Source organism: Brevundimonas sp. FV1ye28 (genome assembly GCF_058681135.1).
The window spans coordinates 955603-1013015 of sequence record NZ_CM178731.1; the positions used below are offsets into that span (position 1 = coordinate 955603).

Below are 57413 nucleotides of genomic sequence, written 5' to 3' on the forward strand. Positions count from 1 at the left end.
GGCGACGGAAAGGTCGACATCTGGGGCTCCGAGGCCGACGCCCTCGCCTCCGCGGCCAACCTTCTGGCTCAGGCCGGATGGAAGCGCGGCCAGCGCTGGGGCTATGAGATCACCCTCCCCGCCAACTTCGACTACGCACAGGCCGAGGCCGATGGTCGTCCGTGGAGCTACTGGGCCCAGCGCGGCGTCAGCCTCGCACGGGGCGGCGCCCCGACATCGGATGAGGCGACCGAGAACGGCGTCATCCTGTTGCCCCAGGGTGCGCGCGGCCCGGCCTTCCTGGCCCTACCCAACCACTACATCATCCGCCGCTACAACAACTCGGTCAGCTATGCGCTGGCGATCGGCCTGACGGCGGACGGCGCCACCGGACGTCCCGGTCTGGTCGGGACCTGGCCGGACGACGGCCCGATCTCCCGCGATCAGAGGTTCGGAGCTCAATCGGCTCTGGCCCGCGCCGGCTTTGACCCCGGCGTCATCGACGGCGTGGTCGGGTCGGGGACGCGTCGCGCTCTGAAACAGTGGCAGGTCGCGAATGGACGCGTGCCCGACGGCTATCTGACCGCCGCACTGGCGGACGAGTTGATGCGCGGAAACTGACCCCTCTCTGAAGGCGCGTCAGAGAAACAGTATCCAGCTTCGGCCGGCGGGCCCTCGCCAGAGAGGCGCGACTCCAAAAATAGAGTCTACAGACTCGACAGAGTCTACGTCGCGAGGGCACCGGACTGGCTGTGTCAAAGACCGGGAGACAGTGTCTCACGGTTTTCGAGACTGTTAAGAATAAAGCCTCGGCGTCGGATTTTTCTTTGAAATCGTTGACGAATATCGAGCGGACGACGCCAGCTCGCGTCGCATTCCGTCTCCCCCTGCGGGCCTTCGCCGATCCGCAGGGGGAGAGCGACGCCCCCTACTCCGCCCAGCGAGGCGCGCGTTTGTCGAGGAAGGCGCGGACGCCTTCCTGGCCTTCTTCGGAGACCCGCGCGCGGGCGATCCGTTTGGCGGTCTCTTCCATCAAGCCGTGGTCGATGTGACGACCGGCGACGTCGCGGACCAGGCGCTTGGCCTCGCCCATGGCGCCGGGGGCGTTCTGGCTGAGGCTGTCGGTCAGCATGGAGACGAACTCGTCCATCGATCCCTCGGGCAGGACCATGTCGATAATCCCGGCGTGGGCGGCGTAGTCGGCGTCGAAGATGTTGGCGGTCAGGAACAGCTGTTTGGCGCGGCGCGCGCCGACGGCCTCGATCACATAGGGGGCGATCGTGCCGGGGATCAGGCCCAACTTGACCTCAGAGAAGGCGAAACGGCTGCCCTCGATGGCCACGGCCATGTCGCAGGCGCAGACGATGCCCGCACCGCCGCCCATGGCCGCGCCCTCGACCAGGGCGACCGTCAGGGCGGGAATGTCGTGCAGGGCCTTCAGCATCTTGGCCAGCATCATGGCGTCGTCGCGATTGTCGCTCTCGGACCAGTCGATGGCGTCGCGCATCCAAGACAGGTCAGCGCCGGCGCTGAAGGTGCCGCCCGCGCCCCGGATGAAGACGATGCGGACATTGTCGGCCCCGTTCAGGGTTTCGAACGTCTCGTACAGGGCCGCGACGGTGGCGGCGTCGAAGGCGTTCTTCTTGTGCGGGCGGTTGATGGTGACGAAGACCACGCCGTCGGAGGTGCCGTCGACCTGGATCAGGTCGTCGTTCGCGTCGGGCGCAGGATCGGGCACCAGCGGCTGGGAGATGGAGTTGATCTCGGCGGCCTCAGCATCGGTGATGTCCAGCGCGTTCAGGTCGGATTCGGTGGGTTTGTCGGTCATGGAATGGCCTTTCAGGCGAGAGAACGCACGGGTGGGCGACGCGGGGGCAGGTCGAGCATTAATCGCCAGTAGACCCAGGAACGGTCGTCCATGATGCCGGGCGGCGCAGCCTCCAAGGCTTCGGACAACTCGGCGTCGGAAACATAGGCCCTTAGCGATCGCATGTCCGGATGGCTGGCGTAACGGAAGGCGTAGGCCATGAAGCGGACCGGGTTCGACAGGGCGACCTCAGGCGGTTCGAACCAGACCACTCGGCGAGCGATCTCCAGAATCTCCGGATTCGCCGGAAGCGGTCTCACGCTGGATCCATCCAAGGCGGCATCGCTTCGAAGCTGGGGACGCTATCCAGATCGACACCTCGCACAGCCTCGCGCAAGCCCGACCGAACGATCGGCGAGAGGTCGGCCAAATCGGGATCATCGAAGTAGACCAGGGCCTTGAGCGCCGCCTGAGGTGAAAACGTGCCGCCGTAAATCGCTGATCCCGCTCCCAACATGGAAGCGAGATCAAGTCCGGAGGCGATAAGAGAATGGACATCGATATAGTCCTTTGCCTCCGCTCTCACCTGCACGACCGAGACCTTGGTCCCGCCCAGATCAAGGGACGACGCGACAGAAAGCCCTATGTCGATGGTCCGGTCCGGCGGCCGGATGCGACCCAGTTTCGGCAGTCCGAAGAAGGACACCTTGATCGGCCCGTCCCGATCAAGTCCGACTGTCAGGGTGTTCGGCTCCATCTGCAGAATGGTGGCCCCGGACAACAGCGGCAGGTCGGCAAGGAGCGCCCGGGGGTCGATCGGATGAGGTGCGAAGAAATCGAAATCGACCGACTCTCGATGACCCAGCCTCAAGGCGATCGCGGTCCCGCCATAGAGGGTGAACGAGCCAGGCAGAGCCGCCAACTCAGGCCAGAACCGCTGCTGGGGCGGCGGAAGGATGCTCAGGCAAGGTTTCAGTTCGCCCTCCATCACATTCTGAACACGCCAAAGGTCGTGTCCGGTATCGGTGCGTTCAAACTGGCCGAGATCGCCAGGCCCAGGACGTCGCGGGTCTGGGTCGGGTCGATGACGCCGTCGTCCCACAGGCGGGCGGTGGCGTAGTAGGGATTGCCCTCGTCCTCGTATTTCTGGCGGACCGGCGCCTTGAAGGCTTCGGCCTGTTCGGGGGTCCAGGTCTCGGCGTCGCGGTGGACGGTGGCGAGGACGCTGGCCGCCTGTTCGCCGCCCATGACGCTGATCCGGCTGTTGGGCCAGGTGAACAGGAAGCGCGGGCCGAAGGCGCGGCCGCACATGCCGTAGTTGCCGGCGCCGAAGCTGCCGCCGATCAGGATGGTGAACTTGGGCACGCTAGCGCTGGCGACGGCGGTGACCAGTTTGGCGCCGTCCTTGGCGATGCCGCCGGCCTCGTACTTTCCGCCGACCATGAAGCCGGAGATGTTCTGCAGGAAGACCAGCGGGATCTTGCGCTTGCAGGCCAGTTCGATGAAGTGGGCGCCCTTCAGCGCGCTTTCCGAGAACAGCACACCGTTGTTGGCCAGGATGGCGACGGGATAGCCCCAGATCCGGGCGAAGCCGCAGACCAGTGTCGTGCCGTAGAGGGATTTGAACTCCTCGAACTCCGAGCCGTCGACGATGCGGGCGATGACCTCGCGCACGTCATAGGGGGCGCGGACGTCGTCGGGGATCAGGCCGTAGAGTTCGGCCGGATCGAGGACAGGCTCCTTCGGCTCCCGGACGTCCATGTCCACACGCTTGACGCTGTTGAGGTGGCCCACGATGTCGCGGACGATCTCCAGGGCATGCTCGTCGTTCTCGGCGACATAGTCGACGACGCCGGACTTGCGGCCGTGGGTCTCGGCCCCGCCCAGCTCCTCGGCCGAGATGATCTCGCCGGTCGCGGCCTTCACCAAAGGTGGGCCGGCCAGGAAGATGGTGCCCTGGTTGCGGACGATCACCGTCTCGTCCGACATGGCCGGCACATAGGCGCCGCCTGCGGTGCAGGAGCCCATGACGCAGGCGATCTGGGGGATGCCCTTGGCCGACATATTGGCCTGGTTGAAGAAGATGCGGCCGAAGTGGTCGCGGTCGGGGAAGACCTCGGCCTGGTGCGGCAGGTTGGCCCCGCCGGAATCGACCAGATAGACGCAGGGCAGGTTGTTCTGTTCGGCGATCTCCTGGGCGCGGAGGTGTTTCTTGACCGTAATCGGGAAATAGGCGCCGCCCTTCACCGTCGGGTCGTTGGCGACGATCATGACCTCGCGGCCCGAGACGCGACCGACGCCGCAGATCATGCCGGCACCGGGTGCCTCGTCATTGTACATGCCGGTGGCGGCGAGCTGGCCTACCTCCAGGAAGGGCGAACCGGGATCGAGCAGGCGTTCGACGCGGTCGCGGGGGAGAAGCTTGCCGCGCGAGACGTGGCGGTCGCGGCTGGCGTCGGAGCCGCCGCGCCCTGCCTTGGCGACGCGTTCGCGCAAGTCGGCATTCAGCGCGGTGTTGTGGGCGTGCAGCGCCTTGAAGCTCGGCGATTGCGGGTCGATGGCGGATGTCAGCTTCGGCATGGGGCGAGGTTTAGGGGGGTTTCACCGATGCGGAAACCCTCTCCCAGCGGGAGAGGGCTTGAGGCTCGCAGAGCGTAGCGATGCGGCTCAGGCGAAAGGGTGAGGGGTTCACATGAACCGGTGAGGGCACGCCCCTCACCCTTTCGCGCAAGGACGACGGCTGTCGCCGCCGTGCGCTCAAGCCCTCTCCCCCTGGGAGAGGGTTACTTTCTGATCAACCGATCCCTCGCTGCATTCAGCCGAGCGGCCAATCCCTCGGTGCCGCCGTGATCCGGGTGAGCGCGGCCCATCAGGCGGCGCCAGGCGGAGTGGATGGCTTCCGGCGTCGCGTCCTCGCCGAGGCCAAGGATGGAGCGGGCCTCAGCGTCGCCCATCGCTTCGCGTCTAACGGGGACCGTCCGGATTCGCGACGACAGGACCATCCACAATCCGGCCCCGACCAGTCCTCCGCCCAGGATCCACGTGCCCTTGGCCAGAGCCAGCGCGCCCCCGGCGATGAGGGCGGCGGAGATCAGGGTCGCCGCCACGCGCCACTGTCCGCGTCGCGGTCCTTCGGTCTGACGACCGAGGCGGATCAGGGCCCAGACCACGATCCCGGCGAGAACGAGCCAGATCAGGCCCATGGGTGAGCCTGGGTCAGGCCGCCGCGTCCAGGGCCGGAAGAGCCGCGGCGTCCAGCCCCAGGGACTGCATCAGGTTGCGCATCTCCTGGCGCGCAGCGACGTGGGCCAGGGAGACGGCCACGGGCCGGACCTCGCTCGACAGGTCGGCGACGGTCAGGCCAAAGGGGAAGAGCTCGCGATAGATGACCCGGTCGCGCAGGCCCGGGCCGACGCGGAAGCCGACGCGCTTGGCCAGCTTCAGCATCCGCTCTTCGAGCCGCTTGCGGTTGCGCGCCTCGGCGACCGCGAGGCGGTTGGTGATCACGACCCAGTCGATGGCGGCGTGGCGGCCTTCGGTGATCGCGCGATGCTTGCGGGCCTCCCAGACGCTCTCGGAATAGGTCGAGGGCTTGAGCAGGTCGAGCGTGACCGGATCGACCGTGCCCAGCATGTCGAAATCGACGAAGCTGTCGTTCATCGGGGTGACGATCTGATCGGCCTTGGCGTGGGCGGCACGGGCCAAGGGCGTGTCGCCGCCGGGGGTGTCGATCAGGATCACGTCAGCGTCCTGCGCCTCGGCGAAGGCGCGCTCGAAGATGGCGATCTGATCGGCCTCTTCGGCCTTGGCCAGGGCCTTGCCGTCGCCCAGGTCGGGTTCGATCGGCATGGGCAGGACCACCCCCTTGGCCGAGGTCCAGGCCGCGCGGTGGGCGAAGAAGTGGCTCATCGACCGCTGGCGCAGGTCCAGATCGAGGATGGCGACGCGGCGACCCGCGTGCAGCAGGCCGCAGACGATGTGGATGGCCAGGGTGGACTTGCCCGCCCCGCCTTTTTCATTGCCGACGACGATGACCTGAGGCTGCGTCATGGAGAGTTCCGATAGCTGGCGACGACCGACTCACATGCCGGCCGCCATGGTTCGCCAGAATCTAGGCCCACACTCCATTCGTCAACGAAAGGTTAAGCGGCGGTGGTCGCAGGCCTGTGGATCAGCCCCGGCGCAGACATCCCAGCCTTGCCGCATCGGCGGCGCGACAGACGGCGCGGGCGGCGTCGACAGGGGCGGAGACCTTGAGGCGGGTCAGACTGCGACCGTCGACCTCGACCGCCTCGAACACCGGCGTCAGCTCGCCCACGTCGTGACCGGCGTCTGCGACACGGCCCCAGGCGCGCTGGGCGGCGGCGGGGCTGGCGAAGGCACCGAGCTGGAGGGTGGCACGGGCGGTCTCACGCGCAGGCTCAAGGCGCAGGGTCGGCATCTCGGCGGACACGCGCTTGACCACGGCCTCGGCGACGGCCGGGGCAGCGGCCTGGATGAGGGCCGGAGCGGCGGCCTCGACCGCACCGCGCAAGCCGGCGTCGCGGGCGTCCCAGAGATCATAGGGGGTCATCACCTCGACGCGGAGGTCACCAGGATTGGCGACCTGTTCAGGGGTCACGACTGCGGGCCGCAGACCGCTCTCGGCCGCCGTGCGGGCGGGCCTGGCCTGGCCATCCAGCGGGATGTCGGCCACGACCTGGGCCATGGCCTCAAAGCGGTTCGCATCGCCCTCCACCAGGCTGCACGACGAGGTCGCGAGGCCGGCGAGACCGAGGAGCACTGGACGAAGCATTCTGCTGGGCGTCATAAGGCCCTCATAGCCCGGCAGGTTTTTCCGCCCCGTGCACGAACAGCCTTAAGTCGAACGGTTAACCCGGTAAGCATGAGCCACACCCCTCCTCCCCTACCCATCGCGCGAACCGTCGAAGCGTTGCGTCAGACCGTGCGCGAGTGGCGACGTCAGGGGTTCACCGTGGGATTTGTGCCGACGATGGGCGCGCTCCACGAAGGACATCTGACCCTGGTGCGCGAGGCTGGGCGGCGGGCGGACAAGGTGGTGGCCAGCGTCTTCGTCAACCCGACCCAGTTCGCCGCGCACGAGGACCTGGGCACCTATCCCCGCCGAGAGGCGCAGGATGCGGAGCTGCTCGATGGCGCGGGATGCGACCTGTTGTTCGCACCGACGGTGGATCAGATGTACCCGGAAGGTTTCGTCACAGGTGTCAGCGTCGGCGGGCCGTCGCAGGGGCTGGAGACGGATTTCCGACCGCACTTCTTCGGCGGGGTCGCGGTCGTGGTCGCCAAGCTGCTGAACCAGGTTCAGGCCGACGTCGCCGTGTTCGGCGAGAAGGACTATCAGCAACTGATGGTCGTGACGCGGATGGCGCGCGATCTGGATATCCCGACGCAGATCGTCGGGTCGCCGACCGAGCGGGACGGGCACGGTTTGGCCCTGTCGTCGCGGAACGCCTATCTGTCGGAGGCGGAGCTGGAGATCGCCCGGCGGCTCAACGGGATCATCGCCGAGGCCGGGATGAAGGCGGCGGACAGGCGGCCTTTGGCGGCGATCGAGCGCGAGGCCTATGCCGAAATCCTCAAGGCGGGTTTCCAACGGGTGGACTATGTCGCCGTGCGTCGGGCGGACGATCTGGCCGCTTTCCCGAACGGTGTCGTCGATGGACCGGCACGGATTCTGGTTGCAGCCTGGCTGGGCAAGACGCGGCTGATCGACAACATGGCCGTCCCGGCGGCCTGACACCGTCGTGAGTTGACGTTAGACCCAGGTTGGAGCTTCCTTCGGCGAACGGGGGAATTTCAAATGAACAGAACGACCATCGCGGCCTGCCTCGGCGCAGCCGGGCTTCTGGCTGCCTGCTCGCCGGTTGAAAGCACGGTGACCGCTGAAGTCGATGTGACCAAAGGCCCGACCATCGTCGCCGCGACCGATATCTTGGCGGGCCGCTATGCGGTGGTGGTCGGAGGCTGCAACGACTGCCACACGCCACGCTATGCCATGACCGGCGGTGCAGAACCGGCCGAGGCCGAGTGGCTGAAGGGATCCAGCGAACCCCACTCGGGACCGTGGGGAACGAGCTACGGCAAGAACCTGCGCCTGACCGTCGCCGGTCATTCGGAGGACGAGTGGGTGAACCTTCTGGCGACGGGCAGCAGCCTTCCGCCCATGCCGTGGCCCAGCGTTCGCGCCCTGTCGGAGGCCGACAAACGCAACATTTATCGCTACATCAAGTCGCTGCCGGGCGATCCGGGCCAGCCTTCGCCGGCCCCGCTGCCGCCAGGCGCAACACCGCCGACGCCAACCGTCTAAGACCTCAGCCGATCGCTCCGACGCAGCCCTCGGCGTCGCCGGGGGTCAGGTCCGCCTCGGTCAGGGCCAGGGTCCAGCCGTGGTGGGTGTTCAGGCCCCAGCGACGCGCGCCGCCGCCGTCGCCGGCGTCACCGCCCGCAGAGACCACGACGCGACGGCCCTTGGGCAGGGCGGCCGGATCGATCTTGCCCACCGCCAGGGAGGTCGGCTGTCCGCCCGCCGAACCGAAGCCGTCGAAGACGCTCAGGCTCGACCAGTCGCGGCGCAGACCGACCCACCAGGAATCGTCGGTGTTGACGGCCAGAACGGCGACGCCCTTGCCCTCGGCGGCGAAGGCCAGGGCGGCCTGAGGGTCGCGAACCATGCGGATCGAGGCGGCCGTGCCGAAGCGGTGGCGGGCGCCGTCGAAGGCGCGGGTCGGATCGGTCGGAGCCCAGACCTGGACCTGAAGCTGACCCTGACGCGCCAGCCCCCACCCGACGATCTCGCGCCACAGGCCTTCGACGGCCGTGGCGTTCTCTGGCTCAGCCTTGGCCATGACGCGGCTGAGGACGGTCTGTTCGCGGTCGGGGCGCAGCTTGGTGTGGGGGCCGTGCGGGGCGTCCTTGGCGAGGCCGACCTTGGCGGCGATGGCGAGGCGGCGCTGGAACAGGGCCAGGATCTCGTCGTCGACGAGGTCGATCTCGTGACGCAGGGCGGCCAGAGCCATCTGTTCGGGCGACATCTCTTCGGGATTCATGTCGGGCCAGACTTGCTGGAGGTTCGAATTCGGCATGGGACTTGGGCTTTCACGGGATGCATTTCGATGAAGGGCGAATGGGTGCGCCGCCGCCCTGGTGAAGGGCGGTCGCCGGCGAGGCTGTCAGGAGCGGGGGTCGCTCGAGGCCTCAGCCGGCGTATCGAAAGCCGTAGAAATAGCCGCCAAAATAGGAGGCAGCCGCGCGCGAGCGGAGCGAAAGGGTCGAAAGCGAAGCGCGCAGCGGGGACATGGGTCGAACCGGTTGTTCGGATCGTGGGCGATCCGTCGGTCCTTAAGACACGCAACGATCGTGCGACGTCAACCCGGTTCGCGGGCCAGAAGAACAAATCGCGTGCGGTTGTCGTCGGAATCCTGAAGGTCGTTGCGCAGAACCGACAGACCATAGACCTCGGCTGCGGCGACCGGAGCGATGGCGGCGCGAGTGCTATCGCCGCTTTCGGACACCTCGCGCGCGGCGCCGGCAGTGTCGAAGGCCTCGATGATCTCCACGTTCAGGGCCGCCAGCTTGCCGGCACACTGGCGCAGGGCGACGGGGTGACTGGCCACGCTGCGGATCTGACCGATCTCGACGCCGTCGATGGCCATCAGGGCCATGCGAATCGGGCGCCAGGCGTCGCCGACGATCGGCAGGCCGGCTGCGGCGACCAGGGTCGCAGCGGGCTCGACGACGCCGATCGTGGAGTTCTCGATCGGTATCAAGGCGCAATCGCAGTCGCCCGATTGCACCGCCTGGATGGCCTCGGCGAAGGTTTCGAACGGCACATGCTGGTCCCAGGGACGCAGGTCGAGGCAGGCTTCGTGGCTGAATGCGCCCGGGGCACCCTGGAAGGCGGTGCGCCCTCCCCGGTCGTCGTGATCAGGCCTGCCCACGTCGCCGGTGGTCATGCGGCCTTCGACCTGTTCAGGCGGCCGGTCTTGAGACGCTCAGCCACCAGGAAGGCCAGCTCCAGCGCCTGGTCGGCGTTGAGGCGGGGGTCGCAGTGGGTGTGGTAGCGGCTCGACAGGTCGTCCTCCGAGACAGCCGTGGCCCCGCCGATGCATTCGGTGACGTTCTGGCCGGTCATTTCCAGGTGGACGCCGCCGGGATGGACGCCCTCGTGCTCGGCGACTTCAATGAAGCCCTTCACCTCGCTGAGAATGCGGTCGAACGGACGGGTCTTGTAGCCGTTCGAGGCCTTCAGCGTATTGCCGTGCATCGGGTCGATCGACCAGATGACGCGCTTGCCATGGGCCTTCACCGCCGACATGAGTTTCGGCAGACGGCCATGGACCTTGTCGTGGCCGAAGCGGCCGATCAGGGTCAGGCGGCCGGGGATATTGTCCGGGTTCAGGGCGTCGATCAGGGGCAGCAGGTCGTCCGGCTCCATCGTCGGGCCGCACTTCACGCCGATCGGGTTCTTGATCCCGCGCATGAACTCGACGTGGGCGCCGTCCAGCTGACGCGTGCGCTCACCGATCCACAGCATGTGTGCCGAGGTGTCGAACCACTCGCCCGAACCGCCATCGAGACGCGTCAGGGCACTCTCGACGTTCAGCAGTAGGGCCTCGTGCGAGGTGAAGACCTCGACGCGGCTCAAGTCCGGATGGGTCTCGGGCGTAACGCCGACCGCCTCCATGAAGGCCAAGGCCTCGGCGATCTTCTCGGCCAGTTCGCGGTACTGGGCACCGACGCCGCCGTCGGCGAAGCCCTGGGTCCAGCGATGGATGTTGTACAGGTCGGCATAGCCGCCGCCTGCGAAGGCGCGCAGAAGGTTCAGGGTCGAGGCCGACTGGTTGTAGGCCTTCAGCAGCCGCTGGGGATCGGGGATCCGTTCCTCGGGCGTGAAGGCCGAGCCGTTGATGTTGTCACCGCGGTAGGACGGCAGTTCGACGCCGTCGATCTCTTCCAGCGGCGAGGAGCGCGGCTTGGCGAACTGGCCGGCGATGCGACCGACCTTCACCACAGGCTTGCGACCGGCGAAGGTCAGGACCACGGCCATCTGAAGGATCAGGCGGAAGGTGTCGCGAATGTTGTCGGTCGAGAACTCCTTGAAGCTCTCGGCGCAGTCCCCGCCCTGAAGCAGGAAGGCGTCGCCCGCCTCCACCTGGGCCAGTTTGGCGGTCAGGCTGCGCGCCTCGCCCGCGAACACGAGCGGCGGCAGGGCGCGCAGTTCGTCTTCGACGGCGGTCAGTGCGCGCGCGTCCGGATAGTCCATCGGCATGTGCACGACGGGCTTGTTTCTCCAGGATTCAGGGGTCCAGCGCTTGGTCATGTCCGCAAGATAGGCGTCTCGCGCCTGCGAGACAACAAATGTGCGTCGGTATCCGCGACGTGGTAAGATGTCGGCATGGACCCCCTTTTGAAGCGCATCACCATCAACCCCGACCAAAACTTCGGAAAGCCGAGCATCCGGGGCATGCGGATTCGCGTCGAGGACGTCCTGGGCATGCTGTCGGCGGGGGATACTGCCGAGGACATCCTCGAGGGCTATTCCTACCTCGAACCTGACGATATCCGGGCCTGCCTAGCCTGGGCCTATGCGGTGACCAGCCGCACGGCCATCGTCGCCGAGTGAAGTTCATCATCGATGCCAACCTGCCCGACGAGGTCTCGGTCTGGCTGCGCTCACTCGGGCATGAGGCCTGGCACGTGAACGAACTGCATGAGGTCGGCGCATCTGACGACTGGATCTGGCGCGAAGCGACCAGCCGGTCGGCGGTCGTCATCACCCAGGACGGTGACTTCGCCAACTGGTCGGCGACCCGTTCTCCCGCACCACCTCTGATCTGGATACGCACCGGAAACATCCGCAAGTCGCGGCTGATGGAGAGGATGCGGACAAACTGGCTCAGGGTGCTGAACCAGTTCAACGAAGACACCACAGTCGTCGAGGTCCGCTAACCCGCGCTGACGTCCTGAGACTGCTTGACCTTCAGCGTCACCAGTTCCTCGGCCATGGTCGGGTGGACGGCGCAGGTGGCGTCCCACTGGGCCTTGGTCAGGCCGGCCTTCACGGCGATGGCGGCCAGCTGGATCATCTCGGGCGCTTCCGGGCCGACGATATGGACGCCGACGACGCGGTCGGTGTCGGCGTCCACCACCAGCTTCATCAGCACCCGCTCGTCCGAGCCGGTGAAGGCGTATTTCATCGGCCGGAAGCGGGTGACGTAGACGTCGACGCCCTTGGCACAGGTGTGACGCGCTTCGCTCTCGGTCAGGCCTACGACGCCGACCGGCGGCTGTGAGAAGACCGCGGTGGCGACGGCCTCGTAGTCGAAATGCTGGGGGTTGTCGTTGTAGACGGTCTCGTGGAAGGCGACCGCCTCGCGGATGGCGACGGGGGTCAGGTTCATCCGGTCGGTGACGTCGCCGATGGCCCAGATGTTGTCGGCGGTGGTCTTCGACAGGGTGTCGACCTTGATCGCGCCCTTGTCGTTCAGCTCGACGCCGGCGGCCTCCAGGCCCAGGTCCACGACGTGCGGGACACGGCCGGTGGCGAACATGACGACGTCTGTTTCCAGCTCCATGCCGTTCTCCAGCACGTTGACCAGGCCGGTTGCGGTCTTTCTGATTTCCGAGTGCTGGCAGCCGAGGATGACCTTGATGCCGCGCTTCTCGATCTCTCCGGCCAGATGGGCGCGCACGTCGTCGTCGAAGCCGCGCAGAATGTTGGGCCCGCGATAGATCAGGGTCGTCTCCACGCCCAGCCCGGCGAAGATGCCCGCGAACTCCACCGCGATATAGCCGCCGCCCGCGATCAGGATGCGCTTGGGCAGTTCCGGCAGGTGGAAGGCCTCCTCCGAGCTGATGGCATGCTCGATGCCCGTCAGTGTCTCCGGCATCCAAGGCCGGCCGCCGGTGACGATCAGGATCTTTTCGGCGGTGATGGTGCGGGTCTCGCCGCCGTCTCGGTGCGTGACCTCCACCGTGTGCCGGTCCTTCAGAACGGCGCGCCCGTGGACCAGATCGACACCCGCCTTGCCCAGGTTGGCCGCATAGATGCCCGACAGGCGTGCGATCTCGACGTCCTTGGCCTCGATGAACTTCGGCCAGTCGAAGCTGGCCTCGACGGTCCAGCCATAACCCTCCGCCGTCTCGAACTGGTGGGCGAAGTCCGAGGCCATGACCATGAATTTCTTGGGCACGCAGCCGCGGATGACGCAGGTGCCGCCGACGCGAAACTCCTCGGCCACCGCGACCCGCTTGCCACCCAGCGCCGTCAGGCGCGCAGCGCGCACCCCGCCGGAGCCGGCGCCGATGACGAAGAGGTCGTAGTCGTAGTCGGCCATTTGGGTCTCGATGTAGTCGAAAAATACAGTCCGAAGCGTCCGAAGCGTCCGAAGCGTTCGGAGAGGCCGGTGTCGCCGGCCACGTCGGCGGATGGATTTAGGCGCCGCAGCCAGTCGGAACAAGCTGCCGCAGCGCCAAACGAGGGTGCGAGACCGGGAGGCCTGCGCCGGCTTCCACGCGGGATACTTCCACCGTCGCTCTGCAGACACGGTGACTGCGTTGAATCCGTCTCAGTTGAACAACCCAAGATCGGTGCTAGCGTCGTCGCCGGAGCCTGTTCAGGAGAGACATCGTCATGCTTACGTTCGCCGCCCTGGCCGTCATGGTCACCCTGTCGATCGAGGGTGACGCCAATGCGTCGATCCGACCGATCCAGGCCGCACCACAGGCCGCCCAGACCGGCGAGCCAGTCCGGCTGGAGGACATCGAAGTCACGGGCCGTCCGCTGGACACCATGATCCTGAACTTCGTCGACGAGGTCGCCGCCCCTGCCCGGAACCGGGGTCTGGCACGATGGGACAACCGCGTGTGCGTCGGCGTCGCCAACCTGCGCAACGACGTCGGCCAGTACATCGTTGATCGCGTCCAGACGGTGGCCCAGGATCTGGGTCTGGAGACGGGTCGCCCGGGCTGCCAGCCGAACGTCATGATTGTCGCTGCGGCAGATTCGGACGCCGCGACCGAGGAACTGACCGAGCGGCGTTCGCGCTTCCTGATGGGCGGCAGCGGCATGGACCGGGGCTTCACGGCCTATGACGCGTTCAAGGCATCTGATGCGCCCGTCCGCTGGTGGACCGTCAGCATGCCCGTCGATGCCGACACGGGCCTCCGCGCCGTGCGTCTGCCCGGCGACTGCCGCAACGAATGCGACCGGTCACACACCTACGCCCCCATCGTGACGACCCGCCGGGCCTCGAACCTGACCACCCAGGTCGTCGATGAGATCATCCAGACTGTCGTGGTGCTGGACGTGGACCAGGTGGCGAACGTCTCGGCCCAGCAACTGGCCGACTACGTATCGATGGTCGTCTTCGCCCAGATCGATCCGGAAGCGGACACCAGCGCCTACGCCTCGGTGCTCAACGTGTTCGACGCGCCGGAAACGGCCGACAGCCTGACCCAGTGGGACCTCGCCTACCTGGAAGGCCTCTACCAGGCGCAACGCACCCTGCGCAGTACGCGGGCGGCCAATCGCGAGATCGCCAGCTCGATCCATCGCGCCCACGCCCGGCTGAACGAAGTCGAGCAATAGGCTCCTCGCGGCGTGGCGGTCAGGGCAGCCTGATCTCCACGCCCGCGTCCGTGCCGATGATCGCCTCGTCGGCGAGGTCGAGGAAGAGGCCGTGCTCGACCACGCCGGTGATCAGCTTGAGGTCGTCGGCGAGGCGGACAGGGTCATGGATCGCCTGGCATTTCGCGTCGTAGATCAGGTTGCCACCATCTGTGCGGACCACGCCGCGATCGGCCTGACGCAGGCGGGCGGGCATCTGGATGTCGTGGTCGATCAGGACGTCGGCGATGCGGTTGCCCGTCGTCTTGTGTCCGAAGGCGACGACCTCGATCGGGAGGGGGAAGGCGCCCAGCACCGGCACGACCTTGGCCGCATCGGCGATGACGATGCAGCGGGCCGAGGCCTCCCACACCAGTTTTTCGCGAAGCAAGGCCGCGCCGCCGCCCTTGATCAGGGCCAGACCCGGCCCGACCTCGTCGGCGCCGTCGACGGTCAGGTCGATCTTCGACACATCCTCCAGCGAGACCAGAGGCAGGCCCAGCTCGCGGGCCAGGTCGGCGGTGTTCTCGGACGTCGGGACGCAGCGCAGGCCGGTCAGGTTGCGGGCGGCCAGCGCCTTGACGAACCAGGCGGCGGTGGAGCCGGTGCCGAGCCCGACGATCATGCCGGCCTCGACGCGTTCCGCTGCCGCTTCGCCGGCGATCTGTTTCTGGTGGTCGCTCATTTAGATTTCGCCGCCTTCTTCGCCTTGGCCTTGTCGCGGAAGGCCGCGCCGGCCCCGTCCTTGTTGACCTGACGTCCGCGCGCCAGGGCCAGGGCGTCGGCCGGCACGTCCTCGACGATCACCGAACCCGAGCCGACGATGGCGCCGGCGCCGATGGTCACGGGCGCGACCAGCGAGGAGTTGGAGCCCACGAAGGCCCCCTCTCCCACCACGGTCTTCGCCTTGTTGTACCCGTCGTAATTGCAGAAGATCGTGCCCGCGCCAATGTTGGCGCCCGCCCCGACCGAGCCGTCGCCGAGATAGGACAGGTGGTTGGCCTTGGCGCCCGGCTCCATGCGGACGTTCTTCACCTCGACGAAGTTTCCGACCTTCACGTCCTCGCCCAGATCGGCGCCGGGACGCAGCCGGGCATAGGGACCGACCTCGGCGCCGGTGGCGACGGTCGCGCCTTCGATATGGCTGAAGCTGCGGATGCGGGCGCGCTCGGCGATCTTGGCGCCGGGGCCGAAGACGACGAAGGGCTCAATGATTGATCCAGCGCCGATCTCCGTGTCCCAGGCGAAGTGGACGGTGTCGGGCGCCGCCATCGTGACCCCGGCGGCGAGGAAGGTGTCGCGCTGGACCTTCTGGAACAGGGCCTCGGCCTGGGCCAGCTCGCTCTGGGCGTTGACGCCCATGACCGCATCTTCGGACGCCATGGTCACCCGGGTCGGTTCGCCGCGTTTGCGGGCCAGTTCGACCACGTCGGTCAGGTAGTATTCGCCCTTGGCGTTGGCGTTGGTGACCTCGGCCAGCAGCGAGAACAGCAGGCCTACAGGCGCGGCCATGACGCCCGAATTACAGGTGGTTATGGCCAGAACCTCAGGCGACGCCTCCTTCGCCTCGGTGATGGCGGTCAGGGTTTCGCCGTCCATGACGAGGCGACCATAGGCGCCGGGGTCGGCGGCCTCGAAGCCGATGACGGTGACGCCGTCGTGCTTCTCGAACACCGCCTCGATGTCGGGCGCTCGGAGCAAGGGCACGTCGCCGTATGTGACCACCACCTGGCCGATGAAGTCGCCCAGCAGACCTTCCGCCGCGCGGACGGCGTGGCCGGTGCCCATCGGCGAGTCCTGAACCGCGATGGCGTCTTCGCCGAGACGCGCGACGACATGGTCGCGGACCTCCGGCGAGTGCGAGCCGACGACGACGACGATCCGCTCGCAGCCCAGGGCCTCGGCCGCGTCGATGGCGTGGTCGAGCATGGCGCGGTGACCCACGGGGTGCAGCACCTTGGGCAGGGGCGACTTCATCCGCGTTCCCTGGCCGGCGGCGAGGATGATGGCGGCTCTGGCGGAAGTGGTGGTCATGAATCGGTCCGGCGGCTAGTCACGGCGCGAGGTCTAACCCATCGGCGGGCCTGACGGGAGACGAACCATGATCGAACGCGACCTTGAAGGCTGGACCATAGCCTTCGACCTGGACGGCACCCTGGTCGAGACGCACGAGGATCTGGTCGGCACCCTGAACCGGATGCTGGTTCTCGAAGGCCTGCCGCCCGCGCCGATGGAGAGCGCGCGCGAACTGATCGGCGGCGGGGCGCGAGCGCTGCTGAAGCACGGGTTCGAGTTGGCCGGAGCCTCGGCCGAGCGCGCCGCCTCCACACAACTGTTCGACGCCTTCATCGCCGACTACATCGAGCACATCGCCGACCATTCCGTCCCGTTCGAGGGGGTGGTCGAGACGCTGGAGACCCTGGCCGAACGCGGCGCGACCCTGGTCGTCGTGACCAACAAGCGGTCGGACCTGTCGGAACTGCTGCTGGGCAAGATCGATCTGACGAAACATTTCGCCGCAATCGTCGGCCCGGACCGCGTCAGCGAGCGCAAGCCCTCGGGCAAGCATCTGGTCGAGGCGGTCAAGTCGGTCGGCGGCGACCCAGAGCGCGCCATCATGGTGGGTGACGCGGCGCCGGACATCGGCTGCGCCCGCGACGCCGGCCTGCCCGTCATCGGGGTCACGTTCGGCTACACCCCGATCCCGATGGAGGACCTGGAGCCCGACATCATCGTCGACGCCTTCGAGGACATCGAGGAGGCCGTCGATATGATCGTGGTGGAGCACTATGTGACGCGGGCACTGACGGGGGGTTGAGATTCTGATCAGCTTTGCTCAAGTCTGAGCTAAGCACCTCGGAACAAGTCGCCTTGGTCATCATCAAGGTCCGCAATCAGCGTAAGCTGACCCATCAAGGCTTCATCGCTCAGTGGGCTTGCGAGTGCGACGTCATTGAATTCCAAGACTCTCAGCACACGACAGTTTTTGGGTTGGTCAGGCCTTCCCTGGTACGCCCATTGGACCTTCATCGTATCGATGATGTGAGCGCTGATAGTGCCTGCGGAAACGCAGCCCCAAAAATCATCATCCTCAATACGGAAATACCTGTCGCGCCCATTCACGTCCCTCGCCTTCCATTGGCGAGATCGATCAGATCGATCCCAGTTCGGTGAACTGACGTTGAGCAGCGAAGTGGCAACAAACCAAGGAACTTCGGGCTCATCTTTCTTTGGAGGAAGCATCACTTGGAGACGCACAAAGTCGTCTCGGGACACTGGAAACTCGGGCGCTTCGCTAAAGCCTACTCCTCGTAAACCGGGCGTCGCTGCACACGCCTCATAGAAAGTGTTTTTGGCCTCGTAAGCATCTCTAAAGCGCTGGCGGCTGACGCCAACGCGCTCCAACTCTTCCGTCGACATCTGCAAAAAGGAGGTCGTCGCGGCGACCGCTATCGACGCCGCGACGTCGTTTTCCTCTTCCGCATCTAAATCTTCGGCCTGTTTGCCAGCCGCGACAGCAGCCTTTGCAGCCTTGCCGAGATTTTCTGACCAGTAAGCCGGCTCATGATCGGTCAAACCTTTTATGAAGGCCTTACCAACGTCGCTTTCTACAAATGACCAGACAATGGCCCAACCTGCGGCGACGACGATGCCCAAGCGGGTTAGAAAACTGCCTTCCTCCGGCGGCAAAACGACGAGCTCAAACCTGAGCTTCCCGTCGAACAACTCCCTGTTCAGGCTGCGCAAAACCGCTTCGGTCTGCTCAGACGTCTGGACGAATGTTGATAGCGGAAGCTGATGCCCGGGCACATCAAAGTGGATCGGCAGGATTTCGATTTTGCCACCCCGTATTCTCGGTCGTTTCAAGACGACGAGAGATTCAGCCGATCGATTTGCCGCATTGGGTGCAATGTTTCCACACCACTTGGAGGTGTCAATACCAAAGGTTGAGAACTTACCTCGCCTTCGCCTCGTCGAACGCTGCCCGCGAGCCCTCAATCCGCTCCAGATTCTTCTCCGCCCACATCCACACGCCGCAGAACGCCTCGGCCAGGCTGAAGCCGAGGTCGGTCAGGCGGTATTCGACCTTGGGCGGGATGACCGGGTGGACCGTGCGGATGACCAGGCCGTCGCGTTCCATGGCGCGCAGGGTCTGGGTCAGCATCTTCTGGCTGATGCCTTCGGACAGTTCGGCCAGGCGGGTGAAACGCAGCTCGCCGTGTTCGACCAGCACCTCCAGAACGATCATCGTCCACTTGTCGGCGACCCGGCCGATGACCTCGGTGACCAGGGCCTCCACGCGCGGATCGACGGGCGGATGATCGAAAATGGGCGGGCGGACGGCAGCGGTGGTCATTTCTTACCCTTGGGTGCGTACAGAACCTTCGGGTGCCTACTTCCCGTTGGAGAGTGTCGGGTATAGCTGACCGTCCATCGGTTCGCACCCCACGGAGACACCTCATGAATACCGCCAAAGACACCGTCCTGATCACCGGCGGCGGCACGGGCATCGGCCGCGCCTTCGCCGAGGCCCTGCACGCCAAGGGCGCCAAGGTCATCATCGCCGGCCGCCGCGCCGAGGTGCTGCAAGAGGTCTGCGCCGCCAATCCGGGCATGGCGTTCGAGACCGTGGACGTCGCCGACGCCGGGTCGATCGCCGCCTTCGCCGCAAAGGTCATCGCCGCCCATCCCGATCTGAACGCCGTCATCTCCAACGCCGGGATCATGAAGGCCGAGACCCTGTCGGCCGGGACCTTCGACATGGGCGTGGTGGACGACACCGTCGCAATCAACCTGTTGGGCACGATCCGGCTGGCGGCGGCGGTGCTGCCGCATCTCCTGACCAAGCCGTCGGCGACCTTCGTCACGGTGTCGTCCGGCCTGGCCTTCGTGCCGCTGGCGGCGACGCCGACCTATTCGGCGACCAAGGCGGCGATCCATTCCTGGACCCAGGCGCTGAGGACTCAGTTGGCCGGGACCTCGGTCAAGGTCGTGGAATGGGCCCCGCCCGCCGTGGCGACCGACCTGATGCCGGGCCATGCGGCGGATCCTCGGTCCATGCCGCTGGACGAGTTCACGGCAGAGAGCCTGGCGCTATTCGAGGCGGGTGTGGATGAGGTGCAGGTGCAACGCGTCAGGTTCCTGAGCGAGGCGGAACGGCGCGGGGACTATGCGTCGGTGTATGGGATGCTGAACGGGGCGCACTGATCCCCTTCTTTCGTCATCCTGCGGCGAAGCGAAGCGGAGACCGGGGATGACGAAAGAGTTTTTCTAATCGTCTTCTTAGAATTCCTGCGCCGTCGCGTCGTTGCGGCGCAGGTCGGCGACGAACATGTTGCGAGGCACCTCCCCGGAAAGCCGCCTGAATGTTTGCCAGATTTTTCGCCATTCCCCTGTGGCAACGCACCGCCGCAGGGTTCGCCCTCGGCATCGTCGCCGGCCTGATCCTTCGGGAACAGGCGACGGTCTGGCTTCAGCCCATCGGCGACATCTACCTGAACCTGATCCGGATGGTGGTGGCGCCGCTGGTGCTGTTCACCATCGCCAGTTCGATCGCCAAGCTGGGCGAAGGCGCAGGCGCGATCCGGCTGGGGGCGCGGACCATAATGTGGTTCGCCATTACGTCGTTGCTGGCCGTGCTGGTCGGGTTCGCCTTCGGGCATCTGATCAATCCGGGCCTGGGGCTGGCCAACCTGCCGCTGGGCGAGGTGCGCGAGCGGGAGATCCCGACGCCGCTGGAGGTGCTGATCGGCATCGTCCCGACCAACCCCTTCGCCGCCCTGGCCGAGGGCAAGGTGTTGCAGATCATCTTCTTCTCGGCGCTGGTGGGCGCGGCCCTGGTGGCGCTCGGCGACCGGGCCCAGACGGCGCGGCGGTTCGTCGACGAGGGCGCGGCCATCATCTTCCGCATCACCCGCTGGGTGATCCAGCTGACGCCCTTTGGCGTGTTCGGCCTGATCGGCTCGGTCGTCGGCGGCTATGGATGGGAGGCGCTGCTGCCGCTCGGCAAGTTCATTCTCGCCATCTATGCGGCCTGCCTGTTCCACATCCTGATCGTCTATTCGGGCCTGTTGAAGCTGCATGGGCTGAAGGCGACGGCCTTCTTCCGCGGCGCGTTCGCGGCTCAGCAGACGGCCTTCGCCACCTCGTCGTCGCTGGGCACCTTGCCGATCACCCTACGCCAGACGGTGGAGCGCCTCGGCGTGCCCCAGGCCTATGCCGCCTTCGCCGTGCCCCTGGGCGCCAACGTCAAGATGGACGGCTGCGGCGCCATCTACCCTGCCATCGCGGCCATCTTCATCGCCCAGTATTTCCAGATCGAGCTCAGCCTGACCCAGTACATCCTGATCGGTCTGACGGCGGTGCTGGGGTCGCTGGGGACGGCGGGCGTTCCCGGGACCTCGATCGTCATGCTGACCCTGACCCTGTCGACGGCGGGTCTGCCGCTGGAGGGGATCGGCTATATCGTCGCCATCGACCGGATCATCGACATGATGCGCACCGCCACCAACGTCACGGGACAGATGCTGGTCCCCGTGCTGGTGGCCAAGGAAGAGGGCATCCTCAACCAGGGCATCTATGACGGCCATGTCGCCTGGCTGCCCGGCGACCCGGAGGCGGAGACGCCCGAAGGCGTGCGCGCGGCCGGCATCTGAGGCTTGCCCTTCGCAAAGGAGCGGGCTATGTCCGCGCCTCCCCGCTTCTGGCGGGCCCGAGATGGATGCTTAGCTCAGCGGGAGAGCACCTCGTTCACACCGAGGGGGTCGCAGGTTCAATCCCTGCAGCATCCACCATTCTCCCCTTACTCCCGAGTTGACGCCGAGGCCTGACGCACGGCCTCGAACTCGTTGCCGGCCGTCCACGCGGGCCAGTCCGTGCTTTCCGCCAGGTCGTGGCCGACGCGATAGAGCAGTTGCACGTCCTGGGCCGCGCCCTCCATCGACCAGTCGGAGGCCCATTCGTCGGTCGGCTGGTGATAACGGTCGCGGACATAGGCGCGGCTGGCGTCCGAGGCGCCGGTGAAGCCGGCGGCGGCGAACAGGGCCGGGACGCCCATCTTGGCCAGAGGGAAGTGGTCGGAGCGATAGAAGGCGCCGACCTGGGGCGCGGGGTCGGGAATCAGCGACCGGCCCTCCGCCGTGGCCAGATCGGCCAGCCGGTCCTGGGCGTCGGTCTTGCCGTAGCCGATGACGACGATCTCGGGCGCCGCCGGGCCGGGCAGCAGGCTGTCCAGGTTGATGTTCACCACCGTGGTCTCCAGCGGAGCCAGCGGGTGCGTCGCATAGTGGTAGGCACCCAGCAGCCCCGCCTCCTCCGCCGCCCAGGAGACGAAGAGGACCGAGCGATCGGTGCGCGGCGCCTCGGCGTAGAGGCGGGCCAGTTCCAGGATGGCCGCCACGCCCGTCGCGTTGTCCACAGCGCCATTATAGATGTCGTCGCCTGCCGCATTGGCCACGGCACGGCCGTAGGCGTCCCAGTGGGCGCCGTACATGATCGTCTCGTCCGGGCGGGTGGTCCCCGGCAGGCGTGCGGCGACGTTGCGGGTCGTCAGCCGCTCGAAGGTCTGACCGAAGTCGAGCGACAGGGTCACGCCGTTCAGCTCGACCGGACGGAAATCGGAGCCTTGCGCCGCCGTCTTCAGCGTCGCGTAGTCGAGGCCGGCCGCCGTCATCAGTCGCGCGGCCTGCGCCTGCTGGATCCAGCCTTGGGCCTGCACCCGCTCGCGCTCCGGATCGGCGCGGACGACGTCGAGGCCGGGCGCGGTCGATGAGTTCTGCAGCGTGTTCCACGGATAGCCGGCCGCCGCCGTCTCATGGATCACGAAGACCGCCGCCGCCCCGCGCCGCGCCGCCTCCTCGAACTTGTAGACCCAGCGCCCGTACCAGGTCATGCCGAGGCCGTCGAAACGGTCGGCCGTCGGGCTGTCGGACGCGACCTCGAAATCCGGGTCGTTGACCAGCATCAGCACGACCTTGCCGCGCACATCGACGCCCTTGAAATCGTCCCAGCCGCGTTCGGGCGCGTTCACGCCATAACCGACGAAGACCACCGGGGCGTCGGTGATGGTGATGCGGGTCTGGGGCCTGTGGCTGTTGGAGATGATGTCAGTCCCGCGCTGGAGCGTGATCGTCTCGCCGCCCGCGTTGGCGGTGATCACCGCCGGTCCGTCCTGGACGAAGCGGTTGATCGGCACCGTCTGGAAGTATGTGCCGTCGTCGCCGGCCGGTTCGAGGCCCAGGGCCCGGAACTGTTCGGCGATCCATCTGACAGACCTTTCTTCGCCCGGCGTCGTCGGGGCGCGACCTTCGAAATCGTCGCCGGCCAGGACGGCGACGGCGGCGTTCAGCCGGTCGGGATCGACCCGGCCCTCTTGGGCCACGGCACCGGAGGCGGCTGCGAGACAGGTGGCGAGGACGGCGAGGCTGACACGGGACACGGGCGGCTCATTCACTGAAGCGGGGAAGATGACCCTGCCCCGACCTGCGCCCGCTGTCACCTCCGACGGTGATTGAGGCGCGGGCGGACGCGGGCTAGGAACGGGCATGCAGTGGCTTCCTTCAGACCGTCCCATACTCGAGGCCGCCATGGCCGCGTTCCGATCGTCCGACTGGCGCACCGCCAGGGCGCGGCTGGAGGAGGCGACGGCGACGGGCCGTGCCGATCCCGGCGCTTGGGCGCTTCTGGCCACGGCCTGCGAGCGGTTGGGCGACGGCGACGCCGCCCTGGCCGCCGCCAACCGGGCGCTTCAGGACGACCCCCGTCAGCTGCGCGCCCTCCTGGTCAAGGCCGACGTCATGGCCGCCAAGAACGAGCGGCGCGAGGCGAACCTGCACTATGGGCTGGTCGAGCAGGTCGCGGCCGATCATCCCCGCCTCGCCCCCGATCTGGCCGACGGCGTCGCCCGAGCCCGCGCGCGCCGTGAGAAGCTGAAGACCGATCTGGAGGGCTTCGTCCGCTCGGAACTGGCCGGCGTCGGCTATCGCGAAGGCCAGGCGCCGGATCGGTTCACTCACGCTCTGGAGGTCCTGACCGGCCGCCGGACGCTCTATGTCCAGCAGCCGCGCTTCTTCTATTACCCGGACCTGCCGACGGTGGAGTTCTATCCGCGCGAGATGTCGCCCTGGCTCGACCAGGTCGAGGCCGCGACCGACGCCATCGCCGCCGAGGTCCTGAACGTCATCGACGAGGACAAGGCCTTTGCCCCCTATGTCCAGTCCAAGGACGACATGGTGCGCCGTGCGCCGTCGAAGCTGACCGACAGCCTGGACTGGAGCTCCTTCTATCTGTGGAAGGACGGCAAGGAGACCGACAACGTCGCCCGCTGTCCCGACACCATGGCCGTGATGAATGCCGCGCCCCTGTGCGACGTCAACGGCCGCTCGCCCCTGATCATGTATTCCCAGCTCAAGGCCGGGGCGCACATCACGCCGCATACGGGGGTCGTGAACACCCGACTGCTGTGCCACCTGCCGCTGATCGTGCCGCCGCACTGCGATTTCCGCGTCGGCAACACGACCCGCACCTGGGAAAAGGGCAAGGCCTGGCTGTTCAACGACTCGATCGAGCACGAGGCCTGGAACCGCAGCGACGTGACGCGGATCATCCTGATCTTCGACGTCTGGCGACCGGAACTGGACGAGCAGGAGCGGCTACTCATCTCGACCCTGCTCCAATCGATGGACGCCTATGCCCCTCCGACGGGGTCCTGGGATTAGAGGATCGCGAGCGCGCGATAGAGCGGCACGGTCTGGTCGATGAAGCGGCGCGCCATGTCGCCGAGCGCCGCGAGATTGTCCTCACGGGTCACCGCATCCTCGCCGTTGCGGACGGCGCGTTCGTTCGTGGCTTCGAACACCGCCCAGACGGACAGGGCGATCTCTTCCGTCGTCCGCGCTCCGGCCAGCCAGGCGCGCAGGAACAGCTGGGCCGACCGCGGGGTCAGGATGCCGCCTCCGGCCGCCGGCGAGGCCATGTGCTTCAGATGCGGCCCGGTGACGGCGCGGTCGAGCACGAGGCGATTGTAGCCCTCGCACCGCGTGCGGACCTCCGGTTCGAAAGTCTGGGCCGGGCGTAGGACCCCCATGCCGACGAGGGTGATCAGGGCGGCGATCACGTCGCTGCGACGGAGGGCGGAGACGCCCGGCATTTTCATAAGTTCGGCGGTTGTCTTCGGGCGGAAGTCGTCGCCGGCCAGCGCGAGCGCCAGGGGACCGTAGGTCGCTTCCGGCAGCATGACCTCGCCCTGGGTTCCGGTCAGTTGGAAGTCGATCTCGTCCAGACCGCAGATCAGGACGAAGGCCTGGGCGTCCAGTCGGGCGGCCTGTTCGGACGCTGACAGCGGTCGTGCGTCTCTGGCGAAGACGTCGAGACGGAACTGCTGGTTCACCAGAAAATCCCGCACCGACTCGCGCAGGACCGGGCTCTTCTGGCGATCCAGCAGGACCTGTCCGGCGGGCTGGAAATGGATGGCGTTCACCCGGTCCAGCAGCCGCGCCGAGGCGACGAAGGACAGGTCCGCTCCCGCCAGGGGGCCCGCCACGTCGGAGAAGTACGGAATGTGCCAGTTATCGTTCATGTACTCGTGGGCCAGGTACTGGCGACCGACCTTGCGCAGGGAGGCGGCATGGCTGGCGGCCGGCCGGTTCTCGGCGAAGAAGCGGCTGTCGGCGGCGGCCACGTCCTCCATGAACTCCATGGCCGCCTCGATCCGCCCCGCCGGATCGGCTGTGGGTCGCGCCTCGTAGCCCAGTTTCAGCAGGTGCCGCACCGGCGACCGCGAGGCCCAGCCGGGCTGGCAGTTGTAGCTCAGATAGACCGCGCCGCCCGGCTTCAGCCGGTCCCGGATCAGATCGACGATGATCCGGCGATTGGCGTCCGACACCCAGCTCCACACGCCATGCAGGGTGATCGCGTCGAAGCGTGGAAGATCGTCCCGCGCCGCGAAGGCTTCGAAGCTCTCCTGAAGCAGATGCGCGGCGCCGTCGAAGGCCGCGACCAGGGCGCGGGCGTGGGTGACATGGGCGGAACCCAGATCGACGCCCCAGAAGTCGCCGTCGTTGGCGGCGGCGTGGACCGACAGCGACACCCCCTGCCCCATCCCGAGTTCGAGACAGGTCGGCGCCTCGGGCACGACGACGTCGATCCCGGCGATCAGGCCGCAGAACCTCAGATGGGCCGGGCCCAGCTCGTGGAAATAGCCGGAGGTGTACTCCAGGTCGGAATAGTAGCCGTCGTCGCCGCTCATACCGACCTCATGCACCAGACGGGCCCCGCGAGGCGAGGCCCTTCCGGCAGGTCAGGACGCTGCGGGCTTGTTGGCCACGCACCAGGCCGAGGTCACGTCGATGGTCTCGGGCGAGGCGTCGTCCTCCACGGCGACCGAGCTGGCGTAGTACTGGTTGACCTCGTCCGGGGTCATGGACGCCAGCGCCAGGCCTTCCCAGTCGTTCAACGCCGCGCGCACGGCCGTGACGTCGCCGGACGGGGTCTGCGCCTCCAGCGCCCCTTGTTTCAGCGCCAGATAGGCCATGCAGGCCACGGCCTGATCGACGCCGGTGGCGGTGGCCACGACGGGGGCGACGGACGCGGGCGGGGCTGCGGGCGCCTGGGCCTCCTGCTGCTGGCAGGCGGCGAGCGCCAGGACGGCGGCGGCCACGGCGACCGAACGGATGATCATGTTTCTACTCCACAAACGCGACAGGGCTCAGTGCGAGCCCGCATTGTAACCGCTCGACGCCAGACGCAGGACGACGTCGTCCACCTGCACCCCGCCCCGGTCGATGACCAGATTCTGATAGTTGCGCTGGCCTTCCATGGTCTCGGCCTCGACGTTCTCGACCTCGGCCACGAACTGGCGACGCAGATAGGTGGCCAGCTCGCCCGCCGTGACCATGCCGTCGCCGTCCACGTCGCCGGCTCCGGCCAGACCCGCGCGCAGGAAGTGGGACAGGTAACCGCCGGCCTCGAACTTGTCGGCCACGGCGCTGGTCAGGTCCTCCTCGGACGAGAACAACCCCATCACGCCCGGACGATCCACGACGTTGCGCGCGAAGCCGCCGGAGAAGCAGCTGTCGAGCACCAGCAGGGACAGGCGGGTGTCGAGCCCGTTGAACAGCTGGGCCATTTCCTGATCGGTGATCTCTCCGTCGGTCAGGACGATGGATTCCGTGCGGCCATCCGGTTCCTGGGCGTTTGTCTGGGCGTCTTCCTGGCTGCCGTGACCGGAGAAGAAGAACAGGAACATGTCGTCGGGCCCGGCCTCGCGGGCGACCTGCTGGAAGGCCCGGCGCACCCCGCCGACGGTCGCCTCGGCATTGGTCAGGACCACGCTCGACGGGTTGAGCACCCCGCCCCTCTGCAGGGTCTCGGCCAGCTTCTCGGCGTCTTCGTCTGTATACGGAAGATCGCTCGCGACATCGCCGTATTCCGAGATGCCGACCATGATGGCGAACACCCGCTGGCCGCCCTGAACCGAGGCCTGGCGCGCCGATCCCTGGCTGGGACTGACCGCAAAGCGATAGGACCCCGTCTCGCCCGTGGCGAAGGATGTGACGCCCACCGAATACTCGCCATCCTCCTGCAGCACCGCATCCAGGCGGCTGTTGGTGCCGTCCTCGCCGTCGTCATTGTCCAGTTGCTCACCCGACGGCGTGGTCAGGATCAGATAGGCGTCAAAGGCCGAGGAGGTCAGCTCCGCCGAGATCCGCTCGCCGCGTCGGCCGGTGAAGGTGAAGGTGTCGACGTATTCGCCGCTGTCCAGCTGTTCGTCGCCCGCCTGGAGCGCACCGCCCACCGTCGCGCCGATCGAGATACTGCCGCCGCGCACGTCCTGACGCTGGCCTCGGCTTTCGACGTAGGAGTCCTGACGCGGACGCCCCTGCGGCGCGCGGCCGTCGGACGTCAGGGCGGCGAGACGATAGGAGCCCTGTTCGCCCGGCTCGTAGCTGGTGGCGGTGATCCGATATTCGCCGTCCTGCGGCAGGGTGACCAGAAGGCGGCTGTCGCGGCCGCCGTCGCCGTCCGGGTCGTCGTCGTTGGCCTCGGTCAGACCGGGGCCCTCGATCATCAGATAGGGGTCGAAGGCGGACGAGGACATGCGCAGGTCCAGTTGCTGACCGCGACGCCCGCGAAGGCTGTAGGTGTTGACGTACTCTCCGCTGGTCAGCTGTCGGTCGCCCTGACCCAGGGCGCCGTTGACCGTCTGGCCTAGCTGGATCGCGCCGTCGGCCTGACGCGCAGGCGGCTGATAGGTGGGCTGAGGCGGACGCCTGCTGCCGGCATAGGCGGCGCGACCGCCCTGCTCGGCCAGGATCTGGTAGCGACCGGTCTCGTTCGAGCCGAAGCTGGTGGCGGCGATGGTCGCGACCCCGTCCGCCGTCGCGGTGAAAGTCAGGCGGCTGTTGCGACCACCGCGTTGACCGGGATCGTCGTCATTGTCTTCCGACAGGCCGCCCGGACCGCGCACCATCAGATAGGCGTCGAAGTCTCCGGCATCGAGGCTGACCGTGTAGGTCTCGCCGCGCCGCACCTGCAGTTCCCAATCGTCGGCGAACTCGCCGGCGTCCAGTCTGCGATCACCCTGAGCCAGGGCGCCCGAGGCGCCGCGACCCGGCTGCAGCATGCCTCCGCCAGCGTTCTGTGCGCCGCGTCCGCCGCCCATGTTCGAGGCGACCGCCCCACGACCGCCGCCCTGGCCCCCGTTCGTCGACAGGGTGTAGCGACCGCCTTCGCCGGCCTCATAGCTGGTGGCGGTGATCCGATAGGTCCCGTCAGCAGGCAGACGGACATCGAGGCCCGCATTGGTGCCGTCGTCGCCCGAATCGTCGTTGTCTTCCTCGAAATCGCCCGGCCCGCGCATCATCAGGTAGGCGTCGAAATCGTCCGAGCGCATGACCACCGACAACGACTGGCCCGCCCGGCCCTGCACTTCATAGACGTCGATGAACTCGCCCGAATCGAGCTGGTCGTCGCCGCGCGCGAGCGTCCCCTGCACCGACCCGTTCGGCTGCAGCCGCTGCTGGGCCAAGGCCGGTCCCGTCAGAAGCGGCGTCGTCGCAAGCGACAAGGAAAGAGCCGTTGAAAACAGAACGTTGCGCATGCGATTCTTCCCCCAGAAGACGGGCGGACATTGCTCCCGCTCACTCTTGATGTCACGGGTTCGCGGAACAGGGGTCAGATTTCGACACCTTCTTGCCCCATCACCCTCATTCGGCCTTGATCGCGGCGTAGGAGCCGCGCCCTCGCGAAAGCCGCGACCTCCCCAGACGACCTCGCGCCGCTCGCCAATCCGGGCCCGGCGCCGCTCACGGATCCAGTATGCCCTTCCCCGCCAGTCACCCCGCGCTCGACCGCGCCCTTTCCGAACGCGGCTATGCCGAACCGACGCCCGTCCAGGCCGCTGTGCTGGAGGCCTCGCTCGCCGATGACGGAACCGGTCGCGACCTTCTGGTCTCGGCCCAGACCGGTTCGGGCAAGACCGTCGCCTTCGGCCTGGCGCTCGCGCCGACCCTGCTGGGCGATGCTGAGAAGTTCACCGACTTCGGCAACCCGCTGGCCCTGGTCATCGCCCCGACCCGCGAACTGGCGCTTCAGGTCTCCAACGAACTGACCTGGCTTTACGCCCACACCAACGCCCGCATCGTCTCCTGCGTCGGCGGCATGGATCCGAAGACCGAGCGCCGGGCGCTGGAACGCGGCGCCCATATCGTCGTCGGCACCCCCGGTCGTCTGCGCGACCACCTGGAGCGCGGCGCGCTCGACCTGTCGGAAGCCAAGGCCATCGTGCTGGATGAAGCCGACGAAATGCTGGACATGGGCTTCCAGGAAGACCTGACCTTCATGCTGGACGCGGCCCCGGCCGAGCGTCGCACCTTGCTGTTCTCGGCGACCCTTGCCCGCGACATCGTCCAGCTGGCCAAGACCTATCAGCGCGATGCGCTCCGCATCGACACCGTCGCCGGCAACAAGTCGCACGCCGACATCGAGTACAAGGCCATCCGCGTCGCCCCGAACGAAGTCGAGCTCGGCGTCGTCAATGTGCTGCGCTATTTCGAGTCTCCCGGCGCCCTGGTCTTCGCGAACACGCGCGAGCGGGTGAAGCACCTGACCGCGTCGCTGCGGGAACGCGGCTTCTCCGTCGTCGGCCTGTCGGGCGAACTGACCCAGAGCCAGCGCTCCGAAGCGCTGCAAGCCCTGCGCGACGGCCACGCCCGCGTCTGCGTCGCCACCGACGTCGCCGCGCGCGGTCTCGACCTGCCTGACCTGGGCCTGGTCATCCATGCCGAAATTCCGGTCAATAAGGCCGGCCTGCTGCACCGTTCGGGCCGCACCGGCCGCGCGGGCAAGAAGGGCGTTTCCGTCCTGCTGGTCAGCTATACGCGCCGCCGCAAGGTCGAGCTGATGCTGCAATCGGCCTCGATCACGGCCGAGTGGTCCGGCCCCCCGAGCGCCGAGATGATCCTGGAGAAGGACCGCGAGCGCCTGCTGGCCGATCCCGCCCTGACCGCTCCGGTCGAGGACGAGGAGGCGCTGGAGCTGGGCCGCCTGCTGCTGCAGCGGACCACGCCCGAACAGGTCGCCGCCTCGCTGATCCGCCTCTACCGCCAGAAGCTTCCGGCACCGGAAGAGGTCTATGACGACGAGCGCATGAAGCGCGCCCAGGTCAGCGGCGTGAACGATCGTGGTCAGGCCGATGGCCCTCTGCGCGACTTCGCCCGCGACGTGGACATGGTCTGGTTCCGCATCAACATCGGCCGCGACAAGAACGCCGATCCGAAATGGCTGCTGCCGACGCTGTGCCGTCTGGGTCACGTGACCAAGGGCGACATCGGCTCGATCAAGATCTTCGACCGCGAGACCAAGTTCGAGATCACTCAGGCCGCCGAGGCCAAGTTCCGCGCCGCCATCGCGAACGGTCTGGAAGACGGGGTGACCGTCTCCGACGCCGTGGCTCCGGGACCGAAGGAGCGTCCCGCCAGCCGCTGGGACAAGAAGCCTCGTGAAGACGGCGGCGACCGTCCGGAGCGCAAGCCCTGGGCCAACAAGACCGAGGGCGACCGTGCGCCGCGTGGCGACAAGCCCGCCTGGAAACCGCGCGAGGACGGCGACAAGCCGGCGTGGAAATCCCGCGAGGACAAGCCCGCGGGCGAGAAGAAGCCCTGGGTCAAGCGCGACGACGCCGCGCCTGCCTCGGTCGAAGCCAAGCCCAAATGGGTCAAGCGCACTTCCGACGCCCCGACGCCGGAGGGCAAGAAACCCTGGGTGAAGAAGCCCTATGCCGGGACCAAGCCCGCCTGGGCCCCGGCCTCCGACGCCGCTCCGGCCGCCACTGGCGACAAGCCCTGGAAGGGCAAGCCCAAGGGCGGCGACCGTCCCTGGGCCGCCAAGGACGCCCACGGCAAACCGACCGGCGAGAAGAAGCCGTTCAAGGGCAAGAAGAAGCCAAACGGATAAGCCTCCCTCTCCCAGAGGGAGAGGGCTTGAGCGCACGGCGGCTAGCCGGCGTCCTTGCGCGAAAGGGTGAGGGGTTTCGTCGTTAACCGGTGAGGGCATAACCCCTCACCCTTTCGGCTTGGCGCATCGCTACGCTCTGCGAGCCTCAAGCCCTCTCCCTCTGGGAGAGGGTCAGCCGTCTTGCTTGCCCCGAACCTGTAACCGCTTACAATCCCCACAAAAGACCACCAGGGACAGGATACACGATGGCCGACGTGCGCTTAAGCGCCATTCGCAAGAGCTTCGGCACGACCGAGGTTCTGAAGGGTGTCGATCTGACCATCGCCGACGGCGAGTTCGTGATCTTCGTGGGTCCGTCGGGCTGCGGCAAGTCCACCCTGCTGCGCGTCATCGCCGGTCTGGAAGAGGCCGACGCGGGCGAGGTCTCCATCGGCGGACGCGTCGTCAATGCGCTGAGCCCATCCGACCGGGGCATCGCCATGGTCTTCCAGTCCTACGCTCTCTATCCACACATGAGCGTGCGCCAGAACATGGCCTTCGGCCTGACGCTGGCGAAGACGGACAAGGCCGAGATCGAGCGCCGCGTCATGGCCGCCGCCGAGACCCTCAACATCGTCGACTACCTCGACCGCAAGCCCAAGGCCCTGTCCGGCGGCCAGCGCCAGCGCGTCGCCATCGGCCGCGCCATCGTACGCGAGCCCGAGGTTTTTCTGTTCGACGAGCCCCTGTCGAACCTCGACGCCGCGCTGCGGGTCCGCATGCGTTACGAGTTCGCCTCGCTGCACGAGCGGCTGAAGACGACCATGATCTACGTCACCCACGACCAGGTCGAGGCCATGACCCTGGCCGACCGGATCGTGGTCCTGAACGGCGGCGTGATCGAACAGGTCGGCGCGCCGATGGAGCTCTACGAACACCCCCGGACCCGCTTCGTCGCCGAGTTCATCGGCAGCCCGAAGATGAACCTCGTCTCGGCCAAAGTGGTCGAGGCGTCCGGGTCGGGCGCGACGGTGAAGACGGCTGCGGGCGAGACCGTGCACGTCAGCGTCAATGCAGCATCGGCCAAGCCGGGCCAGTCGGTCATGCTGGGCGTCCGGCCCGAACACCTGACCCTCACCGGCCCCGGCGACGCGATCCAGGCCAAGGCCGCCTTCGTCGAGACCCTGGGCAACGCGACCTACGCCTATGTCACCGTCGGCGGCTCGAGCGAGACCCTGACGGTGCAGCTTCCCGGTGACGTCCGCCCGACGGTCGGCGAGGCGTTGACCCTGCACGTCGATCCGGCGCGCGCGCATCTGTTCGACGCAGACGGGGCGGCGTTCAAGCGGCTCAGCGCTTCCTGAACCGCGCCGCCTCGGCGGCCAGCCCCGAACCCCAGTCGCTTTTCTCTTCGGCCGGCTCGGGCACGAAGGCGGCTTCCGGCAGCGTCCCCGCCACCCCGCGCATGGCCAATGCCAGCGGCTCGGCCATCACGGCCAGCATGCGCAGCGGCTTGCGCTTCGCGTCCCGAACGTCCCAGCCCTCGGCCTCAAACAGGTCTGCCTGATCCTGCGGCGACAGGCGTTCAATGCCGTCCCAGTCCTCGGGCCGCGCCGCATCCTCGGCCTGTTCCGCCGTCAGGCCGAAGATGGCGACCAGCACCACATCCACCTCGAGAAACTCGTCCCGACGCGAAGGGTCGGCATAGCCGGGCTTCATCAGCGCCTTGGCTTCAAGGTCGGCGACGCCGGGCAGGTCGAGGAGACGGCGGAGGATCTGGGTCATGGATCCGATCTATCCCCTCCCCGTCTCTCCGAAAAGCGTCAGCGCAGTTCGACCCGTCGCGCGCCCGCCGGGATGATCAGTTCGCGGCCCTTCCACTCGCCCGCTCGACCGTCGATGCGGATGCGCGCGGGCAGGTCCTGTCCCTCCGGCCATTGCAGGACGAACCCGCCAGGCGGCGTCACGCCCGGCGACAGCGTCAGGGTCGTCACCCCCACCCGACGCCGCAGGGCGTAGGTCAGCGGACCGTACGGCGTCCGCACCTCCCGCACGCCCACACCCGTCGCGCTATCGATCCAGCTCATCGGCAGGCCGGCCGCCAGCACCAGCGCATGATCGGCGTCCCGCTCATAGACGAACAGGTCCAGCGCCGAGCGGATATAGTCCGAACTGATCCAGGCGTGCGGCATGTCGCCGATGAAGCGCGGCTCGCGCAGGTCGCGGCCCACCACCTCGGCCCAGCCGTTCCAGGCCTGGGGCCTGCGGTCGGCGAAGAAGAAGTCCAGAGCCGTCATCGCCCGCTCGCGCTGACCCAGCCGCACGAAGGCGCCGACGTTCCTCAGCTCATAGGGGGTGTAGTCCTTCCACGCCGTCCGGTTCGCCTGACGGGCCGTGAAGTTCTCCCAGTATTTCTCGAAGGTGCGGATCATCAGGCCCTGCGGCAGATCGGCCTGAAGGCCGCCTGGCGACAGGCCGATCGTGGTCGAGGTGGCGTCGAAATCCCCCCGATCCGCTGCGCCCGCGATCCAGTCGATCCGATGACGGATCGCCGTGCCGCTGATCGAGGTCGTGACGTCGAGCAGGAACTCCTGCCGGGCCGCCTCGATGCGGGCGGCGGCGGCGGTCTCGCCCAGCACCTCGGCGATCTGGACGGCGTCGCGATAGCCCAGCAGCCCCCAGAAATCATCCCAGTAGGACCAGGCCGCCCGGTCGGAATAGCCCTCGTGGCTGATCGACGGCGGCAGGAGCCCGTAGAAGTGGCGTGTCTCGGGCGTCCGGTTGGCTTCGACGCGGGTCGAGGCGCGCAGGGCGTCCATGTAGCCGATGGCGGCCTGCACCTGGGGCCAGACGGCGCGCAGCTGTGTCAGGTCCCCGGTGTAGCGATAGGTCTCGGCGGCCAGGAAGACGAACTCCCCGTGGCTGTCGTTCTCCGGCACCGGATCGGCGCCCCGGCTGTCGACGCAGCACGGGACCTTGCCGTCGCTGAAGACATAGGGCGCGTACCAGCGCAGATAGTCCTGCGACAGCGAAGCGTGGCCCAGCCGGTTCAGGCCCTCGGCCATCATGGCCCCGTCCCGGATCCAGGAGCGGTTGTAGCTGCGCGTGCCCGGCTGCAGCGCCGGGCCTTGGCGCGACATCAGCATATGCGCCAGCGAGGTCTTCATCGTGTCCTCGATCCGCTGACCCTCGGGCGGGGTGATCAGGTCGAAGCGATCGAGCTTCCCGCGCCAGCCGGCGGCGACGCGGGCCTGGATCGTGTCCAGCGCCGCCTCGACCGAAGCCTTAACCGGAAGCGCGGGACGCGACCCGGCCAGCGCGGAGACCCAGCCGAACGTCCGCGTCTCGCCGGGCCGCAGGGTCACGGTGTAGAGCATGGCCCCCGCCATCAGACCGGTCGCATCGTTCGCGACCGCCCCCTCGCCGAGAGGATCGGCGGTCCGCGCCAGCAGGCTCTGCGGATCGGCTCCGGCGTCGAAGATGGAGGTGCGCACACTGTCCGGCGCGTTCAGCGGGTGGACCCGCAGGGCGTCGTCCAGCACCAGCTCGCCGCCATGCCATTGCATCTGGCGGATCGGGCTCGCCCCGCCCGGCACGGCCAGGAACTGGACCGGGCCGTTGACCTGCATCGGCCGCGCCGTCAGGGCCAGGGTCAGGGTCCGCGCGCGCGGCGAGGTATTGGTCAGGTCGTAGCGACCGTAGAGCGCCGCCGCATCGGGCGAGCCCTCCGCCATGGCCGTGACGGTCAGCGTCCAGTCGTCGTGGGTCCAGGTCACCGTCGGGATCGGCAGGTCGTCCTCGACGAGAGCCTGTTCGATCCGCGCATCGGCCCAGGTCACCAGCCGTCCGTTATCGAGGACGAAGGGTTCGATCGACGGCCCGCCGCGCTTCAGCTCGATGGCGCCGTCCTCGGAGATCAGACCGCTCTCGCCGCCGCCGTCGACCCCGACCAGGGTCCAGTAGGGCTGCTCTCCTGCGAAGCCGCGCGGATAGAGGCCGCGCCGGCTCTGGCCCGCGATGGCGGTCAGGAAGGCGGTCTCGTTCGCCCCGAAAGCCAAGGGTTCTATGCGCAGGTCCGCCAAGCCGTAAAACGGTTGGGCCGCCTGGGTGCCGCCGAAGCCGGCACCCATCTGGCCGGAGCCGGTCACCGTCTGCGGCGCGATCAGGTCCAGCCTCAGCCAGCGGGCCGAGGCCTCCGGCGTCCGCAGCCAGTCCGTTCCGCCGTCGCCGGCGCCGACGCGCGCGATCTCAGACCACTGACGGCGATCGTTCGACGCCATGACGCGATAGGCCGACGCCGCCCGCCCCTCGAGCCAGCGCAGGGTCAGGCCGCCGAACTCCCGCTCGTAACCCAGGTCGAGCGTCAGGCTCTGCTCGCTCGCCCCGACGGTGCGCCAGGCGGTGGCGGGATCGTCGTCCACAGCAAGAGACGCGATGGACAGGCCGTCCTCGCTTCCGGCCTCGGCGACCGGACGCGGCGGCACGGAGGGCTCGGGCGCGAGGGTGCGGATCGTCAGGTCGTCGACTTCGATGAAGCCCCGGCCGCCCTCTCCGGCGGTGACCACGAACTCGATCCGTTCGGCCCCGCGGAAGGTACGGTCGGGGTTCGGCCCCCAGGCCCAGATGACCTGACGCTTCTTGATGACGAACTGGGTCCAGCCGCCGGGGAAGTCGTAGCGGGTCACCTGACGCCAGTGGACGTTTTCGGACGAGGCGTCCGTGAACTTGACCTCGAAGGTATTGCTCGGCCCCTCGCCCCGCACCCAGAAGCGGATCTCGTAGTTCTCGGGGGCCTCGAACGACAGGTCTCGCGCGGCAAAGGCATAGCCGGACCGGCCGTTGAAATCGTAGTCCAGACGAAGCGCGTCACCGCGATGCCCCCGAACCGACGACAGCGTCGAGGTCACGTCGGTGGAGGCGTCGGCGGTCCAGGGCGCCAAGTCCTCGAACGTATCGAGGGTTCGCGTGGATTGGGCCTGAGCGGGCGCGGCGATCAGCAACGCGACCAAGACCCCGAGGAACAGACGCATACTCAACCCTTTACGCTCCCCGCCAGCATGCCGCGGATGTAGAATCGTTGCAGCGCCAGGAACAGGATCAGCACCGGCGCCACGGTGATGACCGCGCCCGCCATCATCAGCTCCACGTCCTGCACATGCTCGCGCGACAGGGCCGCAAGGGCCACCGGCAAGGTATAGTTCGACTGATCCGTCAGGATGATGAGCGGCCACAGGAAGTCATTCCAACTGCCTAGAAACACGAACAATCCCAAGGTCACCAGGATCGGCGTCAGGGTCGGCAGGACGATGCGGCGGAAGATCTGACCCTCGGTCGCGCCGTCGACCCGCGCGGCCTCCAGAATCTCGTCGGGGATGGACAGGGCGTACTGGCGCACCAGGAACAGGCCGAAGATCGAGGCCAGCCACGGGACCAGCGCCCCGGCATAGGTGTTCACCAGCCCCATCGACTTCAGCATCAGAAACAGCGGCAGGGTGCCGATCTGGGCCGGAATGACGAGGGCGCCGATCAACAGCTGGAACAGTCGCTCCCGCCCCTTGAAGGTCAGTTTGGCGAAGGCGTAGCCGGCCGGGACCGTGAACGCGAGGGCCAGCGCGGTCGCCAGGGTGGCCAGGGCGAAGCTGTTCCACATATAGCGGCCCATGCCCTGGTTCACGAACAGGTCGCGGTAGTGCTCGAGCGTCGGGGCGCTGGGCAAGAGCGGCGGCGGGAAGACCGCCGCCTCTCCCGTCGCCATGAAGCTGACCGACAGCATCCACAGCAGGGGGAACAGGACGATCAGGCCGATCACGGCTACGCCGATGTTCAGCAGCAGGGTCCGGAGCTTCATGTGTGATCTCCGCCCAGCCTGCGCGACACGGCCAGTTGCACCAGGGTCACCGCGAAGATGCACAGGAACAGCACGAAGGCGACGGCGCTGGCCGAGCCCAGGTTCCACCATTTGAAGCCCTCTTCGTACATGAAGTAGAGCACCGTCACGGTCGACTGCGCGGGCCCCCCTTGCGTCATCACATAGGGCTCGGCGAACAGCTGGAAGAAGCCCGCGACCGAGATGATCGAGACCAGCAACAGGGTCGGAGCGATGGCCGGCAGGGTGACGTTCGTGAACCGCGCCCAGGGCCCTGCCCCGTCGATGCGCGCGGCTTCATAGAGGTCGTCAGGCACCGTCTGAAGCACCGCCAGGAAGATCAGCATGTTGTAGCCGAACGTCTTCCACACGACGAAGATGAGGATCGCCGGGATCGAGGTGTTCGGATCCCCCAGCCAGTCCACCGCAGGCAGGCCGAAGGAGGTCAGGACCCAGTTGATCACGCCGTATCGGGTGTGCAGCAGATAGTTCCACAGCACCGCCGTGGCGACGAGGGTGGTGACATAGGGGGCGAAGAACATGACGCGCCACACAGGCCGCCACTTGACCGTCCGAGCATTCAGGATCACGGCCGCCAGAAGAGACGCGCCGATGGAAAGCGGCACGCCCAGCACGCCGAACCAAACGGTGTTCTTCATCGCCTGCCAGAACAGCGGATTGGTCAGCAGACGCTCGTAGTTCTGCAGTCCCACGAACCGCATATTGCCGAGATCGGCCAGAGCATAGATGTCGAAGTCGGTCAGGCTGAGCAGCAGCGACGACACGACGGGAATGACGAAAAAGACCGCGATGGCGATCAGCGACGGGGCGACGAACCCCCAGGCGGCGCGTTCCCGGCGAGAGATCATGCCGCTCGCCCCTGTTCGATCATCCAGCGGCGCTTTTCGAGCAGGCGGTCGGCGCGACGGTCGATCTCGGCCCCCGCCTGTTGAACGGTGAACTCGCCGCGCACCATGCGTTCGGCGACGATCTGCATCTCGGTGACGATCCGCTCCCACTCCGGCACCTTGGGCACGGCCTTGGCGCGCGCCAGCTGCCCGTTGAAGGCGGCGACATAGGGGTCGGACGCCACCCTCGGCGCGGCCCAGGCGGATCGGCGCGCGGGCAGGTCGCCGCTGATGACGTTGAACTCGGCCTGCACCTTCGGATCGGACAGGTAACGCACCAGCTTCCAGGCCGCCTCCTGATGCGGGGAGGACCGGAACACGGCCAGCGACGACCCGCCGGGCGCCGAGGCTCCGGGACCTGTCGGACCGGGCACGCCAGCCGTGGTCCAGTGCGGCTGGATCTCCGCCGGCAGTCGGCTCTTCATGTCGCCGATGGTCCAGGGACCGGAGAAGTAGAAGCTGAAATAACCCTTGGCGAACTCGTTCCAGACGTTCGAGATCTGGGCCGCAGACGCCAGCGGCGCGAGGCCTTCGTCGAACAGGCTCTTGTAGAAGGCCAGCGCCGCCAGGAAGGACGGACTGGAGAAGTTGCCGCGCGTATCCTGATCCCGCAGCAAGGGTTGATCGCCCTGAAGTCCGAACGTCAGAAGCTGCTCGAACTCATTGACCGGCAACAGGATCGCGAAGTTCCCCTCGCCCGCCACACGCTTGACGGCATGCATGGACCGCTTCCATTCGGCCCAGTCGGTCGGCATGGCGTCGAACCCGGCGCGAGCCAGGATGTCCGTGCGCAGGAAGATCAGACGCGTGTCCACATACCAGGGCGTGGCCATGGCGCGGCCGGCGATAGCGTTGGTCTCCAGCACCGCCGGGAACTGGTCGGTCAGCAGGTCGGCCGCCGCCGCCGGGGTCGGCGACAGGGCGCCGATCGCCGCCAGCTCCGCCACCCAGGTGTTGCCGATCTGACTGACGTCCGGCAGCGACGCCCCGGCATAGGCGGTCAAAAGCTTCTGGTGCGCCGCCGTCCACGGCTGGGGCTGGACGATCACCTGGATACCCGGATTGGCCGCCTCGAACGCCGGCAGGATCGACGGGACGTGCGTCCCCTCATTGCCCATGGCCCAGAAGGTCAGCCGGGTGATCCCGTCGTTCCGGCCGCACCCCGCCAGAGACGCGCCCGCCCCGGCCATCAGCCCCAGCGCGGCGCGCCGGTCGATCATGCGTCCAGCCATCCGCCGGTGAACCCGGCCCGCTGCAAACCGCGCTTCAGGTTCGGTTCGCCGTGCATGTGGCGCCAGACCAGCTCGGACCGGCCGTTCTCGATCATGACCACGATCGGCCCCTGATCGATGCCGAGGTAGTCGCCGTCGACCCAGCCCACGCCGGGCACGATCGAACCATGCTGCAATCGGCCCTCCCGCTCCGTCAGGGTCGGGTTGAAGGAATCGAGGAAGCCCCACTGGGTGTAGACCGGCGCATAGCGCGCCTTCATCGCCTTCAGGGTGGCGGTGACCTCTGCCGGCGCGAACGGATAGCTGCCCATGGCCGCGGTCGGAGCCAGGGTGCCGTCGTCCCGCTCGCCCGGACCGCGCGCGGAATAGCTGAAGAACTCGCGTTCCCTCGCATCGATGACCTGTTTGAAGTCGCCCGGCCCGTCGCAGGCCGTCAGACCCCAGATGTCGGCGCAATAGCCGTCCCAGCCGCCGGGATTGTCGACGGCGTATTTGCGCTGCGCATGGACGGCGCGGCGGCTGTTCTCGAAATAGTCGAGCGCCTCGCCGGTCATAGCCGACTGGCCGCGCATCCAGGCGTCGCGGATGCCGCGGAAGTCGATGAACATGTGGCTGTACTGGTGTCCGAAGATCGGCGCGAACTGCAGGTGCCACTCGCCCCAGCGGTCGGTCCAGCTCCGCTCATAGACATGGACCCACTCGTCCCAGACGCCCGGAGAGACCGGATGCGTCGGGCTGCCGATGGCGAGCAGCAGGACGATCATGCCCTCGTTGTAGACATTCCAGTCGGACGGGATGAAGCCTGTCTCCGGGTGCCAGCCCATGGTGATGCGGTTCGGCCGGACGACGGCCCAGTCCCACTCGACCCGCTCGTACAGAGCCTGCGCGATCTCGCGGATCTCGACCTCTTCGGCATGACGACCGTCGAAGAACCGCGCCGCGAACAGCATGCCGCCCAGCAGCAGGGCCGTATCCACGGTCGACAGCTCGGTCGTGCCGAACCGGTGGCCGGTGTCCATATTGAGGAAGTGGTAGAAGAAGCCCTTGTACCCGCCCACGCCCGTCGCCTCCGCCCCCTGAGGCAGGGCCGCGAAATAGCGCAGGGTGATCAGGGTCCGCTCGCGCGCCTCGGCCCGCGTCATCCAGCCCCGCTCGACCCCGACGGGCCAGCAGGTCAGGGCGAAGCCCACGGCCGCCACCGAACAGAAGCTCTCGGTCGGCCAACGATCGGGTGTCAGGCCGGTCTCGCGGTCCGTGACATGCACGAACCAGTCGAAGGTCCGCCGCTGAAGTTCGTTGATTTCCGGGTCCACGGCCGTCACTCGCCCTGCCCGACCCGTCTGGGCCCAGGCCGGCGCTGCGAACCCGGCGGCCAGACCGGCCAGGGTGGTTCCGAGCAGAAATCGACGACGGTCCATACTCACTCATCCTACGTCAACGCCCCCGCGTCGCCCCAAAAAAGGATGGCCGCCCCTGTGTCACAGGGGCGGCCAGTCTCAGGAGAAGTCGATCAGAAGCGGTAACGCAGACCCACCTGGATCGTCCGGGTCGGCAGGGCCTGTGATGTCGGCGCGCCATACAGCGGGTTGAACGCGGCCAGGGGCGTGTTGTTGTTCAACCGCAGGCTGGTGTTGTAGCCGTTGTAGTTGCGGAAATCGAAGACGTTGATGGCGTCCACCATCGCCTCGACGGTCTGTCCGCCGAAGACGGTGAACTCCTTGCTCAGGCGCAGGTCCACCTGACGGGTGGCGAAGTTCAGGCCCGGCAGGAAGGCCCGGCGGTCGGGATAGCCGGCGAACCAGTCCGGCTTGGCGCCCCCGCCCACATTGTTGATCGTGAACGGACGACCCGACCCCAGGGTGATCACCGACGACAGGCGGAAGTCCCACGGCAGCGCCAGGGTGCCCGAGGCCACGATACGGTGACGCTCGACGCCCGGCGTGTTGAAGAACGGGCTGGCGGCGATGTTCGGATAGTCGAAATCGAAGGACGACAGGCCCTGATCGCGGCTGCCGTTCTGCTCGCCGTCAGCCAAGGTATAGGCGATGTTGAAGCCGTAACCGCTGTCCTGAGTGTAGGGACGGTCGATCGTCACATACATCGCCTTGTAGGTCCGCTCCCTGCCGTGGTCGGAATAGAAGACGCCGTCGTTGAAGGCGAACGGCTGGCCCGTCGCCGGATCGGTAAACTGCCTTGGAGTGACGACAACGCTGTTCGCCGCGTTCACGTTGATCCGGTACCAGCCGAACTCGTTCTTGGTCTTGGCGTAGGAGAAGGTGACGGCCGTCTGGATGTCTCCGAACTTCTGACGAAGGCCCAGGTTGAACTGATCGGTGTAGGGAACCGGGGCGTCGTTGCGGACCAGGAAGATTTCGCCACGGCTCGGTGTGCCGCCCAACAAGGCGTCCAGACCCGCTGTTGTATTGTACTCGGGCCGGAAGGCGACGGTGTCCGTGCGTCCGCCGAACGTCCCGCCGTTCGGCGAGAAGAAGATCTCGCGACTGCGGTTGAACGGCGAGAACCGCTCCGAGAAGGCGAAGTTGAAGCCGATCCGGTCGTAGTAGCGGCCGGCGCCGCCGAACAGAACCGACTGCTCGTCACCGAAGATGTCGTACGAGAAGCCGATGCGCGGCTGGAAGGCCTCCTTGAAGGGCTCGCGATCGCCGTCGGAGATGTAGTTGTTGATGTCGACCGGTGAAACGAAGCCGGGAGTCGCCTGGAAGTTTGCCAGAACCTGCCGGATCGCCGTGGGGGTGACCCAGTCATTGTTGACGGCGTTGTCCTCGTAATCCCAGCGCAGGCCGAGGTTCAATTCCAGCCGGTCGGTGATCTGCCAGTCATCCTGGATGTAGAGGCCGAGGGTGTTGTTGGACACGTCCGCCGGATCCGTCGGCAGGTTCAGGCTGACCCGCGTCGGGATGGTGGTGCTGCCCAGGATGGTGCCGGTCACGTCGTAGGTGAACTGCGGGTTCCGGTTGAAGAACTTCTGCACATAGTAGTCGTGCATGGCGTAGCGCACGCCCATCTTGATCGTGTGCGAGCCGTAGAATTCCAGAGCATTGAAGGTCAGGTCGTTTTTGACCGTGATGACCTCGTCGCGGATGTTCTGGTTGTTGGTGCCGCCACCGCCCGTGAAGATCTGGTCGCCCTGATTATAGTCGAACTGGAAGCCGGGCGTCGTCGTGCTGGCGTCGCGATAGGCGATGAACCGGGTACCGGGCGTGTCGAAGTTCAGGGCCTGCGGATTGTAGGTGTTCTCGCGATAATCGACCGCGAACTCGTTGAGGAAGGTGTCGCCCTGGAACTGGTGACGCAGCACGACCTTGCGATCCTCGACGTTCACCGCATTGGCGCGCGAGAAGGCGCTGCCGCCGTTGCCGAAGTCGCGAATGTCCTGTTCGGTGCGATAGGTGACCGACAGATCGACAATCTGACGGTCGTCGATCTGCCAGGACAGCTTGCCGAAATAGAGGTCCTGCTCGAACGGCGCTTCGAACACGCCGAGCTCGTTCTCGAACAGCGGAGTGTACTGGGTCTGGTTGAGGAAGACCGCGTTCGACCGCGTCTCGTCCTTGCGCTCATAGCTGAGCAGGAAGTGCAGACGGTCCTGAATGATCGGGCCGGACAGGTCGAAGCCGTACTCCATCCGGTCGAGCTGGGGTTTGGCCTGACCGCGACGTTCGGAGAAGACGTCCTGCGAGCGCCAGTCGGAATCTTGATAGGTGACGAAGGCCCCGCCATGGAACTCGTTGGTGCCCGAGCGCGTCACGGCCGTGATGATGGCCGAGGACGCCTGTTCGTACTCAGCCTTGAAGTTCTGGGTCAGGACCCGGAACTCCTGCACCGCGCCCTGCGGGAAGGGATTGCCGCGGCTGTCGTCCTGACCGGCGAAGCCGCCGTCCAGAATGTTGGACTTCTGGCTCTGGCCGTCGATGAAGACGTTGATCGCATTGGCCGATTGAGCGCCGGCATAGATCGTGCGTTCCGAGGGGTCCTGGCTGACGACGACGCCGGGAGCCAGGGCCGCGAAATTGAGGAAGTTGCGGTCGACCTGAGGCAGGTTGTTGATCTGCTGCTGGCTGACGTTGGTGGCGACCTCCGAGGTGCGGACCTCGAAGATGCGACGGCCGGTGACGACGATGTCGCCGAGATCCGTGCCCTCTCCCGCCGCGACGGTGGAGGTCGTGCTCGTCACATCAAGGTCCAGAGTGGCGACCTGGCCTACGGACAGGGTGACGACGTCGGTCGCCGTCTGGCCATCGCCGCTGGTGACGGTGATCTCGTAGGTCGCGGGGCGCAGTCCGTTGAGGACATAGGTTCCGCTGCTGGAAATCTGGCCGCGCGTCGTGAAGCCGCTGGCCACGTCGCGCAGGACGATGGAACCGCCCGGCTCGATCGCCTGCCCCTCATAAACGGTGCCGCGCAGCGTCGACGTCGTCGACTGAGCCGAGGCGGCTCCGGCGGTCATCAGGGTCGCGACAGCGAGCGCCGAAACGGCGCCCAACGCGCGGGTGCGCAGGGTCATGCGGGTCATTGGGTCTCTCCGTTGAGGGTCTGGGCGCGGCCGCTCGATTGGCGGACGACGAGTTGAGGTTTGACGATTTCGCAGGCGGCGTCGGGCGTCGCCTCCGGGTCGGTGGAGGCCGCGATCAGGGCGACGAGCCGGTCCATGGCCCGGCGGCCCGTCTCGGCGATCTCGATTCGCAGGGTTGTCAGGGCGGGCCGCACCAGGGCGGCGATCGGCACATCGTCGAAGCCGACGACGGCGATGTCTTCCGGGCACCGAACGCCGGCCTCCTGAAGCGCCAGCAAAGCGCCGACCGCCATCATGTCGTTGGCGGCGAAAATCGCGTCCGGCCGAACGCCCTCGGCCAGCAGGGCCGTAGTCGCGTCGTGACCCGAGGCCTGGGTGAAGGCCCCTGCGACGACCGTCGGTTGGCGTCCCGCAGCGGTCATGGCCTGGACGTAGCCGGCCTGGCGTTCGCGGGCCTCGAGGTTGCCCGAGGGGCCGCCGATGTGGACGACCCGCTCCCGGCCCTCGGCCAGCAGGTGTTCGACCGCTGCGACCGCGCCGCCGATGTTGTCGACCACGATCGAGGGGCGGCCTGCGTCATTGGCGCCGCCGTTCATCAGCAGCACGGGCAGGCGACCCGCCAGACTTTGCGCCAGATGCGCCGAATCCAGATGGGGCGACAGCACGATCAGTCCGTCCACCCGGCCGCGCATGGACCGGATCGCGGCAGCCGCGTCGGACGCGTCATCATGCGAGCTGGACACGATCAGATGCAGGCCGTTGGCGCGCGCCGCGACGTCCATGCCCCGGATCAACTCCGAGAAGAATTCCCCGAAAAGGTCCGGCAGAATGACCCCGACGGTGTCGGTGCGGCTGGTCGACAGGCTGCGGGCACCCGAATGAGGCACGTAGGACAGCGCCTCGACCGCCTCCATCACCTTCAGCCGGGTGGGTTCGGTGACCGGGCCGGCGCCGGTCAGGACACGTGAGACCGAGGCCACGGAGACCTGCGCACGCTCGGCCACATCGCGGATCGTCGCCGGCTTCATGCCGCGCATCCGATCGGCGCACGGCCGTCAGGGCTGTGGGTAGGTTTGCGGTTCACGCGGTCTGTCCTGAAGCATCCCATATCGTGCCGGCCCACTTGTCGAAGGTCCGTCGATAATGATCTTGTAAGCGGTTACATCGCACACAGCGGATGCGCCCCGCAAGGGCCCCAGTTTCGCCACACGCGATTTTTCGGGCTAAGGATGCGCCCCGGTCACGGTTTCACCCTGCGTCGGGCCTCGCGACCTTCCCGCCGCCCCCTGGGCCACGCCGAAGTTCAGGGCCGGATGCGGCCGTAGAAGTCTTCGATCAGATCGAGCCGCGCGGCGTTCGGTACGGGCTTGGCGACCGGGCCGTCGTTGGTGAACTCCAGCAGCGGGTCGGACGCGGCCCGGAACTCCGGCCATGCCGGGTGTCCGACGCCGTTGGGATCGCCCGCCCGCGCGAACGTGGTCCAGTAATCGGCCATGGCGGTCGCCGCCAGGGCGTCCCTCTCTCCCATCGGTCGTCCGACCGTGTGCAGGTTGTCGAAGACATAGGGACGCTCCGAGGCATGGGTCGCCCCGCCGCTCGGTTCCGGATTCGATTCTGGCACGACGTCGAAGCGATAAAGGTAGGTCGCATTGCCGGCCGCCGCATGCAGCCGCGCCAGATGCCTCGCGGGCTCGTTGAAGATCAGGTCTGAGACGACATGGGCGTCATAGCCCGCCTGCCCTTCGTATGCCGTGACCAGGGCGTCGTACTCGCCGTCGGTCATCGCATCGTCGGTACGGCCATAGGGGCCCGCGTCGGTCGGACGTATCCACCAGAACTCGGCGCTGTTGGTTCCGATCATCAGCGGCACCGGGGCCTGTCGTCCGGCCGCGAAGGCCTCGACCACATCCTCGGGCACGACCGTCCCGTCAACCAACAGGTTGTCGCTGTAGAAGGACGGCATCGGGACGAGCAGCCGCTCAGCCGGCAGGGCGCGCAGGGCATCGGCCGTGGCCGCCGACCCCAGTCCCGCCGATCGCGCAAAGGCCTCGCCCAGCGACTGCGCCGAGGGTCGTCCCGGCCGGTCTTCAGCCAGCAGAGACGACCTCTGCCGCCCCAGACCGGACTGGACGACAGCCCGGTGGAACAGGCCCCGCGCGGCGCGCGCGACCATCAACTGCGTCACCGCGGCGCCGCCAGCCGATTCGCCGAAGATCGTCACCTGGCCCGGATCGCCGCCGAAGGTCGCGATGTTGTCGCGCACCCATTCCAGGGCCGCGATCTGATCCATGACGCCATAGTTTCCCGCCGGCTGCTCGGGCGGCCGCTCGAACGCCAGGGCCGGATGATCGAAGAAGCCCAGCCTTCCCAGCCGGTAGTTGATCGTCACCACGACCGTGTTCCGCCGCGCCAGGTTCGTTCCGTCATACAGCGCGGGCGTGCCCGAGCCGTTGTTGTATCCGCCGCCATGGATCCAGACCATGACCGGCAACGGTCCCGTACGTTGCGACGGCGTCCAGACGTTCAGCGTCAGGCAATCCTCGCTGGGGGTCCCCGGCCCCACGCCGGGGTCGCCGTTCGCCGGTGCCTGGATGCAGATCGCGCCCACGTCGCCCGCATCGCGTTCGCCCGTCCAGCCGATCGGTGGCTCCGGCGGACGCCAGCGTAGCGGTCCGACCGGCGGGGCGGCGAACGGCACGCCCTTGAAGGAATCGACGCCGTCGACGCTACGTCCGATCAGCCTCCCCTGCGCCACCTGGGTCAGCGGATCGTCGGCCAAAGCGGGGGTGGCGATCATCAGAGCGGCCAGAACGAGACTTTTAAGGGACATGGCGCGATCCTAGCGGCGCAGCGTGTCGAAACAATCTCGGAAGTGCCGGAACCTTTTCGCCGGTCGCGCGCTCGCCCGGATCGGGGGAGACGGTACGCGTGCGGGCACTTGATCAGGCGATAGACTTGGCTGCGGCTTTCGAGGCCTCGACAAACCCCTACATGCTGCTGACGCCGGACCTGCGTTACGCCGGCATGAACGCCGCCTATCTCGCGGTCGTCGGCATGTCTCGGGATCAACTGATCGGCAAGCCTATCTTCGACATCTTCACCGGCGGGGACACCGAGGAAGGCGCCGAGAACGCCCGTCAGCTCAAGGCCTCCTTCGATAAGGTCCTGACGACGGGTCAGCGTGATCACCTGGCGCTCATCCACTTCGCCATTCCGACGACCGACGCCGAGGGCCAGACCACGCTCGAGGACCGCTACTGGAGCGCCACCCACACGCCGCTGCACGACGCCGACGGACGGATCGTTCTGATCCTACAGCACACCTCGGACATCACCGAGCTCGAGGTGCTACGGCGCGCACGCGACGACGGCCCCGCGATGAGCGCGCTGGACATGATCCTCGGCGGCGGGGTCATGAACCGTGCTCGCGCCGTTCAGGAAGACAATCGACGGCTGGAGACCGAGCGAAATCGGCTGGTCGAGATGTTCATGTCGGCACCCGGCTTCGTCGCCATCCTGTCCGGCCCCGACCACGTCTTCCAGATGCACAACGACGCCTATGCACGGATCATCGGTCGGGCCGATGTCGTGGGTCGATCCATCCGCGACGCCCTGCCCGAACTGGCGGGCCAAGGCTACTACGAACTGCTGGATTCCGTGCTGGCGACCGGTGAGCCCTATGAGGGCAAGGGCGCCCTCGTCACCTTCAAGCCCGAGGGGGGCCGGCACGAGATCAGCCGCAACGTCGATTTCATCTACCAACCGGTTCGCGACAACGACGGCAAGGTCGTGGGCATATTCGTCCAGGGTCACGACGTCACCGACACCGTCCGGGCGGCCCAGCGCCAGCGCCTGATGATCGACGAGCTGAATCACCGCGTGAAGAACACCCTGGCCACGGTCCAGTCGATCGCCATGCAGACCGCCCGTTCCCACGACGACCCCAGGAGCTTCGCCGAAAGCTTCCAGGCCAGGCTGTTGAGCCTGTCGCACACCCACGACCTGCTGACCCGCAGCCACTGGGAGGGCGCCGACCTGCGCGACGTGCTCGAGCATGAAACGGCGGCCCACGGCCCGGGCCGCATCGTCTTGAACGGTCCTGCACTGGCGCTCGGCCCGGCGGCGGCCTTGTCTTTCGGGATGATCTTCCACGAACTGGCGACCAATGCGGCCAAGTACGGCGCCCTGTCGGTTCCGGACGGTCGGGTGTTCGTCGACTGGACCGTCGCCAACCAGTCGAGCCGCATCCTGAGCGTCGTCTGGCGCGAAGTCGGCGGCCCGGCGGTCAGCCCTCCGACGCGGAAGGGCTTCGGCAGTCGCCTGATCGAACGGAACGTGCGTCACGATCTGGCGGGCGTGGCCAAACTAAGCTACGCAAGCGACGGTTTTTTAGCGGAATTGTCAGTTCCGCTTGATAGGGATTATCAACAGCATGGCTGAGGGTCTTACGGGTCGTCGCATCCTCGTGGTCGAGGACGAGTCTCTGGTGGCGATGCTGCTCGAAACCATCCTCGAAGACATGGGAGCCACCCCCGTCGGCGCGATCTCCACCGTGGACGAGGCGCTGGAGGTCGTGGCGACCGATTCCCTGCTCGACGCCGCCCTGCTGGACGTGAACGTCGCCGGCAAGGAGGTCTTCCCCGTCGCCGAGGCGCTGAAGGCCAAGGGCATCCCGTTCGTCTTCTCGACCGGCTATGGCGAAGGCGGACTGCCCGACCACTGGCGCGGCCAGTCGACCATCCAGAAGCCCTTCACCGAGGACGCCGTGAAGTCCGCCCTCTACAGGGCCCTGGGCGTCGCCGAGGCCTAAAGGTCCTTCAGGATCGCCTTCGCCGCATTGTGTCCCGGCGCGCCGGTCACCCCGCCGCCCGGATGCGCGCCCGAGCCGCACAGATAGAGGCCCGGCACGGGCATCCGGTGATCGGCATGGCCCAGCACCGGCCGGGCGCTGAACAGTTGGTCGAGCGTCAGCCGTCCATGGAAGATGTCCCCGCCGACCAGGCCGAACCGACGCTCCAGATCGCGCGGCCCCAGCGCCAGCCTTCCCAGCACCGAGGCCTTGAAGCCGGGCGCATGGGCGTCGACCGTCTCGATCATCAGGTCCGCCACCGTGTCGCGATGTTCGTCGCCCAACGTCGGATCGACATGCTGGCAGAACAGGCTGGCCACATGCTGTCCCGGCGGCGCGAGGCTGTCGTCCAGGGTGGAGGGGATCAGCATCTCCACGATCGGCTTCGACGACCATCCGTTCAGCCGCGCCTCCGCATGGGCCCGGTCCATGTAAGCCAGGCTCGGTGCGATGATGATGCCTGCGGTGTGGTGATCCCCCGGCTCTGGCCGCACGGTGAACCGCGGCAGCTCCGACAGGGCTACGTTCATGCGGAAGGTGCCCGAGCCCGAGGCGTACCGGCCCATCCGCTCGCTGAAATCGGCCGGCACGACCGCCGGGTCGACCAGCCGATCGAACAGCAGGCGCGGATGCAGGTTCGACACCACGGCCCGGCCTCGCACCGTATCGCCCGCCGTCGTCACCGCCCCGACCGCCCTGCCCTTTTCGGTCACGACCTCGGCCACTTCGGCGTCCAGCCGGATGTCGACGCCCTGTTCGACGCAGGCCGCCGCCATCGCCTGGGTGATCGCGCCCATCCCGCCGACGGCGTGACCCCAGACGCCCTTTCGCCCATTCACCTCGCCGAAGACATGGTGCAGCAGGACGTAGGCCGAGCCCGGCGTATAGGGCGACGCATAGTTTCCGACCACGCTGTCGAAGCCGAACAGGGCCTTAATCGGATCGCTCTCAAACCAGCCGTCCAGCCAGTCTCCCGCCGACTTGGCGAAAAGATCGAGCACGTCGCGCCGTCCCGTCAGGCCCAACCCGCCCAGCCGCCGCGCCACCGAGGCCGACTTCAACATCTCAGGCAGCGCCCGCATCCACCCGCCCGCAGGCAGGTTCGGCGGGGTCTCCAGCACCAGCGCCCTCAGGACTGCCGCCACGGTCTCCAGCCGCGCCTCGTACTCAGGCAGCCGCTCGGCGTCCCTGGCCGAGAACCGCGCGACCTCGCCCTGCGTCCGCCCCTCGCCCGCGCAGAAGGCGTCGCCGTCGAGAGGCAGGAAGTTCGACATCCGCCGCTCGACGACCATCAGCCCGTGCCGCGCCAGTTCCAGATCGGCGATGATCTTCGGGTTCAGCAGGCTGACGGTGTAGCTGGCGGTCGAGTTGTGAAAACCGGGATGGAATTCCTCCGTCACCGCCGCCCCACCGACGACGCCGCGCCGCTCAAGGACCGTGACCTTCAGCCCCGCCCGCGCCAGGTAGAAGGCACAGACCAGACCGTTGTGGCCTCCGCCCAGGATGACGACGTCGGTCTGGCTGACCGCCATCAGATGCGCCCTCGCGCCGTCGCCCAGACCAGCTTCAACCGCCTTGCCGGTTCCGGGGTGTCGGCTTTCAGCGAGGCATGCGCCACGGCGGGAAAGGCGTCTGCAGGCAGGGATGACAGCTGAAGGTTGGCGTTCGCCCTCAGCGCCTCGGCCTCATCGCCACGCCCGACCTGGATCAGGCCCCAGACCCGCCCGGCCTCGACGACCTTCGCCTCGTGCCCGACCCCGGCCAGGATCCGCACCGCGACCTGCATCGGCCCCAGATAGAAGGCGTTCAGGTCGTGCGGCTCTCCATGCACCCGGTCGATGTGGGCTTCGATCAGGGCGTCGAACGGCGCGCGATCCACCCCGCGCCGCGCCACCAGATCGGTCAAGGCCTCCAGCACCGGATGCCCCTTGCGAGCCGCGCCCGAGAACACCCCGTCCATCTGATCGCGCCACCAGACGTAGCGCATCTCGGCCAGCAGAGGCTGGGTCACCCGCGTAGGGATGCTCATCAGCTCCGCCTCGAAGGCGTAGAGGGCGATCAGGTCCGCGCGCGCCTGGGCGTCCCCCACGAACCGGCTGGACAGCCAGCGATCGGGATCGGCCGCGCGGACCTGATCGTCGAGGCTGTTCGCGGGATCAGCCAATCGCCTGCGACCTTAGGGACGCGACGCCGCGCCCAGCTTGATCGGCTTGGCGTCCTCGGCGAACTCGCCACGCTTCACGCCCCACAGCAGGATGATCGGCGCGCCGACGTAGATCGAGGAATAGGTGCCGATGATGATGCCGAACATCAGGGCGATCGAGAAGCCGAACAGAGCCTCCCCACCGAAGACGGCCAGGGCGCCCAGCACCATGACGGCGGTGACGCCGGTGATGATCGTCCGCGATAGGGTCTCGTTCAACGACAGGTCGATCACGTCACGCAAGGGCATGGTCTTGTACTTGCGCAGGTTCTCGCGAAGGCGGTCGAACACCACGACCGTGTCGTTCATCGAATAGCCGATGACGGTCAGGATGGCGGCCACCATGTTCAGGCTGAACTCCAGCTTGAACAGTACGATCAGGCCGAACGTCAGCACGACGTCGTGCAACAGGCCCGCAACGGCGCCGAAGCCGAACTGCGGCTCGAACCGGAACCAGATGTAGGCGAACATCAAGACGATGGCCGAGCCCAGGGCCAGAAGGCCCGAGGTGAACAGTTCGCCCGACACCTTGGAGCCGACGACGCTGACGCCCGAATAGGTGACATCGCCGACCGTGTCGGTGATAGCCGCTTCGACGCGGTTCACGACGGCCGTCTGGTCTTCGCCTTCGGGGATCTGGAAGCGCAGGACGGCGGTCGAACCGTCTTCGACATTGGTGTCGCGGCGGGCGATGCCCTGCACCCCGACGTCGCCCAGGTCCAGTTCACCGACCGAGCTGCGGACGGCCTCCAGGTCGATCGTCTGGCCGGCAGGCTTGGACACTTCCATCGAGGCGCCGCCCCGGAAGTCGATGCCCATGTTCAGGCCGGGATAGAAACAGGCGACGATCGACGCCAGGCACAGAACGATCGACAGGGCTGCGGCCGGCCGCGCGTATTTGACGAACTGGAAGTTCGTCTTCTGCGGCAGGACCTTGATAAGGGGCCACCAGGTCATTTGGCTTGATCCGCGATCGGGAGTTTCTTGGGTTTGGCCGTCTTCAGCCAGTAGGCGAGCAGGACCTGGGCGACCAGGACGGACGAGAAGACCGAGGTGAACACCCCGATCGAAAGCGTCCAGGCGAAGCCGCGAACGGGGCCGGCGCCGAAGATGAACATGATGCCTGCCGCCACCAGGGTCGTGATGTTGGCGTCCAGGATGGTGCCCCAGGCCTTGTTGAAGCCGGCGTCCATGGACGCGATGACCGACCGTCCGGCCCGCGCCTCGTCCCGCATCCGCTCATAGATCAGCACGTTGGCGTCCACGGCCACCGCGAAGGTCAGGATCAGACCCGCGATGCCCGGCAGGGTCAGGGTCGCCTGCGTCAGCGACATGGCCGCCACGATCAGGATGCCGTTCAGCACCAGCCCGATCACCGAGATGCCCCCGAACAGGAAGCCGTAGGCGAGGATCATGAACAGCACGATGATGATGAAGCCGATCAGGGTGGACAGGGCGCCCGCCTTGACGGCGTCGGCGCCGAGTTCGGCGGTCACGGTCCGGCGCTCCTCGACCGTCAGCGGGGCCGGAAGGGCGCCGCCGTTCAGCAGGTTCACCAGCTCGGACGCCTCCTGGATCGAGAACTGGCCGGTGATCTGGCCGGTGCCGCCGGTGATGGCGCCCTGGATCGTCGGGGCCGAGATGACCTTGCCGTCCAGGATGATGGCGAACGGCTTGCCGATGTTGGCGGCGGTCGTCTCGCCGAAGCGACGCGCGCCCTGGCCGTCGAAGCGGAAGTCGATCGCGGGACGACCCGACTGGTCGGCACCGACGCCGGCCCGCGTCAGGTTCTCGCCCGAGACCAGCACGCGGCGTTTGACCAGATAGGGCGTGCCCAGTTCGTCTTGAAGCAGTTCGGCGTCCGGCGGCACGCGACCGGCGACGGCGTCTTGAATCGAGTTCTCGGTGTCCACCATCTGGAAGGTCAGCTGGGCCGTCTGGCCGATGACCCGCTCCAGGGCGGCCGGGTCGCTCTCGCCCGGCGCCTGGACGACGATACGCTCGGCGCCCTGGCGGGTGATGGAGGGTTCGCGAGTGCCGAGGCTGTCGATCCGGCGGCGCACGACTTCGATGGACTGGTCCACCGCTGTCGACCCCATGGAATCCAGGGTCGCCTGGGTGAAGGCCAGGCGCACGCGGTCATTGCCGACGCGCTGAACCTGGCGCTCAGCGGCGCCTGCGGCGCCCGCTGGACCGATCAACTGCTGCAGTGCCGTGACGGCCGCATCGACACGGGTCGGATCGGCCAGGACGGCGACCGCACCGCCCTCTTCGCGGACGATCTGGTTGGTGGCGATGCCCGCCTCGCGCAGCGAGACGCGGACGTCCTCGATCAGGTTGTCGACGCGCTTGGTGCGCATCGCGGCCACGTCGACTTCCAGCAGCAGATAGGATCCGCCCTGAAGGTCGAGACCCAGGTTCAGCGCGCTCTTGGGCATGAAGCCCGGCAGGGCCGCACGCTGGCTTTCGGACAGCAGGTTCGGAAGCGCCAGCAGCGATCCGAACACGAAGGCCAGGACGACGAGGATGACTTTCCAGCGCGACAGCTGAATCATGGACGGAGCTTCCGGTTCAGAGAGCCGAGGCTCAGGCCTTGGAGTCGTTGGCGGCGATGGCGGTGCGGTTGCGCACCTCGGCGATCATGCCCTTGACCACGCGCACGTTGACGCTCGGCGCGATCTCGACGTTGACCTCGGCGTCTTCGACGCGGGTGACCTTGCCGATCATGCCCGACGACAGGACGACGACGTCGCCGCGCTTCACGGCGGCGATCAGGTTCGCATGTTCCTTGGCGCGCTTCTGCTGCGGACGGATCAGCAGGAAGTAGAACAAGACGAAGATTGCGACGAACGGCAGGAATTGCACGATCGCGGCCACGATGCCGCCGTCTGCGGTAGGAGTCATTTCGTCGGTCCCCGGGGGATGAGGCAGCCGCTTGCGGGCGCCCGTTTAAAACAAGGCGCGGAACCTAGGGCTGACCTCCCCCGATTGCAACGCGGCGTGATGGTTCGGAGCCGCTAGCGTGGCAAAACGGTCAGGGGGTCGATCGCCACCGGCTCGTCGCCCTGCATCCGCCGGGTCTCGAAGTGGATCGAGGGACGGCCGTCGCCGGCGGTCAGGCCCACGGTGCCGATCTGCTGGCCGGCGCGCACATCGGCGCCGTCCTGCACCGTCGCCGAACCCAGATGACCATAGACCGTGCGCCACCCGTCACGGTGCACGACCAGCACCGTCAGGCCCTGGCCCACGATGTCGTCGCCGACATAGGCCACCCGGCCTCCGGCGGCGGCGTTCACGGGCTCGCCCGCGGCGGCTCCGATATTGATGCCGTTGTTGCGCTCTCCCATGCCGACCGGGCCGAAGCGTCGCAGGATCTCGCCCCGCACCGGCCATTGCAGGCTGGTCGAGCCGGCCGGTGCCACGCCGGTCGATCCAGTGGCGGCAGGCTGACGCGCCGGCAGGGGCGCAGCCGGATTGCCCGAAGGCGGCGGCGGCGGCGGCGGAATCACGCCGTTCTCGGGCACCATCACGCCGATCGGCGCAGGGCCGGTCGCATAGGGATCGGACCCGGTGTCCAGCGCGCTGTCGGGCAGGATGATCGACTGACCCACGGTGATCGCCCCGCGCGGACCCAGGCCGTTCAGGTCGATCAGGTTCTGCACCGGCGTCTGGAATCGGCGCCCGACACCCGAGATCGTATCGCCCGGCTGAATGACATAGGCCGCGCCCGCGCTGACCGACATCGGTGCGCTGGGCGTGACATAGGACGGCGAGGATGCTGCGGGCGGCGTGTAGGCGGGCGGATTGTAGGCCGGGGGCGGATAGTTGTTCGACGGCGTCCCCGACGACGGCGGCGGCAGGGCGCCTCCCTCGATCCGTTCGGTCGGCGCGGTCATCGGCGGCGGTGATTCGTAGACCGGCGGCGTGTAGGCGGGCGGCGCCGGATAGCCCGGCTGGGCGGGCGCGATACCGGTTCCGTAACCCGGCATCGGCCGGGTCGAATACATCGGCTCGGACGGATAGGTGGAACAGGCGCTCGCCGCCATCCCGGCAAAGGCGATGGTCGCAGCCTTGACCCAGTTCGAAATACGCATTCGCGGCTCCCCGTTCACCCTGTCCGACATGCCCCGTCGAAGCCCATAAGCCAACCCGCCAAAGCGCGCGAAAGTGGGGCGAACAGGTTAACGGGCGGGCGCGAACCGCACATCCGCCAGCGCCGCGCGCCACGCATGCCCCACCGGCCTGCGGTCCGACAGGGCGTTGAAGAAGGTCCGACCCGGAACCTCGACCCAGACATAGGTCGCCCAGGCGCACAGGATCACAACGCCCAGATAGACCACCGCCAGGACGTCCATCGCCCCCGGCGGGCCGAAGTCGATCATCGCCCCCTGGATCAAGGGCGTCCCGGTCACGCCCTGCGCCGCCCGCAGGAGGCCGCCCAGCAGGGACAGCAGGACGAAATGCACCAGGTAGATCGAATAGGAGATCCGCCCCAGAAACTGGAACACTGCGCCCTTCAGCCGGCGTGACGCGAACCCGCCCTCGAAGGCGAAGATCAGGATCACGACGGCGAAGCCCACGATCTGCAGGGTCTGGCTCGACGGGCCGAACCAGAACGGGGCGAACAGCAGACCCAGACCCAGCGCCTCCGCCCCGCCCCCGCCCCTCCAGCCGCGCGCCCGCAGCAGACCATGAGCCTGATGGACCAGGCCGCCGGTGAAGAAGCCGAAGACGGCCAGCACCAGCCCCTTGCCCTCCATCGTCCCGAGCGACGGCAGAAACACCTCGATCGCGATCAGCAAACCACCAGCCAGGGCCGCGAGCCCCCAGGTCGCCCGCCTACCCCCGGCCCCGCTCACGACGGCCACGCCCGCGAACACCAGATAGGCCGCCCACTCCACGCTGATCGACCAGCTCGGCCCGTTCCAGCCATAGTAGCCGAACGGAACCACCGCCTGCAGCAGCACCAGCTGCGCCGCCAGATTGTCCAGGCTGTTGGTCCCGGTGAACGGCGCCTGCCCGGCCGAGACGCCGACCCCGGTCAGGATCAGCTTGACGACCTCCAGCCCCAGCATCAGCCCCAGGGTGAACAGGTGCAGCGGATAGAGCCGACCGAACCGGCGCACCACGAACCGCCGAACCGCCGCCGCGTCTCCCAGGCGTTCGCCATAGGCGTGGTGGATCACGAAGCCGCTGAGGACGAAGAACAGCGGCACGGCCACGCCCCCGTTCCGCACGGCCGGCACCTCGTAGAACCACCCCGCCGCGCTGAGATGACACAGGGCGACCATCAGCGCGGCCAGCCCGCGCCAGGCGTCCAGAGCTGCAAACCTCACGACCGCCTCCCCCTGCACACGGACAGGTGAAGGCTACGCCAGGAAACAACCCGGAGTCACCCCTCCTTGGCCGTCCCCTCGACCAGGGGCACGAACCGGACCTCGCACAGGCTTTCGCGCCGGAACGAGCCGTCTTCCTGGCCCGTATAGCGATGCAGCATCTGCACCGAGGTCCGTCCCACAGGACAGACCAGAACCCCGCCGGGCTTCAGCTGTTTCAGCAATTCGGTCGGCTCTGTCGGCGACGCCGCCGTCACCATGATTCGGTCGAAGGGCGCCTGGTCCGGCCAGCCCAGACCGCCGTCGGAATGGCGGGTGATGACATTGTCGATCTCCAGACGCCTCAGCTTGGCCTCGGCCTCGACCATCAGGCTGCGATACCGCTCGACCGAATAGACGTAGCGCGCCAGGCGGCTGAGCACCGCGCATTGATACCCGCTGCCGGTCCCGATCTCGAGCACCCGGTGGCGCGGCTCGACCTGCAGGGCCTGGGTCATCAGGCCGACGATATAGGGCTGGCTGATCGTCTGGGCGCAATCGATCGGCAGGGCCTGATCCTCCCACGCCTGATCGAGGAATTTCTCGTGCACGAACACGGCGCGGTCGATCGATTCCATCGCCGCGAGCACCTTGGGATCGGTGACCCCCTGTTGCCGCAGCGACAGGATCAGCCGCCCCGCCCGATCGTCCTTCAGATTCATCCGGCGACCAGAGCCTTCGGCGGCGCCCCGCCCAGCACGCCCTTCAGCTCATGGACGCTGGCCTTGTGCGTCAGGTCGATATGCAGCGGCGTGACCGAGATCTTGCCGTCGTCCATGGCGCGCAGATCGGTGCCCGGCGCATGGTCCTGCTTCGACCCGCGGAAGCTCATCCAGTAGTAGTCGCGGCCCCGCAGATCGGTGCGCTTGACCGCATGCATCTCTCCGGCCTGACGGAAGCCCTGCACCGTCACCTCGACCTCCTTCACCGCCTCGGGCGCGCGCGCGGGGAAGTTCAGGTTCATCACCACCCCGTCCTGCCAGGTCTCGGCCAGCAGGCGGCTGATGATCGGTGGGGCAAAGGCCTCGGCCGTCTCCCAGTGGGCCGTGACCTCGTCGTGGAACCGCTCGAGCGACTGCGACAGGGCGATCGAGCGGATGCCGAACGCCATCCCCTGCAACGCCCCCGCCACCGTGCCGGAATAGGAGCAGTCCTCCCCGACATTGTGCCCGCGATTGACGCCCGACAGCACCAGGTCCGGCTTCACGTCCAACAGGTCGTTGACCGCCAGCACCACGCAATCCGTCGGCGTCCCGGTGACCGAGAACCGCTTGTCAGAAAACCGGTTGACCCGCAGCGGCTCGGTCAGGGTGATCCCCCGCCCCTTGCCCGACTGTTCCTCGTGCGGGGCGACGATCCAGACATCGTCCGACAGGGTCCGCGCGATCCTCTCCAGACAGGCCAGGCCCTCGGCTTCGATGCCGTCGTCGTTGGTCAGCAGGATGCGCAAATCGGATCTTTCGAATGAGTCGGGACGCAATACCCCATCCCCTTCCTCCGTGCACCCCGGCGAAGGCCGGGGTCCAGATCACGCATGCGAAAGTCTGGATCGACAGACGCCCGCTCTCTTCCGCACCCTCTCCTCCAACCAGACCCGGCGA

The 57413-nt window shown here is 67.3% G+C and carries 51 protein-coding genes and 1 tRNA gene (1 of these 52 running past the window's edge); 15 read left to right on the forward strand and 37 right to left on the reverse strand.

Annotated features, from left to right (window positions below):
• Positions 1-600: the final stretch of a lytic murein transglycosylase gene (locus ACW171_RS04890; RefSeq protein ID WP_492095970.1), read on the forward strand. It extends 681 nt beyond the left edge of the window; only the last 600 of its 1281 coding nucleotides appear in the window; the start codon falls outside the window, past its left edge; its stop codon occupies positions 598-600.
• Between the two features lie 307 nt (positions 601-907).
• Here ACW171_RS04890 and ACW171_RS04895 read toward each other — a convergent pair whose 3' ends face one another.
• From ACW171_RS04895 to ACW171_RS04925, 7 genes are all read right to left on the reverse strand, one after another.
• Positions 908-1807 (reverse strand): enoyl-CoA hydratase-related protein, encoded by a 900-nt coding sequence (locus ACW171_RS04895; protein ID WP_492095971.1) that lies wholly within the window; start codon positions 1805-1807, stop codon positions 908-910.
• A gap of 11 nt (positions 1808-1818) precedes the next feature.
• Complete coding sequence (locus ACW171_RS04900) at positions 1819-2106, reverse strand: hypothetical protein (RefSeq protein WP_492095972.1); 288 nt, start codon at positions 2104-2106, stop codon at positions 1819-1821.
• Entirely contained in the window at positions 2103-2774 is a 672-nt protein-coding gene (locus ACW171_RS04905; protein ID WP_492095973.1) for a nucleotidyl transferase AbiEii/AbiGii toxin family protein, read from the reverse strand. Before ACW171_RS04905 ends, ACW171_RS04900 begins: the two co-directional genes overlap by 4 nt.
• The gene (locus tag ACW171_RS04910; RefSeq protein ID WP_492095974.1) at positions 2774-4366 is read right to left on the reverse strand and encodes a carboxyl transferase domain-containing protein; all 1593 of its coding nucleotides are present in this window, start codon (positions 4364-4366) and stop codon (positions 2774-2776) included. The genes ACW171_RS04905 and ACW171_RS04910 overlap by 1 nt, the downstream gene beginning before the upstream one ends.
• A 203-nt stretch (positions 4367-4569) precedes the next feature.
• Positions 4570-4989, reverse strand: a complete 420-nt coding sequence (locus tag ACW171_RS04915) for a J domain-containing protein (protein ID WP_492095975.1) — start codon at positions 4987-4989, stop codon at positions 4570-4572.
• Positions 4990-5002: 13 nt separating this feature from the next.
• Positions 5003-5836: a division plane positioning ATPase MipZ gene (locus ACW171_RS04920; RefSeq protein ID WP_492095976.1), complete on the reverse strand. Its 834-nt coding sequence runs from the start codon at positions 5834-5836 to the stop codon at positions 5003-5005.
• Between the two features lie 121 nt (positions 5837-5957).
• On the reverse strand, positions 5958-6596 hold the full coding sequence (locus ACW171_RS04925; protein ID WP_492095977.1) for an SPOR domain-containing protein: 639 nt from the start codon (positions 6594-6596) through the stop codon (positions 5958-5960).
• Between the two features lie 75 nt (positions 6597-6671).
• On the opposite strand from ACW171_RS04925, the gene panC reads away from it, so the two are divergent.
• Both panC and ACW171_RS04935 read left to right on the forward strand, forming a co-directional pair.
• On the forward strand, positions 6672-7544 hold the full coding sequence (panC, locus tag ACW171_RS04930) for a pantoate--beta-alanine ligase (protein ID WP_492095978.1): 873 nt from the start codon (positions 6672-6674) through the stop codon (positions 7542-7544).
• A gap of 63 nt (positions 7545-7607) precedes the next feature.
• Positions 7608-8114: a c-type cytochrome gene (locus ACW171_RS04935; protein ID WP_492095979.1), complete on the forward strand. Its 507-nt coding sequence runs from the start codon at positions 7608-7610 to the stop codon at positions 8112-8114.
• 4 nt (positions 8115-8118) lie between these two features.
• Here ACW171_RS04935 and ACW171_RS04940 read toward each other — a convergent pair whose 3' ends face one another.
• From ACW171_RS04940 to ACW171_RS04950, 3 genes are all read right to left on the reverse strand, one after another.
• Positions 8119-8889: a chorismate mutase gene (locus ACW171_RS04940; protein ID WP_492095980.1), complete on the reverse strand. Its 771-nt coding sequence runs from the start codon at positions 8887-8889 to the stop codon at positions 8119-8121.
• A gap of 282 nt (positions 8890-9171) precedes the next feature.
• Positions 9172-9759 carry a prephenate dehydratase domain-containing protein gene (locus ACW171_RS04945; RefSeq protein ID WP_492095981.1) on the reverse strand — a complete coding sequence of 196 codons (588 nt, stop codon included), beginning with the start codon at positions 9757-9759 and terminating at the stop codon, positions 9172-9174.
• Positions 9756-11126, reverse strand: a complete 1371-nt coding sequence (locus ACW171_RS04950) for a class II 3-deoxy-7-phosphoheptulonate synthase (RefSeq protein WP_492095982.1) — start codon at positions 11124-11126, stop codon at positions 9756-9758. Before ACW171_RS04950 ends, ACW171_RS04945 begins: the two co-directional genes overlap by 4 nt.
• Positions 11127-11201: 75 nt before the next feature.
• Here ACW171_RS04950 and ACW171_RS04955 point away from each other — a divergent pair, with 75 nt between their 5' ends.
• Positions 11202-11429, forward strand: a complete 228-nt coding sequence (locus ACW171_RS04955; protein ID WP_492095983.1) for a DUF433 domain-containing protein — start codon at positions 11202-11204, stop codon at positions 11427-11429.
• Positions 11426-11755, forward strand: a complete 330-nt coding sequence (locus ACW171_RS04960) for a DUF5615 family PIN-like protein (protein ID WP_492095984.1) — start codon at positions 11426-11428, stop codon at positions 11753-11755. The genes ACW171_RS04955 and ACW171_RS04960 overlap by 4 nt, the downstream gene beginning before the upstream one ends.
• On the opposite strand, the gene gor is transcribed toward ACW171_RS04960, so the two are convergent.
• Positions 11752-13143, reverse strand: a complete 1392-nt coding sequence (gene gor / locus ACW171_RS04965) for a glutathione-disulfide reductase (protein ID WP_492095985.1) — start codon at positions 13141-13143, stop codon at positions 11752-11754. The genes ACW171_RS04960 and gor overlap by 4 nt on opposite strands.
• A gap of 296 nt (positions 13144-13439) precedes the next feature.
• Here gor and ACW171_RS04970 point away from each other — a divergent pair, with 296 nt between their 5' ends.
• Positions 13440-14396: a hypothetical protein gene (locus ACW171_RS04970; RefSeq protein WP_492095986.1), complete on the forward strand. Its 957-nt coding sequence runs from the start codon at positions 13440-13442 to the stop codon at positions 14394-14396.
• Positions 14397-14415: 19 nt separating this feature from the next.
• Here ACW171_RS04970 and rpiA read toward each other — a convergent pair whose 3' ends face one another.
• Together rpiA and glmU are read right to left on the reverse strand one after the other, a co-directional pair.
• Entirely contained in the window at positions 14416-15099 is a 684-nt protein-coding gene (rpiA, locus tag ACW171_RS04975; protein ID WP_492095987.1) for a ribose-5-phosphate isomerase RpiA, read from the reverse strand.
• Complete coding sequence (gene glmU, locus ACW171_RS04980) at positions 15096-16448, reverse strand: bifunctional UDP-N-acetylglucosamine diphosphorylase/glucosamine-1-phosphate N-acetyltransferase GlmU (RefSeq protein ID WP_492095988.1); 1353 nt, start codon at positions 16446-16448, stop codon at positions 15096-15098. Before glmU ends, rpiA begins: the two co-directional genes overlap by 4 nt.
• A 67-nt stretch (positions 16449-16515) precedes the next feature.
• On the opposite strand from glmU, the gene ACW171_RS04985 reads away from it, so the two are divergent.
• Positions 16516-17232, forward strand: a complete 717-nt coding sequence (locus tag ACW171_RS04985; protein WP_492095989.1) for an HAD-IA family hydrolase — start codon at positions 16516-16518, stop codon at positions 17230-17232.
• Between the two features lie 29 nt (positions 17233-17261).
• Here ACW171_RS04985 and ACW171_RS04990 read toward each other — a convergent pair whose 3' ends face one another.
• Complete coding sequence (locus ACW171_RS04990; protein ID WP_492095990.1) at positions 17262-18281, reverse strand: hypothetical protein; 1020 nt, start codon at positions 18279-18281, stop codon at positions 17262-17264.
• 88 nt (positions 18282-18369) lie between these two features.
• On the reverse strand, positions 18370-18771 hold the full coding sequence (locus ACW171_RS04995) for a winged helix-turn-helix transcriptional regulator (RefSeq protein WP_492095991.1): 402 nt from the start codon (positions 18769-18771) through the stop codon (positions 18370-18372).
• A 104-nt stretch (positions 18772-18875) separates the two neighbouring features.
• On the opposite strand from ACW171_RS04995, the gene ACW171_RS05000 reads away from it, so the two are divergent.
• The 3 genes from ACW171_RS05000 (at position 18876) to ACW171_RS05010 (ending at position 21208) form a co-directional block, all read left to right on the forward strand.
• Positions 18876-19622 carry an SDR family oxidoreductase gene (locus ACW171_RS05000; protein ID WP_492095992.1) on the forward strand — a complete coding sequence of 249 codons (747 nt, stop codon included), beginning with the start codon at positions 18876-18878 and terminating at the stop codon, positions 19620-19622.
• A gap of 158 nt (positions 19623-19780) precedes the next feature.
• Positions 19781-21070: a dicarboxylate/amino acid:cation symporter gene (locus tag ACW171_RS05005; RefSeq protein WP_492095993.1), complete on the forward strand. Its 1290-nt coding sequence runs from the start codon at positions 19781-19783 to the stop codon at positions 21068-21070.
• Positions 21071-21133: 63 nt separating this feature from the next.
• A tRNA-Val gene (locus ACW171_RS05010) sits at positions 21134-21208 on the forward strand.
• Positions 21209-21216: 8 nt separating this feature from the next.
• On the opposite strand, the gene ACW171_RS05015 is transcribed toward ACW171_RS05010, so the two are convergent.
• Entirely contained in the window at positions 21217-22851 is a 1635-nt protein-coding gene (locus ACW171_RS05015) for a M28 family peptidase (protein ID WP_492095994.1), read from the reverse strand.
• 148 nt (positions 22852-22999) lie between these two features.
• Between ACW171_RS05015 and ACW171_RS05020 the strand changes: the two genes are divergently transcribed.
• On the forward strand, positions 23000-24130 hold the full coding sequence (locus tag ACW171_RS05020) for an aspartyl/asparaginyl beta-hydroxylase domain-containing protein (RefSeq protein ID WP_492095995.1): 1131 nt from the start codon (positions 23000-23002) through the stop codon (positions 24128-24130).
• Here the strand turns inward: ACW171_RS05020 and ACW171_RS05025 are convergent.
• From ACW171_RS05025 to ACW171_RS05035, 3 genes are read right to left on the reverse strand one after another with little or no spacing between them, the layout of a single operon-like run.
• Entirely contained in the window at positions 24127-25659 is a 1533-nt protein-coding gene (locus ACW171_RS05025) for a methyltransferase regulatory domain-containing protein (protein WP_492095996.1), read from the reverse strand. The genes ACW171_RS05020 and ACW171_RS05025 overlap by 4 nt on opposite strands.
• Positions 25660-25710: 51 nt before the next feature.
• The gene (locus tag ACW171_RS05030; RefSeq protein WP_492095997.1) at positions 25711-26091 is read right to left on the reverse strand and encodes a hypothetical protein; all 381 of its coding nucleotides are present in this window, start codon (positions 26089-26091) and stop codon (positions 25711-25713) included.
• A 27-nt stretch (positions 26092-26118) separates the two neighbouring features.
• Complete coding sequence (locus ACW171_RS05035) at positions 26119-28512, reverse strand: pre-peptidase C-terminal domain-containing protein (RefSeq protein ID WP_492095998.1); 2394 nt, start codon at positions 28510-28512, stop codon at positions 26119-26121.
• 218 nt (positions 28513-28730) lie between these two features.
• On the opposite strand from ACW171_RS05035, the gene ACW171_RS05040 reads away from it, so the two are divergent.
• Complete coding sequence (locus ACW171_RS05040; RefSeq protein WP_492095999.1) at positions 28731-30866, forward strand: DEAD/DEAH box helicase; 2136 nt, start codon at positions 28731-28733, stop codon at positions 30864-30866.
• 245 nt (positions 30867-31111) lie between these two features.
• Positions 31112-32209 (forward strand): ABC transporter ATP-binding protein, encoded by a 1098-nt coding sequence (locus ACW171_RS05045; protein WP_492096000.1) that lies wholly within the window; start codon positions 31112-31114, stop codon positions 32207-32209.
• On the opposite strand, the gene ACW171_RS05050 is transcribed toward ACW171_RS05045, so the two are convergent.
• From ACW171_RS05050 to ACW171_RS05090, 9 genes are all read right to left on the reverse strand, one after another.
• Complete coding sequence (locus ACW171_RS05050) at positions 32196-32630, reverse strand: hypothetical protein (protein ID WP_492096001.1); 435 nt, start codon at positions 32628-32630, stop codon at positions 32196-32198. The two genes, ACW171_RS05045 and ACW171_RS05050, sit on opposite strands and share 14 nt — an antisense overlap.
• A gap of 38 nt (positions 32631-32668) precedes the next feature.
• Positions 32669-35875, reverse strand: coding sequence for a discoidin domain-containing protein (locus ACW171_RS05055; protein WP_492096002.1), 3207 nt, complete (start codon positions 35873-35875; stop codon positions 32669-32671).
• Between the two features lie 2 nt (positions 35876-35877).
• Positions 35878-36693, reverse strand: a complete 816-nt coding sequence (locus ACW171_RS05060; RefSeq protein WP_492096003.1) for a carbohydrate ABC transporter permease — start codon at positions 36691-36693, stop codon at positions 35878-35880.
• Complete coding sequence (locus ACW171_RS05065; RefSeq protein ID WP_492096004.1) at positions 36690-37580, reverse strand: carbohydrate ABC transporter permease; 891 nt, start codon at positions 37578-37580, stop codon at positions 36690-36692. Before ACW171_RS05065 ends, ACW171_RS05060 begins: the two co-directional genes overlap by 4 nt.
• Positions 37577-38839: an extracellular solute-binding protein gene (locus ACW171_RS05070; RefSeq protein WP_492096005.1), complete on the reverse strand. Its 1263-nt coding sequence runs from the start codon at positions 38837-38839 to the stop codon at positions 37577-37579. The genes ACW171_RS05065 and ACW171_RS05070 overlap by 4 nt, the downstream gene beginning before the upstream one ends.
• Positions 38836-40269 carry a glucoamylase family protein gene (locus ACW171_RS05075; RefSeq protein ID WP_492096006.1) on the reverse strand — a complete coding sequence of 478 codons (1434 nt, stop codon included), beginning with the start codon at positions 40267-40269 and terminating at the stop codon, positions 38836-38838. Before ACW171_RS05075 ends, ACW171_RS05070 begins: the two co-directional genes overlap by 4 nt.
• A 92-nt stretch (positions 40270-40361) precedes the next feature.
• Positions 40362-43385, reverse strand: coding sequence for a TonB-dependent receptor (locus ACW171_RS05080; RefSeq protein ID WP_492096007.1), 3024 nt, complete (start codon positions 43383-43385; stop codon positions 40362-40364).
• Complete coding sequence (locus ACW171_RS05085; RefSeq protein ID WP_492096008.1) at positions 43382-44413, reverse strand: LacI family DNA-binding transcriptional regulator; 1032 nt, start codon at positions 44411-44413, stop codon at positions 43382-43384. Before ACW171_RS05085 ends, ACW171_RS05080 begins: the two co-directional genes overlap by 4 nt.
• Before the next feature lie 275 nt (positions 44414-44688).
• Entirely contained in the window at positions 44689-46215 is a 1527-nt protein-coding gene (locus ACW171_RS05090; protein WP_492096009.1) for a carboxylesterase/lipase family protein, read from the reverse strand.
• Positions 46216-46340: 125 nt separating this feature from the next.
• Here ACW171_RS05090 and ACW171_RS05095 point away from each other — a divergent pair, with 125 nt between their 5' ends.
• Positions 46341-47825: an HWE histidine kinase domain-containing protein gene (locus ACW171_RS05095; RefSeq protein ID WP_492096010.1), complete on the forward strand. Its 1485-nt coding sequence runs from the start codon at positions 46341-46343 to the stop codon at positions 47823-47825.
• Positions 47818-48195, forward strand: a complete 378-nt coding sequence (locus ACW171_RS05100) for a response regulator (protein WP_492096011.1) — start codon at positions 47818-47820, stop codon at positions 48193-48195. Before ACW171_RS05095 ends, ACW171_RS05100 begins: the two co-directional genes overlap by 8 nt.
• Here ACW171_RS05100 and ACW171_RS05105 read toward each other — a convergent pair.
• The 9 genes from ACW171_RS05105 to surE form a co-directional block, all read right to left on the reverse strand.
• Positions 48192-49766, reverse strand: coding sequence for a phytoene desaturase family protein (locus ACW171_RS05105; protein ID WP_492096012.1), 1575 nt, complete (start codon positions 49764-49766; stop codon positions 48192-48194). The two genes, ACW171_RS05100 and ACW171_RS05105, sit on opposite strands and share 4 nt — an antisense overlap.
• Positions 49766-50398 carry a squalene/phytoene synthase family protein gene (locus ACW171_RS05110; RefSeq protein WP_492096013.1) on the reverse strand — a complete coding sequence of 211 codons (633 nt, stop codon included), beginning with the start codon at positions 50396-50398 and terminating at the stop codon, positions 49766-49768. Before ACW171_RS05110 ends, ACW171_RS05105 begins: the two co-directional genes overlap by 1 nt.
• Positions 50399-50410: 12 nt before the next feature.
• Positions 50411-51394 carry a protein translocase subunit SecF gene (secF, locus tag ACW171_RS05115; protein WP_492096014.1) on the reverse strand — a complete coding sequence of 328 codons (984 nt, stop codon included), beginning with the start codon at positions 51392-51394 and terminating at the stop codon, positions 50411-50413.
• On the reverse strand, positions 51391-52992 hold the full coding sequence (secD, locus tag ACW171_RS05120; RefSeq protein ID WP_492096015.1) for a protein translocase subunit SecD: 1602 nt from the start codon (positions 52990-52992) through the stop codon (positions 51391-51393). Before secD ends, secF begins: the two co-directional genes overlap by 4 nt.
• Before the next feature lie 31 nt (positions 52993-53023).
• Positions 53024-53341, reverse strand: coding sequence for a preprotein translocase subunit YajC (gene yajC / locus ACW171_RS05125; RefSeq protein ID WP_492096016.1), 318 nt, complete (start codon positions 53339-53341; stop codon positions 53024-53026).
• A 113-nt stretch (positions 53342-53454) separates the two neighbouring features.
• Positions 53455-54531, reverse strand: coding sequence for a peptidoglycan DD-metalloendopeptidase family protein (locus ACW171_RS05130; RefSeq protein ID WP_492096017.1), 1077 nt, complete (start codon positions 54529-54531; stop codon positions 53455-53457).
• Between the two features lie 87 nt (positions 54532-54618).
• Positions 54619-55773: an acyltransferase family protein gene (locus ACW171_RS05135; protein WP_492096018.1), complete on the reverse strand. Its 1155-nt coding sequence runs from the start codon at positions 55771-55773 to the stop codon at positions 54619-54621.
• A 56-nt stretch (positions 55774-55829) separates the two neighbouring features.
• On the reverse strand, positions 55830-56474 hold the full coding sequence (locus ACW171_RS05140; protein WP_492096019.1) for a protein-L-isoaspartate(D-aspartate) O-methyltransferase: 645 nt from the start codon (positions 56472-56474) through the stop codon (positions 55830-55832).
• Positions 56471-57262, reverse strand: a complete 792-nt coding sequence (gene surE / locus ACW171_RS05145) for a 5'/3'-nucleotidase SurE (protein ID WP_492096020.1) — start codon at positions 57260-57262, stop codon at positions 56471-56473. The genes ACW171_RS05140 and surE overlap by 4 nt, the downstream gene beginning before the upstream one ends.
• Positions 57263-57413 lie beyond the last annotated feature (151 nt).

Coding starts and splice junctions, on each gene's coding strand:
- ACW171_RS04895 (WP_492095971.1), bottom strand. CDS start 1,807: ATGACCGACAAACCCACCGAATCCGACCTGAACGCGCTGGACATCACC.
- ACW171_RS04905 (WP_492095973.1), bottom strand. CDS start 2,774: ATGGAGGGCGAACTGAAACCTTGCCTGAGCATCCTTCCGCCGCCCCAG.
- ACW171_RS04910 (WP_492095974.1), bottom strand. CDS start 4,366: ATGCCGAAGCTGACATCCGCCATCGACCCGCAATCGCCGAGCTTCAAG.
- ACW171_RS04915 (WP_492095975.1), bottom strand. CDS start 4,989: ATGGGCCTGATCTGGCTCGTTCTCGCCGGGATCGTGGTCTGGGCCCTG.
- ACW171_RS04920 (WP_492095976.1), bottom strand. CDS start 5,836: ATGACGCAGCCTCAGGTCATCGTCGTCGGCAATGAAAAAGGCGGGGCG.
- ACW171_RS04925 (WP_492095977.1), bottom strand. CDS start 6,596: ATGACGCCCAGCAGAATGCTTCGTCCAGTGCTCCTCGGTCTCGCCGGC.
- panC (WP_492095978.1), top strand. CDS start 6,672: ATGAGCCACACCCCTCCTCCCCTACCCATCGCGCGAACCGTCGAAGCG.
- ACW171_RS04935 (WP_492095979.1), top strand. CDS start 7,608: ATGAACAGAACGACCATCGCGGCCTGCCTCGGCGCAGCCGGGCTTCTG.
- ACW171_RS04940 (WP_492095980.1), bottom strand. CDS start 8,889: ATGCCGAATTCGAACCTCCAGCAAGTCTGGCCCGACATGAATCCCGAA.
- ACW171_RS04945 (WP_492095981.1), bottom strand. CDS start 9,759: ATGACCACCGGCGACGTGGGCAGGCCTGATCACGACGACCGGGGAGGG.
- ACW171_RS04950 (WP_492095982.1), bottom strand. CDS start 11,126: ATGACCAAGCGCTGGACCCCTGAATCCTGGAGAAACAAGCCCGTCGTG.
- ACW171_RS04955 (WP_492095983.1), top strand. CDS start 11,202: ATGGACCCCCTTTTGAAGCGCATCACCATCAACCCCGACCAAAACTTC.
- gor (WP_492095985.1), bottom strand. CDS start 13,143: ATGGCCGACTACGACTACGACCTCTTCGTCATCGGCGCCGGCTCCGGC.
- ACW171_RS04970 (WP_492095986.1), top strand. CDS start 13,440: ATGCTTACGTTCGCCGCCCTGGCCGTCATGGTCACCCTGTCGATCGAG.
- rpiA (WP_492095987.1), bottom strand. CDS start 15,099: ATGAGCGACCACCAGAAACAGATCGCCGGCGAAGCGGCAGCGGAACGC.
- glmU (WP_492095988.1), bottom strand. CDS start 16,448: ATGACCACCACTTCCGCCAGAGCCGCCATCATCCTCGCCGCCGGCCAG.
- ACW171_RS04985 (WP_492095989.1), top strand. CDS start 16,516: ATGATCGAACGCGACCTTGAAGGCTGGACCATAGCCTTCGACCTGGAC.
- ACW171_RS04995 (WP_492095991.1), bottom strand. CDS start 18,771: ATGACCACCGCTGCCGTCCGCCCGCCCATTTTCGATCATCCGCCCGTC.
- ACW171_RS05000 (WP_492095992.1), top strand. CDS start 18,876: ATGAATACCGCCAAAGACACCGTCCTGATCACCGGCGGCGGCACGGGC.
- ACW171_RS05005 (WP_492095993.1), top strand. CDS start 19,781: ATGTTTGCCAGATTTTTCGCCATTCCCCTGTGGCAACGCACCGCCGCA.
- ACW171_RS05020 (WP_492095995.1), top strand. CDS start 23,000: ATGGCCGCGTTCCGATCGTCCGACTGGCGCACCGCCAGGGCGCGGCTG.
- ACW171_RS05025 (WP_492095996.1), bottom strand. CDS start 25,659: ATGAGCGGCGACGACGGCTACTATTCCGACCTGGAGTACACCTCCGGC.
- ACW171_RS05030 (WP_492095997.1), bottom strand. CDS start 26,091: ATGATCATCCGTTCGGTCGCCGTGGCCGCCGCCGTCCTGGCGCTCGCC.
- ACW171_RS05035 (WP_492095998.1), bottom strand. CDS start 28,512: ATGCGCAACGTTCTGTTTTCAACGGCTCTTTCCTTGTCGCTTGCGACG.
- ACW171_RS05040 (WP_492095999.1), top strand. CDS start 28,731: ATGCCCTTCCCCGCCAGTCACCCCGCGCTCGACCGCGCCCTTTCCGAA.
- ACW171_RS05045 (WP_492096000.1), top strand. CDS start 31,112: ATGGCCGACGTGCGCTTAAGCGCCATTCGCAAGAGCTTCGGCACGACC.
- ACW171_RS05050 (WP_492096001.1), bottom strand. CDS start 32,630: ATGACCCAGATCCTCCGCCGTCTCCTCGACCTGCCCGGCGTCGCCGAC.
- ACW171_RS05055 (WP_492096002.1), bottom strand. CDS start 35,875: ATGCGTCTGTTCCTCGGGGTCTTGGTCGCGTTGCTGATCGCCGCGCCC.
- ACW171_RS05060 (WP_492096003.1), bottom strand. CDS start 36,693: ATGAAGCTCCGGACCCTGCTGCTGAACATCGGCGTAGCCGTGATCGGC.
- ACW171_RS05065 (WP_492096004.1), bottom strand. CDS start 37,580: ATGATCTCTCGCCGGGAACGCGCCGCCTGGGGGTTCGTCGCCCCGTCG.
- ACW171_RS05070 (WP_492096005.1), bottom strand. CDS start 38,839: ATGATCGACCGGCGCGCCGCGCTGGGGCTGATGGCCGGGGCGGGCGCG.
- ACW171_RS05075 (WP_492096006.1), bottom strand. CDS start 40,269: ATGGACCGTCGTCGATTTCTGCTCGGAACCACCCTGGCCGGTCTGGCC.
- ACW171_RS05080 (WP_492096007.1), bottom strand. CDS start 43,385: ATGACCCGCATGACCCTGCGCACCCGCGCGTTGGGCGCCGTTTCGGCG.
- ACW171_RS05085 (WP_492096008.1), bottom strand. CDS start 44,413: ATGAAGCCGGCGACGATCCGCGATGTGGCCGAGCGTGCGCAGGTCTCC.
- ACW171_RS05090 (WP_492096009.1), bottom strand. CDS start 46,215: ATGTCCCTTAAAAGTCTCGTTCTGGCCGCTCTGATGATCGCCACCCCC.
- ACW171_RS05100 (WP_492096011.1), top strand. CDS start 47,818: ATGGCTGAGGGTCTTACGGGTCGTCGCATCCTCGTGGTCGAGGACGAG.
- ACW171_RS05105 (WP_492096012.1), bottom strand. CDS start 49,766: ATGGCGGTCAGCCAGACCGACGTCGTCATCCTGGGCGGAGGCCACAAC.
- secF (WP_492096014.1), bottom strand. CDS start 51,394: ATGACCTGGTGGCCCCTTATCAAGGTCCTGCCGCAGAAGACGAACTTC.
- secD (WP_492096015.1), bottom strand. CDS start 52,992: ATGATTCAGCTGTCGCGCTGGAAAGTCATCCTCGTCGTCCTGGCCTTC.
- yajC (WP_492096016.1), bottom strand. CDS start 53,341: ATGACTCCTACCGCAGACGGCGGCATCGTGGCCGCGATCGTGCAATTC.
- ACW171_RS05130 (WP_492096017.1), bottom strand. CDS start 54,531: ATGCGTATTTCGAACTGGGTCAAGGCTGCGACCATCGCCTTTGCCGGG.
- ACW171_RS05140 (WP_492096019.1), bottom strand. CDS start 56,474: ATGAATCTGAAGGACGATCGGGCGGGGCGGCTGATCCTGTCGCTGCGG.